The following is a 55,955-nucleotide window of genomic DNA, read 5'->3' as shown; positions in this document are numbered from 1 at the left end:
TTACCGATTTTTATTTATTAAGGCAATGGTGCGCTGGTCGGATCTTTAGCGGCTAAGACCAGCGCTGACTTTTCCTTTTTCTTCATAAGAGTAAGCCGAGTCACGCCGCGCGCACGCTTCTCTTCTATGCTCAATCTGAGCAGATAAAAAATGACAAGGAGGCTCAACATGCATTTACTGATCACCGGCGGCACCGGCCTGATTGGCCGCCATCTGATTCCGCGTCTGTTGCAGCTTGGCCATCAGGTGAGCGTCGTCACGCGCGATGTCGCCGCCGCACGCGAGAAACTCGACGCCAGCGTGGCGCTGTGGTCCGGCATCAATCAGCAAACCGATTTAAACGGTATTGATGGTGTGATTAATCTTGCGGGCGAACCGATCGCCGATAAACGCTGGACCGAACAGCAGAAGCAGCGGCTGTGCGAAAGCCGCTGGCAGATCACCGAGCAGCTGGTGTCGCTGATTCACGCCAGTAGCAATCCCCCGCAATTTTTGATTTCCGGCTCGGCTACCGGCTTTTATGGCGATACCGGCGACTTAGTGCTGACCGAAGAGGATCCGGGCCAGGATGAATTTACTCATACGCTGTGCGCACGTTGGGAACAATTGGCGTTAACTGCACAGAGCGATCGCACGCGCGTCTGTTTGCTGCGCACCGGCGTGGTGCTGGCGAAAGAAGGCGGCGCGTTATCGAAGATGAAACTGCCGTTTAAGCTTGGCGTAGGCGGTCCGATTGGTAGCGGCAAACAGTATTTACCGTGGATTCACATCGACGATTTGGTTAACGCGCTGCTGTGGTTGATCGATCACTCTGAACTGCGCGGCCCGTTCAACATGGTTGCGCCCTATGCGGTGCGCAATGAGCAGTTCGCCGCCACGCTCGGCCATGTGATGCATCGCCCAGCCTTTATGCGCACGCCCGCCAGCGCCATCAAGCTGATGATGGGCGAATCAGCGGTACTGGTGCTCGGCGGCCAACATGTGTTGCCGAAGCGCCTGGAAGAGTCAGGCTTTGGTTTTCGCTGGTACGATTTGGAGGAAGCGTTGCGGGATGTCGTGTAGGGGCGCCATTAATGGCGCCCGCCTATCACAGATTAACTCCTTTGCTGCGCCACGCGTGATTTCACTGCCGCCGGTTCATGCGTATGTCCCGGCTGCGGCACGCGGATGATAAAGGTCAGCACGCCAGCAAACACGTACAGCGCGGTATACGCCCACACCACGCCGACGATATCGAAAAATGGCAGCAACAACGACGCAATCGCGGGCGCGACAAAATTACTCAGTCCGGCCGACAGGTTATAAATCGACACGGCGGCGCCTTTGTGATGCGGCTCCAGTGTCGGAAACACTGCGGTCATCGGCACGAAGGCGGCGACAAAAATTCCTAACATCACCGCCGGAATCAGCGCCACCCAGAAGTTATGTCCGGCATACAGCGGCAGGTAGTAAAACGCCAGACTGGAGATGGCCATACCGAGACAGCCAAACCAGCGCACCTGACGGACCCAACCCAGCTTCTCGCCGGTAATGCCCCAGAAGATGTTGGTAAAAATGGTAACGAAGAAGAACACCGCCCAGATTTGCAGCCATTCGGAAATGGTAAAACCAAGACGATCAACGAACAGCAGCGGCATGATAATGGCGAAACCAAACAGTGACAGCGTATTAATGATGCGAATCAGGCAGGCATAAAACACGTGCTGGTTGGTAAACAGAATAGTTACCGCCCGCGACATTTCGGTCATTTTATCGCGCATCGGCAAATTGACGCGCGAACGATCAACCGGCACATGGCGCAAGCTGAAATAGGCCAGCACGCCACCACAGGCAACCCAAATAATCGCCAGCCACAGCGTACCGGTTTCGCCGAGCATCGGGATGGTCAGACTCGGTAAATAGCTGCCGACCACACCGATACCGACGGAATACATTGCCCAGAACCAACCGGTGGCTGCCGCCAGTTTTTCACGCGGCAGCACCTGCACCAGCATCATCATGAATGAGTAAATGAATAGCGGATACGCCAGGCCGCGAATGCCGTAAAATAGCACCATCAGCGGATAGTTGCGCATGCCAAGTCCCAGCGACATAAACAGCGTGTGCATGACAATCCACAGCACGAAGCCAATCATCATGGCACGCTGGGGCGTAATCAGTTCCGCTACCACGCCCGATGCCCACGCCGCTAGCGCTGCCGCCAGTCCGTAAAAAGTAAATACTACCGCCGACTGCGCTGGCGTGAAGCCCATATCGGTGATGTGACGCGACAGAAATGCCATTTCAAAGCCGTCACCCGCCATAAAAATAGCGATGGCGAGGAAGCCCCAGAACATCTTTTTCGGTAAGCCAAACCAGTAATCATTCGATTGCATCTCATTCATCCTCTGTCTGGAATTATTCAGGCAACAACACTCGCGCCTGCTGCTGTTGTGCATAGAGCGTGCGGAACAGCTGCAATCGCTGCTGCAGCACCTTGCCGCGCGCAGCATCTGGTTGATATCGCGCCTGCACCGGCGGTTTTAGGCAAACTTCGCTCTCCACACCACCCGCGGCCAGCCACGCCAGACGCGCTGCCCCCAAAGCGCCGGACGCGCTGGCGGGATGCGTGACGATCGGCAGTTGCAGTACATCGGCGATCAACTGCGCCCACAACGTGCTGCGCGCCCCACCGCCGGTCAGGCTGCACTGCTGAATCTGGCGCTGCGCATCACCAAGCACCGCGAACCCGTCGGCCAGACCAAACGCCACGCCTTCAATCACCGCATAGCCGAGCAGCGCACGCGGCGTTTCGTGGCGCAGATTGAAGAAAGAACCGGAGGCGTCAGGATCGTTGTGTGGCGTGCGTTCACCGGAAAGATAGGGCAGGAAAACCGGGGCATGACGCTGCTGCTCTTCGCTGAGCTGTGCCATCTCTTCCATCAGTTGGCTTTCGGTAACGGAGAGCAGATTACACAGCCAGCGCAGGCAGCTGGCGGCGCTGAGCATCACGCTCATCTGGTGCCAGCGTCCGGGCAAGGCGTGACAAAAGGCGTGTACGCCCGATTGCGGATCGGCCAGCAAACGATCGTTGACGACAAAAATCACGCCGGAGGTACCCAGCGAGATAAAAGCATCACCCGGATTAACCGCGCCCACACCAACCGCCGATGCGGCATTGTCGCCACCGCCGCCCGCCACGCAGACCGCGGCCGACAAGCCCCATTCACTTGCCAGATCGGCTTTCAATGGGGCGCTCACCGCGCTGCCTTCCACCAGCGCCGGCATATTGGCGCGCGTGAGACCGGTGATGGCTAACAGTTCGTCGCACCAGTCGCGCTGAGCTACATCGAGCCACAACGTGCCTGCCGCGTCTGAAGGTTCACTGATAAATTGTCCGGTTAAACGCCAGCGCAGGTAATCTTTCGGCAGCAGCACTTTATCGATGCGACGGAAAATCTCAGGCTCATGTTCTGCCACCCAACGCAGTTTAGGTGCGGTGAAGCCCGGCATAATCATATTGCCGCTGAGCTGCATCATTTCCGGATGTTGGGCACTGAGCGCGGCACATTGCGGCGCACTGCGTGTGTCATTCCACAGAATGCACGGGCGCAGCACCTTCCCCTGCGCATCCAGCAGCACCGCGCCGTGCATCTGCCCGGACAAACCCATCGCGCGAATCTCGCTCCAGGCCAGCGCGTCCTGCTGGCGCAATCCAGCAAGGACATCACCGCACGCTTGCCACCAGCGCTCGGGATCCTGTTCTGCCCAGTGCGCATGCGGGCGCTGCACGTTGAGCGTGGCGTGATTCGAGGCAATGATCTCACCCTGCGCATTGATGATCAGCGCTTTGAGCTCGGAGGTGCCAATATCAATCCCAAGATACATAACGCGCTCCTTACACCGCAGCCAGCATGCGTTCTGGCTGTTTCAGCCACAGTTGCAGATCCGCCACGCTGCGCGTCACCAGCGCATGAAACGTCTTGTCCTGTGCCAGTTCGCCAAATAGCGCGCTATCGCTGAGGAAAGCGTTTAGTGCATCGGAGCGGCTAAACTGCTGGCGCAGCGCATCGGCTTGCAGCACGCCATCCTGATAGGTGTAAGGCAAATCATCACTGGCCCAGCGCTGCAGGAACAGGAAGAACAGTGCAGGCAGCACGGCGGTGGCCGCCGGTTCTGCGCCACGCTGATAGCATTCGCGCAGTGTTGGCGTCACCATGCCGGGGATTTTCGACAAACCGTCCGCGCCAACACGTTGATTGGTGTCTTTAATGTAGGGATTGCTAAAACGCGCCAGTACCACATCGCGATAATCGGCTAAATCCAGCGGGCTCGGCGACAGCGATGGCATCACATCCTGGGTCACGTAGTCATAGGCCAGTTGGTAAATCGCTGGCTGACGCGTGCTGTCATCAATGTAATTGAGGCCAATCAACGTGCCTGCCCAGGCAATCGCCGCATGCGTGGCGTTAAGGATGCGGATTTTCGCCTCTTCCCACGGCAATACCGATTCCACCAGCTCAACGCCAACCTTCTCCAGCGCCGGCCGACCGGCAATAAAGTCATCTTCAATCACCCATTGAATAAAGGATTCGGCCATCACCGATGCACCATCCTCTTTACCCGTAGCGGCTTTAACACGCTCAGCCACATCTGGCGTCGGACGCGGCGTAATGCGATCCACCATGGTGTTGGGCGAGGTGGTATTGTCGCGCACCCAATTCGCTAAGGCGTTGTCACCTTTGGCGGTAAGAAACGCGAGGAAGCCGTGACGGAAACGTTCGCCGTTGTGGCGCAGGTTATCGCAGTTGAGCAGCGTAACGGGCGCGCCACCGTTGGCCACGCGCTGCGTGAGGATGCGTGCCAGCGCGCCATAAATCGTGCGGATGTCGCCTTTCACATCGGCCTGCACATCCGGCTGCGTCAGGTCCAGTTCGAATTCCGGTGTCAAATAGTAACCGGCTTCGGTGACGGTAAAACCTATCACGCGGGTTTCACTTTTCGCTCCCTGCTCCACCAGCGCGCTGATGTCGCTATCCCACGGCAGGATTTTGCGCAGTGACGTGATGGTTTCGTAGGCGCGTTCGCCATCGGGTGTAACGGTTTCCAGCACATATTCGCCCTCTTGCGCAGCGAGTTGCTTTAGCAACGGCGCGGCATCATTGCGGATATTGCCGAGGGCAATGCTCCAGCTGTCATCGCCCTGCTCGCGTAGTTTATGCAGATACCACGCCTGATGAGCGCGGTGAAAAGATCCTGCGCCGATATGCATCCACACTGATTGATTGGTCATAGTCGCCTCAAAATAAACATTTGCCACGATTAAGGGCATTTGCCCGATGAGGCGTAGCATAGTGCGAGCGAGCAGCCTTGTTCTGCGAGCTCAATCACAATTAATACTTTTGCTCTTTTTTAGGGCTTTTGCTCAGTTAACACTTCATCGGCATCTCGCGTTAACATGGCGCACCGGTTTTGACGGAACAGCGCGATGAGCAGAGAAGAGAAAAAACAAGAACTGGCAGCACGTGCGGCCTGGATGTATTACGTGGCGGGCGTGACGCAGCAAGAGATTGCACGCGCGTTAGGATTGTCACGTCAGGTGGCGCAGCGATTGGTCTCCAGCGCGCGTGAAATGGGCATGGTGAGCGTAAAGATTGATCATCCGGTTACCCATTGCTTGCATCTGGCGCGCGACGTTCAGGATAAATTTGGCCTGCAACTGTGCCGTGTGGTGCCATCCGCCAATCTGGATGATGACGCTATTCAGCAGATGCTGGCAGTGGAAGGCGCGGCGGTGATGGCGCAATACATCAGCGAGGAGCAGCCGCAGGTATTTGGCATTGGTTCCGGTAAGACGCTGCGCTCGATGATTGATGCACTTCCCTGGGTTGAACGACCGCAGCATCAGTGCGTTTCGATGATTGGTGCGATTGCGCGGGACGACTCGGGTACGCGCTACGACGTGCCGCTGAAGATGGCGGAGAAGATGCAGGGCAAGTATTTCTTCATTCCTGCGCCGCTGTATGCGGATACGCCCGAAGATAAAGAGATGTGGATTCAGCATCAGGTTTATCAGCGCGTGACGTTACGCGCCTTGCAGGCGAATGTGGCCTTCGTTGGCATCGGCGAAGTGCAGCCCGGCTGCCCGCTGCATGCCGAAGGCTTTATCACCGATGCGCAAGTTGCTGCGCTCAACGCGCGCGGCGTGGTGGGCGAAATGCTCGGGCACTTTTTCAATCAGCAAGGTGAACGCGTGTGGGGTGAAACCGATGAACTGCTCACCAGCGTGTTGCTGGAGAGCCAGACGCAACGCCAGATTATTGGCTTTGCCGGCAGCGAGCGTAAATATCCGGCGATTCGCGCGGCGTTGCAGGGCGGCTGGGTGTCAGGTCTGGTGACCGATGAGGATACGGCGCTGAAGTTGTTGCGGGGGTAGAGGGTGCTCGCTGTCCCCCATCCCGGCCTTCCCCCGCCCGCGGGGGAAGGAGACGCTGCCAAATGCCACTTCAACACCCACATACTGCAGCATCTTCCTCCCCCATTTATGGGGGAGGACCGAGGAGGGGGACAGCGAGCGCTGGCCAGGATGGGGGACAGCGAGCACTGGCCAGGATGGGGGACAGCGGGCACAAAACTACTTCAACGATCCCTTCAAAAACTGCTGCAAACGTGGGCTTTTTGGATTGCCGAACAGCTCATCCGGCGTGCCCTGCTCTTCAATTTTGCCCTGATGCAGGAAGATCACATGATTAGAGACGTGACGAGCAAACTCCATCTCATGCGTCACCACCACCATGGTTTTGCCCTCTTCCGCCAGTTTCTGCATAATGCGCAGCACTTCGCCGACCAGTTCTGGATCGAGCGCAGAAGTGGGTTCGTCAAACAGCAACACTTCGGGCTCCATCGCCAACGCCCGCGCAATCGACACGCGCTGCTGCTGACCACCGGAAAGGTGCACCGGATATTTGGCGCGCGCACGTGCATCAATGCCGACTTTATCCAGATACTTGATCGCACGCTCACGCGCTTCCGCCTTGCTCAGCCCCAGCACCTGAATCGGCGCTTCGGTAACGTTGTCCAGCACCGTCATGTGGCTCCACAGGTTGAAGTGCTGAAACACCATGGTCAGGCGCGTGCGCAGCATACGCAGCTGCTCTTTGTTTGCGACTTTCAGTTGACCATCGGTGTCGCGCACCAGATTGATCTGCTGGTTGTTGACCGCAATGGTGCCTTCGCTCGGTTTCTCAAGGAAGTTAATGCAGCGCAAGAAGGTACTTTTCCCGGAACCGGACGAGCCAATAATGCTGATCACATCGCCGGCATTTGCCTGTAGCGATACGCCTTTCAGAACTTCATGTTCACCGTAACGTTTGTGCAGTTCGGTAACGCTTAATTTATTGTCAGCCATAGTGATACTCAATGCGATGAAGAAGGTTTTACGTGCGCCAGGAAGCGTTGTTCAGCTTTGCGGAACAAGCTAATCAGCCCGTAAGAGATAATCAGATACAGCACCGCAGCGATGCCAAACGCGGTAAACGGCTGATAGGTGGCCGAGTTGATATCGCGCGCGATTTTTAACAGATCCGGCACCGTCGCGGTAAACGCCAGCGCGGTGGAGTGCAGCATCAGGATCACTTCATTGCTGTACGCCGGCAGCGCGGTGCGCAGTGCCGACGGCAGAATGATGCAGCGATACAATTTAAACGGTGAGAAGCCATAGGCGCGCGCCGCTTCGATTTCACCGTGCGGCACCGAACGAATCGCACCGGCAAAGATTTCGGTGGTATAGGCGCAGGTGTTCAGCGTGAACGCCAGCAGCGTACAGTTCAATCCACTGCGGAAGAAGGCGTTCAGCAGCTCGGTGCCCTTCACCACTTCCAGCGTGTACATGCCGGAGTAGAACACCAGCAGCTGCACATACAGCGGCGTACCGCGAAATACATAGGTGAACAGCCAAACCGGCGTGGAGATAAAGCGGTTAGAGGAGACGCGCGCAATCGCCAGCAGCACCGCGAGCGAACCGCCAATCACCACCGAGATGATCAATAACCACAGCGTAATCGCGATGCCGGTAAAACGGTAACCATCGGTCCAGAGCAGCTGTTTCCAATACTCCTGAATAATCTCAATCATAGCTCTGCCCTTTTCACACCCACCGTGTAGCGACGTTCAAGCCACCACAGCACGCCATTCGACAGCGTGGTAAACACCAGATAAATCACACCTGCCACAATGGCGAAGTAGAACGGCTGCCAGGTACTTTTACCTGCCAGCTGCGTGGCTTTCACCACATCTTCCAGCCCCAGCAGCGAAACCAGCGCCGTGGCTTTGAGAATAACCTGCCAGTTGTTGCCGATGCCCGGCAGCGCAAAGCGCATCATGGCCGGGAACAGAATGCGACGGAAGGTTTGCGAGCCAGTAAAACCGAAGGCGGTTGCCGCTTCGATCTGCCCTTTTGGCACCGCGAGGAACGCACCACGGAAGGTTTCAGTGAAGTAGGCGCCGTAGATAAAGCCGAGCGTGATGATACCGGCGACCATCGGGTCGATATCAAATTGCGCCAGTCCCAGCGCATCAGTGAGAGTATTCAAGGCGATCTGCAGACCGTAGAAGATCAGCAGCATCAACACCAAATCGGGCACACCGCGGATTAAGGTGGTGTAGCCTTCAAACAACATCGCCAGCGGGCGACTGCGGGAAAGTTTGGCGCCAGCGCCAATCAAGCCGAGCACCACCGCCAGCAACACGGAACTGAGCGCCAGCTCCAGCGTCACAAGGGTGCCCTTGAGGATTACTTCGGAATAGCCATACAACATGGGTTCAATCCTGTCGTGAGGGTAAGTTACAAACGCTGCCCAACTGACGGACAGTCCTAACCGGGGAATTTGAATCGCAGGATGGATGGCGGCAAGCGTATGAAGCCGGGCAGTTTACATAGGTAAGCGCCCGGAGTGAATACTTATGTGCAACCTTCCTGCCTTTCACAGACCAGGATTAGGAAACAGGATAATTAATCGCCGTACACGTTGAAATCAAAGTACTTCTTAGCAATCTTGTCGTAAGTGCCGTCTTTACGCATCTCAACAAAAGCTTTATCGATCGCGGCCTTCAGATCGGCGTCATCTTTACGCAAGCCCATACCGGTACCGACGCCAAAGATCTTGTCGTCTTTCACTGCCGGGCCGGCAAAAGCATATTTAGCGCCAACAGGCTGCTTCAGGAAACCTTCGCTCGCCTGCACTTCGTCCTGGAACGCGGCATCAATACGACCGGCATTCAGATCCTGATACACCAGATCCTGGTTAGCGTAAGGCGTAACGGTGACACCTTTTGGCTGCCAGTACTCTTTTGCATAGGTTTCCTGCGTGGTGCCCTGCAGCAGACCGATGTTTTTCCCTTTCAGGGATTCAATGGTCGGTTGCAGCGTAGAACCTTTCGGTGCCACTAAGCGCGCGTTCGCCGCGTACAGTTTTTCAGAGAAGTTGATCTCTTCCTGACGCTTTTCGGTAATTGACAGAGAAGAGATGATGGCGTCGATCTTCTTCGCTTTCAGCGACGGGATCAGCGCATCGAAATCACTTTCCACATAAGTACATTTTGTCTTGATACGTTTACAAATTTCGTTCGCCAGATCGATATCAAAGCCCACCAGCTGACCTTGCGCGTTTTTTGATTCGAATGGCGGATAAGTCGGGTCAGTTCCAATGCGCAGCGACTGCGGCACAGCGGCGAAGACGCTCGCGCTACTTACCATTGTCAGCATCAGAGAAAGAGCCAGAACTCGCTTTTTCATAGGTAACCCTCAAGTGAAGTGCTTATTGTTATGTGGTGCGTGATGTGTTGGTTTGCGCTGTAAGATTTGCACGTTTCATGCCAGGTGTGCGAATTGGCTAAACGCTGCGCAAGCGCGCTAAATACTGCGCCGGTTAGCGGCGCAAGCACTTAGTTTGTGAGGGAAATATAACAGCGGTGTGAGGAAGAAAAAGCGACATTGTTAACTTTTGGTGCACAAGATGCACGAAGAGTGATCGCACACGCGAATTTGCACACGTGCAGTGCATTAATGCACCATTATGCGCCACTCCAGCGAGTGAAAAGATCTTCTGGCAGCTCAATATCGAACTGATCGAGCACACGATTCACCGTTTGATCGACTAAATCGCCGATCGATTGCGGACGATGATAGAACGCTGGCACCGGCGGCATGATCAGCGCACCCAGCTCTGCGGCGGTGGTCATCATGCGCAGATGTCCCAAATGCAGCGGCGTTTCGCGTACGCACAGCACCAGCTTACGCTGCTCTTTTAGCACCACATCCGCCGCGCGGGTTAGCAGGCTATCGCTGTAGCTGTGCACAATCCCCGACAGGGTTTTCATCGAGCACGGCGCGATCGCCATGCCGAGAGTTTTGTAGGATCCGGATGAGATGCTGGCGGCGATGTCGCGCACATCATGCACCACATCGGCCATCGCCTGCACCTCGCGCAGGCTGAAATCGGTCTCCAGCGCCAGCGTTTGCCGCGCGGCGGGGCTGATCACCAAATGGGTTTCCACCTCCGCCAGCGGTTGCAGCACTTGCAACATGCGCACGCCGTAGATCGCGCCGCTGGCGCCGGAAATACCAATGATCAGTCGTTTCATAATTCAGCCTTGCAGGTTCAGATTGCGGCAATGATAGCGGCTCACTGAACAAAAATACAAAAACAAACAGGGCGGGATTGCGCCCGCCCTGCTTTTACTCTGCCATAACCTCTGGCTTAGCCTTCGTTGTGCAGCTCCAGACCTTCCACTTCTGTCTGACGCGCGATGGCTTTGGAATCGTCATTACGCAGCGACTGCAGATACTCAAGGTACTGTTGATCGACATCTTTGGTGACGTAGATGCCGTTGAATACCGAGCACTCAAAGTTGGCGATATCCGGGTTCTCTTCACGCACCGCTTCAATCAGGTCGTTGAGATCCTGGAAAATCAACGCATCCGCTTTAATCAGCTGGCAGATCTCATTCACTTCACGGCCATGCGCAATCAGTTCGGTAGCGCTCGGCATATCAATGCCATAGACGTTCGGGAAACGGATTTCCGGTGCCGCCGAGGCGAGATAGACTTTTTTCGCGCCCGCTTCACGTGCCATCTCAATGATCTGCTCGGATGTGGTGCCGCGTACGATGGAGTCATCCACCAGCAACACATTCTTATCACGGAACTCAGCACGGTTGGCGTTCAGCTTGCGGCGAACGGCGCTGCGGCGCTGCTGCTGGCCGGGCATGATAAAGGTACGGCCAACGTAGCGGTTCTTCACGAAGCCCTGACGATATGGCTTGTCGAGGATACGTGCGATTTCCAGCGCGATATCGGTTGAGGTTTCCGGAATCGGAATCACCACATCGATATCCAGATCTTCCCACTCGCGGGCAATTTTGTTACCCAACTTGGTGCCCATACGCACGCGTGCGCTGTACACCGAGATTTTGTCGAGGAACGAGTCCGGGCGCGCAAAGTAGACGTATTCAAACAGGCACGGATTGGTTTTCGGGTTCTCAGCGCATTGACGCGTAGAGAGCTGGCCCTGCTCGGTGATGTACACGGCTTCGCCAGGCGCTACGTCACGGATGAACTCGAAGCCCAGCGTATCCAGCGCGACGCTCTCTGACGCCACCATGTATTCGGTGCGGCCATCGGCGATAACGCGCTTGCCCAGCACCAGCGGACGAATACCGTTGGGATCGCGGAAGGCGACCATCCCGTGTCCGATAATCATTGAAACCACTGCGTAAGCGCCGCGCACCTGCTGATGCACAGCCGCCACCGCAGCAAAAATGTTGTCAGCTTCCAGCGGATAGTGCTGAAAACGGTCCAGCTCCTGCGCGAAGATATTCAGCAGGATTTCGGAATCTGAGGTGGTATTAACGTGACGGCGACCCGTTTCGAACAGCTGTTTACGCAGTTCGTGGGCGTTGGTCAGGTTGCCGTTATGCGCCAACGTGATGCCGTAAGGAGAGTTCACGTAGAAAGGTTGCGCTTCAGAGGCGCTGGAGCTGCCTGCCGTTGGGTAGCGCACATGACCAATCCCGATGTTGCCCTGCAGACGCTGCATATGGCGCGCTTCGAACACATCGCTGACCAGGCCGTTGGCTTTACGCAAACGGAAGCAGTTAATAGCATCGATGGTACAAATGCCGGCGGCATCCTGCCCGCGGTGCTGAAGCACCGTTAACGCGTCATAGATTGACTGGTTTACTGGCATGAAACCGGTGATACCAACAATACCGCACATATTGTCATTTCCTCATTAGCCGCACTCCCGATGGTGTCACCGGGGTAAAAAACTCGACGTGCTTTTCAGGTAATCGAAAAACCACCTGATGATGTAACTGAACTGGGGAATGAGTTGCGACTGTTGCCAGTCCGGGCTTTTAGAAAAGCCGGTGAATGTATCGAGAAAGAACAGCATAGCAGACACGATCAGCACACCGCGCAACGCCCCGAAACAGACACCCAACACCCTGTCGGTTCCCGACAAGCCGGTTTTTTCAACCAGCGAGCCGATCACATAGTTCACGATGGCACCCACAATCAGGGTGGCAACAAACAACACCGCGATAGCGATGCCGTTGCGAACCAGTTCGTCGTCAAAACCTGTAAACCAGACTGCAAGGTAGGCGTAATAATGACTGGCGACAAAAAACGCGCATCCCCAGGTAACGAGAGATAAGGCTTCCCGGACAAACCCGCGAATCAGGCTGACCAGAGCCGAAAAACCAACTACCGCAATAATGACGTAATCAATCCAGATCATGAACTCTTCCAGCCCAGTGCTATCGCACCCCTGCATCCAGTTCGGGGCGCATTCTAACAGAAAAAGAAAACGTTTGCGTAGGGTTTTCCGGTTCTGTTTCCGCAAAAAGGGCGATGAAAAAAACTTTCCTCGCCCTGTGTATTATCAGTGATTTAATCCACTGATATTCAATGATTTTCCTGTCGCGCTTCGCTACAAAAATTTTGTAAAGCCGCGCCTTTTTCTGCTATTGGCGCGGCTTATCAGCGCGTTATCGCGCGCTATACGGTTTCACCACGCCACCGAGGCCGGAGATGCTTTGCAACTCACTCAGCGAGCCTTGCAGCTTCGATTTATTGGCATCCGGACCGACGTAAATGCGGGTGATTTGTCCCTGCACCGGCGTAGACGGCACGGTAAAGGCGCGATAACCGGAAAGACGCAGCTGCGCCACAATCTCGCTCACTTTCGCCGCATTCTTCAGCGCTCCGAGCTGCACCACAAATGCCTGACCAGCTGGCGCTGCGGGTTCACTCTGCTTCGGCGTTTCCACCGGTTTCGACTGCTCTACCGGTTTCGGCTGCTCGACGGGCTTCGGCTTAGCTTGCTCCACCGGTTTTGGCTTCGGCTGTTCAACCGGCTTCGGTTTCGGCTGCTCGACCGCTTTTGGCTTCGACTGTTCCACCGGTTTCGGCTGCACTTGCTGATGCACCGGCGGCGGCGTGACCACGCTGGGCTCGCTATTCTGAGTGGGCTGCGCGCTGCCATTAGTGGCGGTTTTACCACCGTTCTGATTCTGGGCCGCGCCCGCCCCTTCCGGCGGCTGCGCCGGCAAGGGTTGCGTCACCGGCGGCACCATTTCGCTATCCTGCTGATCGTCCGGTTTTGGCACCAGCGGAATGGCGGCGAACTCTTCTTTATAATGTTTCTTCTTACCGTCCAGTAGGCCGGGCAAGACGATGACACCAATCGCCACCAGAATGACCGTACCGACTAAGCGATTTTGGAACTTACTTGCCACTGCCGTTCTCCGCTGCCATCGATTCCATAACCTGCGCTACGGTGTGGAAAGAGCCACACACCAGAATCACATCTTCGGGACGCGCCTGCTGACGCGCCGCTTGCCAGGCTGCATCAACGTTGCTGTAAGCCACACCGCCGTCCAGATGAGCCAGCAGCTCATCGGCGGAGGCACCGCGCGGACCGTCGAGCGGCGCGCAGTACCAGCGATCAACCTGTGGTGCCAGCGCCGCCAGCGTGCCCGCGATATCTTTGTCGTGCAGCATGCCGACCACCGCATGCACTTCACCGCTGTGCGGCTCTTCAGCCAGACGCGAAGCCAGATAATAAGCGGCATGCGGATTGTGCGCCACATCGAGAATGACGCGCGGCGCTTCGCTGACGGTCTGGAAACGCCCCGGCAGAATCGCCAGCGGCAGATGCTGACGAATAATCGCTTCGCTTACCGTTAAACCCGACGCACGCAGTGCGGTCAGCGCGGTGGCGGCATTGGGTAACGGCACCTGCGGCAGCGGTAAATCGCGCAGCTCGCCGTGCGCATCCTGCAACGTCCAGCTGGTACCCGTTTGCTGCCACTGCCAGTCGCGATTGCGCTGCAGCAACACCGCACCCTTCTCCGCTGCGACGTCGGCGATGGTGCCCGGCATATCGGCTTCACCGACAATTGCTGGTTTACCTGCGCGGAACACGCCGGCTTTTTCCCGACCGATACTTTCACGATCAGGACCCAGCCAATCGGTGTGATCGAGCGCGATGCTGGTGATCACTGCCACGTCGGCATCGACAATATTGGTGGCATCAAGACGTCCGCCCAGGCCGACTTCAAGGATCACCACGTCGAGATTCGCCGCGCGGAACAGATTGAAGGCCGACAAGGTGCCGAACTCAAAATAGGTCAGTGAAGTGTCACCGCGCCCGGCTTCAATCGCGGCAAAACTGGCGCTGTGCTGCGCTTCATCCAGTTCAGCGCCCTGCACCCGTACACGTTCGGTGTAACGCACCAGATGTGGCGAGCTGTAAACGCCCACGCGATAGCCCGCGGCCATCAATAGCGTTTCCAGCATGCGGCAGGTGGTGCCTTTGCCATTGGTACCGGCGACGGTGAAGACAAAAGGAGCGGGTTTGAGCAGGTCGAGGCGTGCGGCGACGCGTTGAATACGATCCAGACCCAGTTCAATGGCCTGCGAATGCAGATGCTCAAGATAATGAAGCCACGTGGCCAAAGGCGACGTGGCTTGAGGAAGAGATTTGTCCATGTGTCCCGTTCAAAATCAATACATCGAGTAACTTAAGGTCGCGGACCACGTTGGATGCAACCTTAAGTATTCAATGTAGACGGTGCATTGGAGGAAGGAAACATTACTGCCTCATTCCGTTGCCTGTCAGGCTTCGTTGCTCTCCGGCTCAGCCACATTTGGCTGATCACCATCCAGCTGCGGCGCTGGCAGGTTCATCATTTTCGCCAGCAGGCTTGCCAGCTTAAAGCGCATTTCCGGACGACGGATGATCATGTCGATCGCGCCTTTCTCGATCAGGAACTCACTGCGCTGGAAGCCCGGCGGCAGTTTTTCACGCACGGTCTGCTCGATAACGCGTGGACCGGCAAAGCCAATCAGCGCTTTCGGTTCCGCCACGTTGAGATCGCCCAGCATCGCGAAGCTGGCTGAAACGCCGCCCATGGTTGGGTCAGTCAGCACGGAGATGTACGGCAAGCCGCGCTCCTGCATTTTCGCCAGTGCCGCACTGGTTTTCGCCATCTGCATCAGCGACTGCAGCGCTTCCTGCATACGTGCACCGCCTGACGCGGAGAAGCAGATCAGTGGGCAGTTGTCTTCCAACGCCTGCTCAACGCCACGCACAAAGCGCGCGCCAACCACTGAACCCATTGAGCCGCCCATAAAGGAGAACTCAAAGGCCACAGCAACAATTGGCATGCCGTGCAGCGTGCCTTTCATCGCCACCAGCGCATCTTTCTCACCGGTGTCTTTCTGTGCGGCGACCAAACGGTCTTTATACTTCTTCGAGTCGCGGAACTTCAGCAGATCTTTCGGTTCCAGCTCGCTGCCCAGCTCAACCAGCGAACCTTCATCCAGCATGCTATGCAGACGCTCACGGGCGTGCATGCGCATGTGATGGTCGCACTTCGGGCAGACCTCGAGGTTACGCTCCAGCTCGGCGCGGTACAGCACCTGCCCACAACTATCGCACTTGGTCCACACCCCTTCCGGGATGCTGGCTTTGCGCGTTGGCGTGGCAGTGCTTTTATTCAGTATGCGTTCAATCCAGCTCATTGATGACCTTTCTATTTAATGCTGACCTGGTCCAGTCTTCTCATTGCTGCTGAAATCACCTTCAGCAGGCCGTAAATGTCGCTCATTAAACCACAACCCGTTCACGCTGTGGATAAAAATCTGGTAACGAGCTTACTGCGACTTCTGCTGGCGGCGATGACGCCACACTTCAATTACGCCTGGCAGTATAGAAACCACGATGATGCCGACGATCAGCAGCTTCAGGTTCTCCTGCACAACCGGCAGGTCGCCAAACAGGTAACCAGCGTAAGAGAACAGCAGCACCCACAGCAGTGCGCCCGTCACATTGTAGAGCGCGAAGTGGCGATAAGACATGTGTCCCATCCCCGCAACAAAGGGGGCAAAGGTTCGCACGATTGGTACAAAGCGCGCAAGTATAATGGTTTTGCCGCCGTGACGATCGTAGAACGCGTGGGTTTTATCCAGGTAACTGCGACGGAAAATTTTCGAGTTCGGATTGCTGAACAGCTTCTCGCCGAACAGACGCCCAATCGTGTAGTTCACCGCATCACCGAGGATGGCGGCGATCACCAACAGCGTTACCATCAGGTGCACGTTGAGATCGTTCCCCGGCAAGGCCGCCAGCGCACCGGCAACAAACAGCAGGGAATCGCCTGGCAGGAACGGCGTGACCACCAAACCGGTTTCACAGAACAGAATCAGGAACAGAATGGCGTAAATCCAGATGCCGTACTGCGCCACCAGCTCGGCCAAATGCACATCAATATGCAGAATAAAATCGACTAAAAAGTGGATGAAATCCATATAACTACAACTCCCCTAACACCCAACAATTAACGGTTAATCCGCGAGGAACAACGGTCCCAACGCAGGCTGAGGTAATGCAAAGTGGGATGGATAATCCACCGCTACCAGATAAAGGCCTTCGGCTTTGGCGGTCGCCGCCGCCAGCTTACGATCTTTGGCCGCGAGCAGCGTCGCCATCCACTCTTCCGGCTGGTTGCCGGTGCCGATTTCCATCAGGCTGCCGACAATATTACGCACCATGTGATGCACAAATGCATTGGCTTTGATATCCACCACCACATACGGCCCATGACGCGTGACGTTGAGATGCATCACGTTGCGCCAAGGCGTGCGTGACTGACACTGCACCGCGCGGAACGAAGTGAAGTCATTCTCGCCAATCAGCGCCTGACCAGCGCGCTGCATCTTCTCTGCATCCAGCGGATGGTAATAATGGGTAATGCCATTGCCCAGAATCGCCGGACGCAGCCGATGGTTGTAAATCACGTAGCGATAGCGGCGTGCCGTGGCGCTAAAACGCGCATGAAACTCGTCCGGCACCGCTTTCACCCAGCGCACCGCGATGTCATCGGGCAGATTGGCATTCACGCCCAACGTCCAGGCTGCGTCAGCACGCGGTGAGGTGGTTTCGAAATGCACCACTTGTCCGGTGCCATGCACACCAGCATCGGTACGGCCCGCGCAGAACACCACCACCGGATGATCGGCCACTTTCGACAACGCCTTTTCCAGCTTTTCCTGCACGCTGCGCACTTCATTTTGCCGCTGCCAGCCGTAATAACGGCTGCCATCGTATTCAATACCCAACGCCAGCTTAAGCGTTTTCCCTTCAGGCAACATTAATAGAAATACTCCTGCACCAGTTTCTCAGCGGTTTTCACCGCCATCAGTGCACCGCCGAAACGGATGTTGTCTGCCACAGACCAGAACTGCAGCAGCTCTGGGATGCCGTAATCATTGCGCACGCAGCCAATGCTCAGCACGTCGCTGCCGGACGCATCGCCCACCTGCGTGGGGTAATCGCTCTCTTCAGTCAGGTTGATATCACCGGAGCGGCCCAGTTCATCGCGCGCTTCTTCTGCAGAGAGCGGACGCAGATTCTCCACGTGTACGATCTGCGCATTGCCGTAGAACACCGGCGCCTGCACGCTGCTTACCGCGATCGGCAAACCTTCGTCCTGCAGCACTTTACGTACCTGCTCAACCACGCGACGTTCGCTCTCGACGCTGCCATTGCTGTCCGCCAGCAGCGGCAAAATGTTGAACGCCAGCTGGCGGCCAAAATAGTGCGTTTCCGCCGGCACGCCGTTCAGCAAACGCGCACTTTCACCGGCCAAACCATCAACCGCCGCTTTACCATGGCTTGAGGCCGCAATCAGGTTGGTAACCTGCAAACGGCTCAGACCAGCCAGATCCACCAGCGGTTTGATTGAGCACAGCAGCTGGCTTACCAGGCTGTCGGCAACGGTAATGATGTTGCGATTGCGGTAATCCGCCAGCACCTGTGGATTCACATCCGGCACCACCAGCGGCACATCCGGTTCGAGCGCAAACAGATCGCTGCTATCGATCACCAGACAACCCTGGCTGGCGGCTTCTTCGGCATAGCGCGCCGAGGCTTCACGACCCGCAGTGAAGAACGCCAGCTGCACTTGCGTCCAGTCAAATTCGGCCACGTCCTGCACCAGCACGGTACGTCCCTCAAAACGTTTGTTCTCACCGGCACCGTTTTCACTCGCCAGCAAATACAACTCACCAACCGGGAACTGGCGTTCAGCCAGCAGTTCCAGTACAGCGTTCCCTACTGCGCCTGTTGCGCCCAAAAGCGCGATATTCCAGCCGTCAGACATGTTGGTTACTCCAGAGATTGACACAAAAACAGAAGGCGATGAAAACATCGCCCGAGATTTAGGAATTATCCCCCGCAATAGTGCAGGTGATTGAAATTTCTTTACAAACTGGCGCGGAAGCCAAGCTGATTGAGCATCGCCGCCGTCTCCGCATCATCGCAATGCACCTGCAGCGATGACCACTCACGACGCTCTTGATATTGCTTGCGCAGGCGATCAAACTCGCCTGGCTTTGCCGCCACTTTACGCAGTGGCGCATCGTCGCGGCGCACATCATACACCAGATGCACTAAGCGTTTTAGCGTTGGCTGATCGAGCTTGCCGCGCAGGGTGACAGAACCGAATTCAGGTGCCGGCAGCAGGCTTTCCAACGCCACCTGTTGCGGCTGGCCGTTAAAGTCGCACCATGCTTCAAACACTTGCGTGGTGCCGCGCGCTTTACCTTCCAGCGTGTAGCCAGCGATATGGGCGGTGGCGATATCCACTTTATCCAGCAGATCGAGCGACAGATCCGGCTCCGGCTCCCACACATCCAATACCACGCTAAGATCGTGGCGCATCTTCAGCACTGCCAGCAGCGCCGCGTTATCTACCACCGCACCGCGGCAGGCGTTGATCAGAATAGTGTTGGGTTTGAGCGCCATCAGCAGCGCCGCATCGGCCAAATGCCAGCTTTTATACGGGCCATCTTTAAACAGCGGCGTGTGGAAGGTCAGGATGTCGGCCTGCGCCACCAGATCATCCAGCGAATGGAAGGTTTCCTGATCGCCACGATCGGCGCGCGGTGGATCGCACAGCAGCGTTTTCACGCCCCAGGCTTGCAGACGCTTCTGCAGGCGGCCGCCAACATTCCCCACGCCAACAATGCCCACGGTGCGATCGCGCAGTGCAAAACCATCGCGCTCCGCCAGCAGCAGCAGCGAGGAGAACACATACTCCACCACCGCAATGGCATTACAGCCAGGCGCCGCAGAGAAGCTGATGCCTGCCGCCGCCAGTGATGCTTCATCAATATGATCGGTGCCGGCGGTCGCGGTGCCGACAAACTTCACCGGCGTACCGGCCAGCAGTGCCGCATTCACTTTGGTGACGGAACGCACCATCAATCCGCTGGCGTCCTGCAGCTCAGCTTCCGGCAACGGACGTCCCGGCACCGCGAGCACATCGCCGGTGCGGCTGAAGAGTTCACGGGCATAAGGCATATTTTCATCGACGAGAATTTTCACTGCGGCGGTCCTGTCTGCAAAAATTTAAGGCGCGTATTTTGCCATAAAGCCGGGGATTAACCTAACCGACTACGATAGCGATCGGGCGTGGTACCGGCCTGCTGCTGGAACATCACAATGAGCGCCGACGCCGAGCTGTAACCCAGCTCGTGAGCGATGCCCTGCACGCTGCAGCCCTGCTCCAGCAGCGCGATAGCACGCAGAAAGCGTAAACGCTGCCGCCACTCGCTGAATGACATATTCAACTGCTGCTGACAGCGTCGCGCTAGCGTACGCTCGGTGGTGAACACGCGCTTCGCCCATTGTGCCAGCGTGGTGTTATCGCCGGGATGCGCTTCAAGCGCGCGCAGAATCGGCGCGAGGAATTTGTCATCCGACATCGGCAAAAAGCTGTTATGCACCGGCGCCAGACGCAGCCGATCGATCAACACTTCACACATGCGCCAGTCGGCTTGCGTTTGCGGCTGCTCCAGTTCACGGCGGGCAAAATCATTCATGATGGCGTGCCCAATGGCATCGACATGCAATAAACAGGCTTTATCCGGCAGGCCCGCGCAGAGATCGGCGGCGAGATTAAAGGTGCGAAAACGCGCTTCGTTGTGATTGTAGCTGCTGTGACGATGGCCGGCCGGAATCCAGATCGGGATATCTGCGGGCGTCAGCAGACGTTCGCCCTCCACTTCCATCTCCAGCACGTGGCTGGTGACGAAAATCACCTGACCCCAATCATGCACATGGGTGAGGTATTCGGTTTTGGCGTTGACCTCGTCATAACGCATGAAGAAGCGCAGCAAAGGCGCATCAATCGGCGGCTGGTATTCGACTTGTAGATTCATTCTGTCCGGTCACTAACAAATATTGTCCGATTTTAACTATCTGCTTTAAACCGGTCAAACGTAAACTATTCGCGATTATCTGAGGAGCTGTATCATGAATTTACTGTTTCCGCTGATCGCGGTATTGATCTGGTCGATCAACACTATCGTCAGCAAACTCTCGGCGGGAAGTATCGATCCTGCGGCGATCTCCTTCTATCGCTGGCTGCTGGCGCTAGTAGTACTAACACCGTTTTGCCTGCCGGGCGTGTGGCGCCATCGTCACACCATTAAAGCCAACGGCTGGCGATTGCTGTTCCTGGGTCTGCTTGGCATGGTGCTGTATCAAAGTCTCGCCTATTACGCGGCGCACAGCGTTTCTGCGGTGATGATGGGAATTCTCGGCGCGACCATTCCGCTGCTGACCATCCTGCTCAGTCTGGTTGTGCTGCGCCTCGCGCCGACGCGCGGCATTCTGATTGGCGGCGTGCTGTCGTTCGCTGGTTTGGTGTGGCTGGTGAGCGAAGGCAATCCGGCGCAGCTGCTGAATCAACGGCTCGGCAATGGCGAATTGATGATGCTGGCAGCATCGACCTCGTATGCCTTGTACGGCGTGCTGACCAAGCGCTGGGCGATTCCGCTGCCGACCTGGCAAAGCCTGTATGTGCAGATTTTCTTTGGCGTGCTGCTGTTGCTGCCTGGCTTCCTGCGCGCGCCGGATGTCACGCTCAACATGCACAATCTGCCGCTGGTGCTGTATGCCGGGCTGTTTGCGTCGATCATCGCGCCGTTCCTGTGGATCCTTGGCGTGCAGCGTCTGGGCGCCAGCACCACCAGCATTTTTATGAACTTCGTGCCGGTGTTTACGGCCATTATTGCCGTGATGTTCCTGCATGAGCAGCTGCATGGCTATCACTGGATTGGCGGCGGCATGACGTTAGTAGGTGTTATTCTGGCGCAACGGCTGAAAACCCCGCTGCGTAAGCCGCGTAGCGCGACCCTTCCCGATTCCGCCGCCTGACTTTATTATCCGGAAAGGCCGCAGCCCCCGTGGATTTCCTGGGGGCTTTTGCTATGATGTGGCCTCTTTTTTCCGGCGCACCCGGATCTGACCCGTTTTCAAGGATTCCGCCATGCAACCTCTCAGCGGTCCCGGTGTGCCCGCGGGCGATCGTTCCCCTTTATCTCAGGCCACTGGCCCAACGCGACCTGGCGGTCCAGCCGGTGAGCAGCCGCTCTCTCCTGCCCAGCGCACCACGCTGGAACGTTTGATTGTTCGCATTATGTCTTTAAGTACGCTGAAAGCGCCGGAACTCTGGGCTGGCGTGCGGCATGAAGTCGGGGTAAAGAGTGAGGCGGAGCTGCAATCGCGCCACTTTCCGGCGGCGGAGCAGCATCTTAACGGTCGCTTAACCCAGGTGCAAAACAGTCTTGCTACGCGCCAGCTGCTGCAACAGCTGCTGGAAAAATTGCCGCAGGGCAATAATCGTCAGGCGGTGAGCGATTTTATTCGTCAGCAGTTTAACCAAACGGTGTTGAGCGCGTTGTCGCAGGACCAGCTGCGTCAGGTGCTGACCATGTTGCAAAACGGTCAGATGGCGATCCCGCAGCCGCAGCAAACGCGCGTCTCCGATCGCAGCTTGTTGCCGGCAGAACAGCAGTCGCTGAATCAGCAGGTGACGCGCCTTGCAGCGAAAACCGGTGAATCGCCGGTGAAACTGCTGGCCGATACACTGAAGCTGGTGAATCTGAAAAGTGGCGATCCGATTCCATCGCGCCACTTCCCGCTGCTGACGCAATATTTGCAGGTGCGCCAGACGCTGGCTCAGCACAGTGCGCCAACCTTGCAGATGCTGGAAACCTCGCTGCGCCAGCCGTTAACCCATGATGAGCAGCGACTGCTGGAAGATTACAGCCAGCAACGTTTCCAGGCGCTGCCGACCACCGTGCTAACGCCAGCGCAGACGCAGGATCTGCTGAATCTGCTGTTTAGCCGCCGCGCCGAGAAACTGCACGAACAGCCGCTGGCCGATAGCGAAATTCGGCCGCAGCCCATCTGGTCGCCGTTTATCCAGATGCTGCCGCAGCCGCTGGCGCAGCGCCCGGCGTTAACGCTGATTGTCGGCATCTTCCTGTTTATCTTCCTGCTGTGGCTGTTTATCTAGCAGCCACAGTTGGCAGCGGGCGTGGCGAGAATTGCCGTCCAGCTGCCAGTCAGCCAGCGACTGGGCTTTGCGGCGCTGACACCCGGGGAGATTGTCAGCGCCTGCGATAAGCTGGTTACGCTGTTGTCGCAGCCCGCGCAAACCTCCAGATAACCAGAATGCCCAGCGCCGCACAACAGGCACCCGCAACATAGACCGAGCCGTAACCCAGCGCCGTCGCCAGTAAGCCGGTCAACGGGCCGCTGGCACCGTACGCGATATCCTGAAATGCAGAGAAACCGCCAAGCGCGGTGCCGCGAATCTGTGGCGATACGCGTTTAATCACTTCAACGCCCAGCGCCGGGAAGATCAGCGAGCAGCCGCAGCCGGTCAAAGCCGCGCCAATCAGCGCCATCCAGCCAGAAGTGGCGAACGCCAGTAGCAGCAGACCGGCGGTTTCCACCAGCAAAGAGATCATCGCTACTTTTACGCCGCCGTGACGATCCGGCAAGCCGCCAAAGAATACGCGCACCAGCACAAACGCACAGCCGAAGGCGGTCAGCGCAAAACCGGCGTTGCCCCAGTTTTCCGCAGCAAAATAGAGTGACGTAAAGGTGCCGATCACCGCAAAACCGGTGCCCTGCAGCGCCAGCGCCAGTCCCGGCTGAAAGATGGTTTTCACTACGCTAAGCAGCGATGGCCGCTCGCCGCCCACCACCGGCACTTTGCGGATCCAGCCATTTATCGCCAGCGACAGCAGCGGCAACAGCAGCGCAACCGCACCGAGAGCAGCAAAGCCGCCGTGCTGATTGATCAGCAAGCCGAGCGGTGCGCCAGCCGCCAGCGATCCATAAATCGCCATGCCGTTCCATGACATCACTAATCCGGAGCGTTTGCTGCCCACCAATCCCATGCCCCAGGTCAGATTGCCGGTCAGCAGCAGGCTTTCGCCGAATCCTAACAGCAAGCGCCCTACCGCCAGCAAACCAAACTTCATCCACGGAGAAACCGGTAACAACGCGGCCGCCAGATACGCCACGCCCACCAGCGCGATGGCCAGCATGCCGTGCTGCGTGGTGAGTTTCGCACCGTGCTGATCGGCTCGACGCCCGGCAAAGCTGCGCGTCAACAGCGTGGCGAAGAACTGAATCCCCACCGCCACGCCAACCATCAGGTTACTCATGCCGAGTTCATGATGGACATACAGCGGGATGACCGGTAGCGCGAGGCCAGCGGTCAGATAGGTGAGGAATACCGCAAAGGAGGTGCAGGCCAGCGGCATAACGGATTGCGTTTGCGCGTCAGCAGTCGTGGTCATGGTGGGTCGAACTCCTTGTAATAACCAGACACGCGCTTGCTGCCAAAACAGAAACGGGATATTTGGTTCACACTAAGCTAAAAGCGATAATTTTGTTTCGGATGGAGTGGGAGTGTAGGCAAGCTGAAGGTGGAATGTCAAAACAACAAGGGCCGGATAACCGGCCCTTGTGATATTGCTAGCATAATCAGGTCTCCATGAATGGCGATCCTACGGGATTATGCTGGCAACTTACGCATGATACTTACGCATGGTCAGAGTGGCGTTAGTCCCGCCGAAGCCAAAGCTGTTCGACATCACGGTGGTCAGCGCTTTATCAGTCGGTTTGGTCACGATGTTCAGACCTTTGCCCGCTTCATCCAGCTCTTCCACGTTGATGCTTGGCGCGATGAAACCGTGCTCCAGCATCAGCAAAGTGTAGATCGCTTCCTGCACGCCCGCCGCACCCAGTGAATGACCGGTCATGGCTTTGGTAGCAGACAGTGATGGGCAGTTATCGCCGAACACTTCGCGAATCGCACCCAGCTCTTTCACATCACCAACCGGCGTAGAAGTGCCGTGGGTATTGAGGTAATCGATTGGGGTATCCAGACCTTGCATCGCCATCTTCATGCAGCGCACTGCGCCTTCGCCTGAAGGAGCTACCATGTCTGCGCCATCTGAGGTTGCGCCGTAGCCCACGATCTCAGCATAAATGTGTGCACCACGTGCCAGAGCGTGCTCCAGCTCTTCAACCACCACCATACCGCCGCCGCCAGCGATAACGAAGCCGTCACGGTTGGCATCGTAAGTACGTGAGGCTTTTTCTGGCGTTTCGTTGTATTTGGTCGACAGTGCGCCCATCGCATCGAACTCACAGGCCATTTCCCAGCTCAGCTCTTCACCGCCGCCAGCAAACACAATGTCCTGTTTACCCAGCTGAATCTGCTCAACCGCGTTACCGATGCAGTGTGCAGAAGTAGCACAGGCTGAACTGATGGAGTAGTTCACGCCGTGAATTTTGAACGGGGTTGCCAGGCAAGCAGAAACGCCTGAACCCATCGCCTTGGTCACCACATAAGGACCGACCGCTTTCAGGCCGCGTGGGCTACGCATGGCGTCAGCACCAAATACCTGATAACGCGGAGAACCGCCGCCAGAACCGGCAATCAAACCCACACGTGGGTTTTGCTGATACTGTTCGTCAGTCAGGCCAGAGTCTTTGATCGCTTCGGCCATTGAAAGGTAGGCATAAATAGAGGCATCACTCATAAAACGCACGATTTTGCGATCGATGAGCCCGTTGGTATCCAGTTTGACGTTGCCCCATACGTGGCTGCGCATACCGGCATCTCTCATCTCTTCAGAGAAAGTAATACCGGAACGGCCTTCACGCAGAGAAGCCAGCACTTCTTGCTGGTTATTACCAATGCTGGAAACAATACCCAGGCCAGTAATCACTGCACGTTTCATTCAATAATCCTCGTTCCACATATTTGGATGTGGTGCACTCTAGCGTACAGTTGTAAGCCGAACAAGTCCGATCAGCCATTTCCCTTTGTAAATTTGCGTCATGTGACGTCTATCGCTAAACTCGCGCCACTGCCTGAAATATGAGCCTTTCCCGTGAAATTAACCCCGGTTGAACACGCCCAAATAAACTGGAATGAACAGGGTACACCTGTGTCCCGAGCGTTCGGCGACGTCTATTTCTCCAACGATAATGGACTGGAGGAAACGCGCTATGTGTTCCTTGATGGCAACCATATTCCGCACCGTTTTGCTGAACATTCACGCGATTTATTTATTGTCGCCGAAAGCGGTTTTGGGACTGGTCTGAACTTTCTTACACTGTGGCAAGCCTTCGATCGCTTCCGCAATGAGCAACCCAACGCCACTTTGCAGCGTCTGCACTTCATCAGCTGCGAGAAATTCCCGCTGACGCACGCCGATCTGGTGGCTGCGCATGCCCATTGGCCGGAGCTAAAGCCGTGGGCCGAACAGCTGCAACAGCAGTGGCCGCAGGCGTTGCCGGGTTGTCAGCGCCTGCTGTTTAACGGCGGCGAAGTCACGCTGGACCTCTGGCTTGGTGATATTAACGCGTTAATTCACACCTTTGATGACAGCCTCAATCGTCAGGTGGATGCGTGGTTCCTTGATGGCTTCGCGCCGGCAAAAAACCCTGAGATGTGGACGCCAGATCTGTTCGCCGCGATGGCGCGCCTCGCCCGGCCGGGCGGCACGCTGGCGACTTTTACCGCGTCGGGGTTTGTGCGACGCGGGTTGCAGGACGCCGGTTTCAATATGCAGAAGCGCAAAGGCTTTGGTCACAAGCGTGAAATGCTGGTCGGCGTGCTGGAGCAAGCCGCTGCATTGCCGCACAGCCAGCCGTGGTATGCGCGCCCGCCGGCAGGCAGCAATGAAGTGGCGCTGATTGGCGGCGGCATCGCCAGCGCAGTATTGGCGCTCGCGCTGCTGCGACGCGGTTGGCGCGTAACGCTCTACTGCGCCGATGACGCGCCCGCGCTGGGCGCATCCGGCAATCGTCAGGGCGCGCTCTATCCGCTGCTGAATCAACATGATCCCGCGCTGGCCACCTTCTTCCCGGCGGCTTTTGGTTTTGCCCGACGTCTGTACGATCGGCTGCCAGTGGAGTTTGAGCATGACTGGAGCGGCGTGTTGCAGCTGGGCTGGGATGATAAAAGCGCGGAGAAAATTGCGCAGATGCTCAACATGGCATTGCCGCATGGCATCGCGTACGGCGTTAATAAAGAAGAAGCGCAACAGCTGGCGGGCGTTGAACTTGATGTTGGCGGGATTTTTTATCCGCAAGGTGGCTGGCTGTCACCTGCACAACTGACCAGCAATCTGCTGGAGTACGCGCAATCGCGGGGATTACGCCTGCACTGGCTGCATCGCGTCACGCAATTAACGCGCGATGAAGATCGCTGGACGCTGCACTTTGATGAGCAGCCGCCGGTGCAGCATTCCCAAGTGGTGCTGGCGAATGGTCACGCGTTGCTGGAACTTGAGCACAGTAAAACGCTGCCGGTGTACGCGGTGGCGGGACAAGTGAGCCACGCGCCGACTAATCCGTCGTTGGGCGCGCTGCGCACCGTGCTGTGTTACGACGGCTATCTCACGCCGGTCAGCCCGAACTTCGCCACCCATTGCATCGGCGCCAGCTATCATCGCGGCGATACCGCCACGGATTTCCGCGCCGACGATCAGCAGGAGAATCGCCAACGGCTGATTAACTGTCTGCCGCAGAGCCAATGGCCGCAACAGGTTGATGTGTCCGATAACCAGGCGCGCAACGGCGTGCGCTGTGCCACGCGCGATCATCTGCCGATGAGCGGCAGCGCGCCAGATTATGAAGCGACACTCACGCAATACGCCGATCTGCCAGAACAGCGTGCGCGTGGTGCAAGCGTAGCCGATGCGCCGGTGCATAACGGTTTGTTTGTGTTGGGCGCATTAGGTTCGCGTGGTTTGTGCAGCGCACCGCTGGCGGCCGAAGTGCTGGCGGCGCAGATGAGCGGCGAACCGCAGCTGCTGGATGCAGCCACGCTGGCGGCGATGAGTCCGAATCGCTATTGGGTGCGAAAACTGCTGAAGGGTAAAAAAGCGGGTCGATAATCTGCGGGGCGAGCGATCGCCCCGAGACGTTAAGCGGTTTGACGTGCCTGCAGGAACAGATTGTCCCACATGCCGGTGACCAGCGCCTGATCGCGTGGCGACAGTTCGCCAGCAGCAATGGCTTTTTGCAGGCTGTTGGTGACGTGAGTTTGCAGCGCTTCCGGCGTGTGTTCACCGCTCAGCTCTATCTCCGCCACTGCCAGGGTCAGATGACCACGCAGATAGCCGCCTGCAAACAGCTCGTCATCGCTGGCGTGATCGACCATGTCATCAATCAGGGCCAGAATGCGGGTTTCAAATTCTACGATCATCTCTTCCTCTCTTCTTATAACCTTCGCGGATTACAGATCTTCCGGCCAGGGGAATTGTGCCGCCGTCAGTGGCGGCGTGCCGTAATAATTCGTCAGTGCATCGATGAAGCGAGCTGGTCGTGCCGGAATGCCCTGCTGCAGATACGTCATCACCTGTGCATGCACTTTGCGCTGAAACGCTATGCGATCTGGCTCACAATCGCCTTCGAGATTGTCACAACTTACGTTGAAGGGAAAGCCCGCCGCCACGCAGAATAACCACTCCAGCGCCTGCGGTTTTACCTCAACCGATTCGAACTGGCTCTGCGTTTGCGCATCGCGTCCGTCCGGACAATACCAATAACCAAAATCCACCAGCTTGCGGCGCGCTTCACCGGCAATGCACCAGTGGGAAATTTCATGCAGTCCGCTGGCGTAGTAGCCGTGCGCGAACACCACGCGATTCCACGGTGAGGTTTCATCCGCTGGAAGATAAATAGGTTCGTCGTCGCCTTTAATTAGACGGGTCTGAAAATCGTCAACGAAACAGCCATCAAAGATGGTAATCAGCTGATCGTAATGGTGTGTTGTACTCATAATTTTTAATCTTAAAAAAAACCGGCGCCATTGTCGCATTGGCAGCCGGTCTTGACGAGTGTTGGATTACAGCGTGGCCAGCCAGGCCATCAGTTCTGCGCCATGACTGTCCCATAACAATTTAGCGCTCATTACCGCAGAAACGATCACTACCATGGGGCGAATCAGTTTCTGACCACGGCTCAATACCAGCCTGGCGCCGAGGCGCGCGCCGATAAAGGCGCCGAGCAACATAATCGCGCCGGTGCCCCACACCACTTTTCCGCCGAACATAAAGAACAGCAAACTGCCAAAATTCGAGGTGAAATTTAGGATTTTGGCGTGGGCGGTGGCTTTCGCCAGATTGAAGCCACACAGCGTAACAAAGGCCAGCGCATAGAACGAGCCGGCGCCGGGACCAAAGAAGCCGTCGTAAAAGCCGACGCAGCCGCCGCCTACCAGCGCATAGGGCAAACCGTGCAGACGACGTTCGCGATCGGCTTCGCCCAAACGCGGCATCAGCAGGAACCACAAACCGATGCAGATCAGCAGCAGCGGTAAGATTTGGCGCAGTACATCCGCTTGTAAGTGCTGAATCAGAATGGTGCCAGCAATCGCGCCGAGGAAGGTCATGGCGATATTCAGCCACTGCTCGCTCAGATTCACCGCACCACGTCGGATGAAATAGAGGCTGGCGGAGAACGATCCGCCGACCGATTGCAGCTTATTGGTGGCTAACGCCTGTGCAGGCGACAGCCCGGCAGCCAGCAAAGACGGCACGGTAAGCAGGCCGCCGCCGCCAGCGATCGAATCGATAAACGCCGCCAGCACTGCCACAAAAAACAGCACACAAAGGATGAGTGGGCTGACAACGAACCAATCCATTGAAATACCTACAGAAGATGCTTATCAAGTAAAGCCTGGCAAGACGGCGGCAATGGCGGCGGCGTTTTCTTCACCGGCGGCGTGCTGCCTGGTTTTTTCGGCAGGAACCAGCTGTCCAGCTCAGCGCCACAGCCATCGCCGGCCGGTTGAGGTGCCTGGTCTTCACATTCAAGGCTCCCCGCCGGGCATCGCAGACGCACGTGCATGTGCGCGCGATGGGCAAACCACGGACGCACTTTATTCAACCACGCGCGATCGCTGCCAGCATCGGCGCAAAGCTGCCTTTTGATTGCCGGATTGACGAAGATACGCGTCACTTCATCATCTTTCGCCGCCAGTTTAATCAGGCTATCGATTTGCGGCTGCCAGTGACGCGCAATCACCTGTTTATCATCGGCAGAAACCAGATCGAGCGGCTGCGGCTTGAGCAATTGCTGCGCCGTCCAGCGGGTTTTCGGCAGCTGCAGCCAGATATCGACGTCTAAACCCGTTTGATGGCTGGCGTGGCCGCTGCTAAAACGTCCACCCGCCGCCATGCCCATATCGCCAATCAGCACTTGTCCCAGCTGAAGCTGATGAACCTGGGTGCTGAGACGCTGAATAAAGGCGATCAGATCGGGATGGCCGAAATAGCGGCGCTGATCCTGGCGCATCACCTGATAATTGGGTGAGTTAAGCGGCAACTGCTGCGCACCCACAATACAGCCGTTGGCGAAGCCGCCAATCGACTGCGGGCTGCCGGCAATCGGCTGATGAATTTGCTGCCACGGCGTGGCGGCAACGGCGGCCGCACTGCATAGCAGCGCGGCACAGATAATGAGCATACGGCGCATCATCGGGCTTACCAGCGCGGAACGCTGCTGTTGACGTCACCGTTTTGCGCACGCTGGCGCAGCAGGTGATCCATCAACACAATCGCCATCATCGCTTCGGCAATCGGCACGGCGCGAATGCCGACGCAGGGATCGTGACGACCTTTGGTGATCATCTCGACTTCTTCACCCTCGCGGGTGATGGTGTTGCCTGGCACGGTGATGCTGGAGGTCGGTTTCATCGCCAGATTGGCGCTAATGGTTTGGCCGCTGCTGATGCCGCCCAGAATGCCGCCCGCGTGATTGCTCTGGAAACCGTTGGCACGGATCTCATCGCGATGTTGACTGCCGCGCTGATTGATCACCGCAAAACCGTCACCGATCTCCACGCCTTTCACCGCGTTGATGCTCATCAGCGCATGCGCTAAATCCGCATCCAGACGATCAAATACCGGCTCGCCCAGGCCCGGCGGCACGTTCTCTGCCAGCACGGTAACTTTGGCGCCGATAGAGTCACCCTCTTTTTTCAGGCCGCGCATCAGCTCATCCAGCGCTTCCAGTTTAGAGGCATCCGGGCAGAAGAACGGGTTCTCTTCCACGATGCTCCAGTCTTTCAGCTCGCAGGCCACATCGCCAATCTGCGCCAGATAGCCGCGCACCACGATGCCGTGCTTCATCTGCAGATATTTCTTGGCAATCGCCCCTGCTGCCACGCGCATCGCGGTTTCACGCGCCGAAGAGCGGCCGCCGCCACGGTAGTCGCGCAGGCCGTATTTCTGCTCGTAGGTATAATCGGCATGGCCAGGACGGAACAGATCTTTGATGGTGCCGTAATCCTGTGAACGCTGGTCGGTGTTCTCAATCAGCAAACCGATTGAGGTTCCCGTCGTCACGCCCTCAAACACGCCAGACAAAATTTTCACCTGATCCGGCTCGCGGCGCTGCGTGGTATAGCGCGAAGTGCCAGGACGACGACGATCGAGATCGTGCTGGATGTCGGCTTCCGTCAGCGGAATGCCGGGTGGCACACCGTCAACGATGCAGCCCAGCGCAATACCATGCGACTCGCCAAAAGTGGTTACGCGAAAAACTTGTCCGATGCTGTTTCCGGCCATGCTGGTTCCTTGTTGCGATGTTGCGGGCGAGCGCTCGCCCTCTTATTTAGTCTTTGTAAAATGAGAAGTGATGCTGTGCCGCCACGATTTGCTCGCGCGTCAGCATAAACACGCCGTCACCGCCGTTATCAAACTCCAGCCAGGTAAACGGCACGTCTGGATACTGATCGATCATGTGCACCATGCTGTTACCCACTTCGCAAATCAGCACGCCTTGTTCGGCGAGGTAATCCGGCGCACAGGCCAGAATGCGACGCACCAGTTTCAGGCCGTCGCTGCCCGCCGCCAGACCCAGTTCCGGCTCGTGGCGATATTCGTTCGGCAGATCGTCCATATCTTCCGCATCCACGTACGGCGGATTGGTGACGATCAGATCGTATTTCACCTGCGGCAAGTTGCGGAACAGATCGGCGCGGATTGGCGTGACGTGGTTCAGCAGGCCGTGCTCTTCAATGTTCTGCTCGGCGACAGCCAGTGCATCGGTGGAGATATCGACTGCATCCACTTCCGCTTCCGGGAAGGCGTAAGCGCAGGCAATGGCGATGCAGCCGCTGCCGGTACACATATCCAGAATGTGATGAGGCGAATCGCTGATCAAACCGGCAAAGCGGTTCTCAATCAGTTCACCAATCGGTGAACGCGGCACTAATACGCGCTCATCAACGTAAAATTCGTGGCCGCAGAACCAGGCTTTGTTGGTGAGATACGCCACCGGAATGCGTTCGTTGACGCGGCGAATCACGCGCTCAACAATGCGATGACGCTCGCTGGCAGTCAGGCGCGCATTGCGCATATCTTCTGGAATATCCAGCGGTAGCCACAGCGTTGGCAGAACCAGTTGGACTGCTTCGTCCCAGGGATTATCCGTGCCGTGGCCGTACCAAATGCCTGCCGCCGAAAAACGGCTGACAGCCCAGCGCAGCATGTCCTGAATGGTGTGCAGTTCATTCACTGCCTCATCGACGAATATCTTGTCCACGTAGCCCTCCGCAGGCCATAAAATCAATCGGCCGATAGTGTGCCACGAAGCCGGGCAGAATTCAGCGCAGCGAGGCGAAAAAGCTGACATTTGTTAACAGTAACGGTTAAGGTATGCCACCGGCTGTTTAACCAGCCTTTTCTGACCCAATCACAGAGCCATGAGTAAGAAAACGCCGCTAAGCCAGGACGATCAGGAGATGTTCCGCCAGTTAATGAGTGGAACCCGCAAGCTGAAACAGGACACTATCGTGCATAAACCGGTAGTGAAAACGCGCGAAGTACCGCTTAAACGCCTGCTTTCAGAACAGGTCGATAACAGCCATTATTTTTCAGACGAGTTTCAGCCGTTGCTGTCGAGCGAAGGTCCGGTGCGCTACGTGCGCGCGGATGTCAGCCATTACGAGCAGAAGAAATTGCGTCGTGGCGATTACACGCCGGAAATTTTTCTCGATCTGCATGGCTTAACGCAGATGCAGGCCAAGCAGGAACTCGGTGCGTTGATTGCCGCCTGTCGCCGCGAACATCTGTTCTGCGCCAGCGTGATGACCGGGCACGGCAAACACATCCTCAAGCAGCAAACACCGCTGTGGCTGGCACAACATCCGCATGTGATGGCGTTTCATCAGGCACCGAAAATGTTTGGCGGCGACGCCGCACTGCTGGTGCTGATAGAGGTAGAAGAGTGGCAGCCGCCTGAATTACCGTGACGTGCCGCGCTACAAAAGGATAGGGCCGCGTTTGTAAGCGGCCCATAGAGCGGAATTACATCGCTTTAGCCAATTTTGACGGGCTGACCTGCCACTCCAGCTTGCCTTCGCAGGCCTCTGCATCAAAGTTCACACAGGCTATTGCCGAGGTCGCGAACATCGGCGGCGCTTCCTGCGGGCAGAGTTCAGACACCAGATAACCCACCAGCGGCAGATGCGAAATCACCAGCGCCGATTTAACCCCTTTTTGTGCCAGCGCCTGCAGATAGCAAGCCACCATGCCCGGATCGCCGCCCGGCGTCAGTTCCGGCAAGACATCCTGCCCTTCTGGCAATTTCAGGGTTTCGCGCACCGTGGCGAGCGTTTGCTCGGCACGCAGGTAAGGACTGACTAATACCCGATCAATTTCTGGCGTTTTGCCGTTGAGCCAGCTCGCCATCGCTCTCGATTCATCACAGCCACAGAGTGTGAGAGGTCGAACAGAATCACTCGCTGCTTCCAGAGCTGCATCGCCATGACGCATGATAAAAACTTGCATAAAGCACCGCTGTTGTTTGTCGATATCGGCCGGTACCACAGCACCAGACGCTTCATTCTGCGAATGAACGGTGTGTTTTACCCCAATGGCTTCAGTATAGTCAACCGGTTGTTTATTAAATAAGCACATCTCAGAATGGTGCCGCGCTTACCGCTGCACGGCCCGCTGACTAACCCGCTGAATCTCTGTGCCTATTCACGATTGTGCAGAAGTGTAAAAATTCGTTTGCTGTTCTGACATTGCAAGCAGCGCCTCACTCGGCGCAAAACGCTCGCCATGTTGCTGCATTAATGACCTTAATGCTTTGACGATATCGCCAATGCCGCGCTGATCCATATAGCGGAACGGACCGCCAAGGAACGGCGGAAAACCGATGCCAAATACCGCCGCAATATCGCCATCCCGCGCGTTGCGGATCACCGCTTCATCCAGACAGCGTGCCGCTTCGTTCAGCATCATCAAGACGCAGCGCTCAGCGATCTGCGCTTCGCTCTGCCTTGCCTGCGGTTTGATATTCAGCAGTGAATAAAGGGAAGCATCGACTTGGCGTTTTCCCGGCCAGCGCGAACGTTGATAGAGGTAAAACCCTTTGTGATTTTTGCGCCCTTTTCTGCCGTCGGCCAGAATGGCGTTCGCGGCGTTGGGGGCGCTGAAACGTAAACCGTAAGCCTGCTCGAGAATCGGGCTGATCTTGCTGCCGACATCAATGCCCACTTCATCCAGCAGCTGCAGCGGCCCAACCGGGAAACCAAACTTCACTAAAGCGCGATCGATATGCTCAATCGGCTCACCTTCCTGCAAGCAGTGCATCGCTTCATTTATATAGGGCGCGAGAATGCGGTTAACGTAAAAGCCGGGACGATCCGCCACCACCACCGCCGTTTTGCCCTGCTGACGCGCCAGCTGCACCGTGTTCGCCAGCGTTTGCGCCGAGGTATTGGCGTGAGGAATCACCTCCACCAGCGGCATTTTGTCCACAGGACTGAAAAAATGCAGACCGATCACGTTTTCAGGCCGCTGGGCTTTGGCTGCGATATCAGCAATTGGCAGCGAGGAAGTATTGGAGGCGAAAATGGTGTGCGGCTGGCAATGGCTTTCGATTTCGCTGACCATCTGCTGCTTGAGCGCCAGATCCTCAAATACCGCTTCAATCACCAGATCGCGCTGGCTGAATCCCTGGTAATCGGTGCCACCGCTGATGCGCGCCATCTGCTGCTGGCGTTCGGCGGCTTTTAGCTGACGCCGCTTCACCTTGTTGCTCAGCAGATCCCAGCTGTATTGCAGCGCATGATTCACGCCGACCAGATTGATGTCTTTAATGCGCACTGGCAAACCGGCTTTCAGCGCCGTAACGCTGGCGATGCCGCCGCCCATCAAACCGCCGCCGAGCACGCCAATCTGCTTCAGCACTTGCGGCTCGACACTGGCCATCGACTCTTTCTTTAAGGCCGTTGAGGCGAAGAACAAACTGCGCAGCGCGGCCGATTCTGGCGTCATCGCCAATTGGCCAAAGGCGCGCGCTTCTGCTTCATGCCCGGCGCTGCTACCCTGCTCCAGACCGATGCGCACCACGTCAAGAATGCGCTGGGCCGCTGGATAGTTGCCCTGGGTTTTGCTGTGGGTTTGCCGCTGCGCCAGCGAGAACAGCACCTGACGCGCGATCGGTCCCTGCAGCAAACGATCGCGGCGCGAAAGCTCCCGCCGTGCGCCTTTTCCTTTATGTACACGCGCAATCGCCGTTTCCAGCAGAATTGATTGCGGCACCGCGTCATCGACAATCCCCAGCTTGAGCGCCTGTTTAGCGCGCAGCTGTTTGCCGGTAAGGATCAGCGGCAGCGCCTGCTGTACGCCAATCAGGCGCGGCAAACGTTGCGTACCGCCAGAACCCGGCAGCAGACCGAGCTGTACTTCCGGCAAACCGAGGCGCGTTTTGTCATCCAGCGAACAGATGCGCGCATCGCAGGCCAGCGCCAGTTCCAGACCGCCGCCGAGGCAGGCACCGTGAATCGCCGCCACCACTGGAAACGGCAGCGCGGCAATCATCGCCATCACATCTTGTCCCTGCTTTGCCAGCGCCTCAGCTTCCTGCGCCGTTTTGCAGTTGGCGATCATGCTGATATCCGCACCAGCAACAAAGTTGTCTGGCTTGCCGGAGATCAACACTAATCCAGCCAACTGCTGATGGCTGCGCGCTTCGTCCAGCACCGCTTTGATCTGCGGCACAAACTCGGCCTTCAGCGTGTTCATCTTCTCGCCCGGCACATCGATGGTGATCACACCGACGTGGTCGAGGCGCATGTGTAAATGAAAGGCGGATTCGCTCATTATTCGGCCTCCAAAACCATTGCCGTGCCCAGGCCGCCTGCCGCGCAGGCGGTGACCAATCCCAATCCGCCACCGCGCCGCCGCAGTTCCTGCAGCGTTTGCGTGATCATGCGTGCGCCAGTGGCGGCAAACGGATGACCATAAGCTATCGATCCGCCAAGCACGTTAAAGCGTTCTTCATTGACTTCACCTAACGCATGCGGACGATTCAGCACCTCGCGCGCAAAGCGTTCGTCACGGAACATTTTCAGGTTGGCTAAGGTTTGTGCGGCAAAGGCTTCGTGCATATCAATCAGCGTCAGATCGTTGAGCGTGATGCCGGCGCGCTCCAGCGCCAGCGGCGAGGCGTAGGCCGGTCCAAGCAGCATATCGTGCCAGACATCAATCGCCGTAAAAGCATAGCTGCGAAGATAGCCGAGCGGCTGAATGCCGAGTTCGCGCGCGCGCCCTTCACGCATCAGGATCACCGCTGCGGCGCCATCGGTCAGCGGCGTGCTGTTGGCGGCGGTCACCGAACCGTGACGACGATCAAACGCCGGGCGCAGTTTGGCGTAATCGGCGGCGCTGGCGTTGAAGCGAATATTGTTGTCCTGCTCGATGGGCGCTTTCCACGGCGGCACAAATGCGGGCATCACTTCCTGGCTTAACACGCCCGATTGCCAGGCGCGCGCCGCATGCTGGTGCGAACGCAGCGCTAACGCGTCCTGCTGTTCACGCGTGATGCCGTGACTTTTCGCCATCTGCTCGGCGGTATCGCCCATGCGTAATCCGGTAGAATACTCCGCTACCGCCGGTGGCACCGGCAACAGATCGCGCGGGCGCAAACGACGCAGGATGCTGAGTTTTTGACTAAAGCTGCGCGCTTTGTTGAGATCCACCAGCGCACGCGCCAGAGTTTTACTGACGCCAATCGGCAGCACCGAGGATGAATCCGCGCCACCGGCAATGCCGGCATCGATGGTGCCCGCCATCAAACTTTCCGCTACGTTTGCCACCGCCTGAAAACTGGTGGCGCAGGCGCGGCTAACGCTATAGGCATCGGTATGCACGCCTAATCCGCTGCTCAGAACAATTTCACGCGCAATGTTGGGCGCTTCCGGCATCTGCACCACCTGGCCAAACACCAGTTGATCGATAAACTCGACCGGTAATTCGCTGCGCGCCATCAGTTCGCTGATCACCATGCGCCCCAGCTCCAGCGCGGGAATGCCGTGGAAATCGGTCGCCTGGCGGGCAAAAGGCGTGCGTAATCCGTGGGTTATGGCGATACGTTCGCCCTGACGCGTCAGCAGCGGCTGCGCTTTGCTCATTGCAATCACCTGTATTTTTCGACCGGGGCATCATTGCCAAACAGGTCTGACCTGATCATCAGTGTTAACTAAGTGTTGCTAAGTAGCCAATAAGCAGAGGAAAAAAGTGCGAAGGAATACACGAAAATGAGTTAAGGCTGCCGAAGGGGTTTCGGCAGCGGCATGATTAGCGTAGGCCGAGCTGGAAAATCAGGGTTTCGGCCTGGCAGGCAAAGGTGAAGTCGATAGACAGGCGCACCGCGTCGCCTTCATTGGCAAAATCCGCGCGAATATCGCAAGGATCGGATTCCACCTGACGCGCGCGCTCAGTCAAATGCGCCAGCATCGCTTCCGCCGCATGACGGTCGGCAAATACGCCAGACCAGCTTGCGGTGCAATCGGTGTTATCCATCACGGTTCCCACATCGACACAGCAGCAGGCCGCCGTTTCGTTGGCATTACACTTTTTAATGGCATCAGTCATGATTCTCTCCTGACGATAATTTCAACATAATCGGATTATTTTCTGCCGCAAAGTGTACGCCTGCTGCGTTTTCACATCCACGATCAAGCCGCTAAGTGACGAATATCACACTAAAAATTGATCCACAGCAAAATTGAACGCTATGTTTAAGTCGAACCGCTAAGATTTTGTTAAGCAGATCTGATTTTATCGATCAAATCAGAAATATTTAAAAAACAATATTGCAACAAATACACAGGTCGGACCTATACTCGTCGCACTGGTCTGATATGTGGTTTTGCCATCAGTCCCTACAATTCGCCGCTCTTTGTTACGCGACGTAACAACGTTAAATAATAAATCTGGATGAGGTTGTGGTCATGAACCATAAAAACCTGTTTGCAAAGTCAGCTGTGGCAGCTGCAGTAACGCTCGTCTGTTCTCATGTTTACGCCGCGGGCTTTCAACTGAATGAATTCTCAGCAATTGGTTTAGGTCGTGCATATTCCGGCGAAGGTGCGATGGGTGATACCGCCGCCTCTGCCAGCCGTAACCCGGCAACTATGGCATTAATGGATCGCCCTTCTTTCTCTATCGGCGCGGTTTATATTGATCCCGAAGTGGATATTAGCGGTCAGAGCCCGACAGGTCGCAGCCTTGATGCCAAAAATATCGCCCCAAATCAGTGGATCCCTAATCTTCACTATGTGCACCCAATTAACGATCAGTGGTGGATTGGTGCATCTGCGACCTCAAACTATGGTTTAGCAACCGAATTTAATGACGGCTATACCGCAGGTGGTTATGGCGGCAAAACCGACCTGATGACCGGTAATTTTAATATCAGCACCGCTTATCGACTGAATGAGAATTTCAGCTTCGGTATCGGCTTTGATGCGGTCTACGCAAAAGCGAAAATTGAGCGCTATGCCGGTGAAGCAGGTGCCGTGGCAGGATTGCCAGCCGATACCCAGATTGCGCATTTAAAAGGTGATGAATGGGGTTACGGCTGGAACGCCGGCATCCTGTACGAAGTGGATAAAAATAACCGCTTTGGCTTTACCTACCGCTCAGAAGTAAAAGTCGACTTTGACGGTGACTACAAGAGCAACATCCCCACCGCCTTTAACGGTACACCGCAGGCACTGGCTTTAGGCCTGCCTTACGGCACCAGCGGCACTACAATTCCGGGTTCTCTGACTTTGAATCTGCCAGAGATGTGGGAAGTGTCAGGCTGGCATAAAGTGGCGCCGCAATGGGCGGTTCACTATAGCCTGACTTATACCAGCTGGAGCCAATTTCAGGAGTTGAAAGCCACCGGCAGCAATGGCCAGACGCTGTTCTATAAGGATGAAAGTTTCCACGATGCCTACCGTATCGCGTTGGGTACCACTTACTTCTACGACGATAACTGGACCTTCCGTACCGGTATCGCCTTTGATGACAGCCCGGTTCCGGCCGATAAGCGTTCTATCTCTATTCCGGATCAGGATCGTCTGTGGCTGAGTGCCGGTGCGTCTTACGCCTTCAATGAAGATGCTTCTGTCGACCTGGGTATTTCTTACATGCACGGTCAGAAAGTCACCGTGAAAGAAGGCCCGTATACCTTTAACTCTGAAGGTAAAGCCTGGCTGTACGGCGCGAACTTTAACTACAAGTTCTGATACGTAGCTTGATAAAAAAGGCGACTCATTGAGTCGCCTTTTTGTTTTATTCAGAATCAATATCTTTCAGATCGTCCTGAATCGCACTGGCGTTCGGATTATCTTCCGGCTTCAGCTTACCGCCGTTGGCAATAAAGTCATGTCGCTGGAAGTAGGCATTACGAATAAAGGCGTACGGATCTTGCTGCTGACGCAAAATGGCGTCCGAATCCAGCAACTGCGCACGGGTTTCAATCCCTTCCAGCGTCCATTTACCTACCGAGATCGGCCAGCTCAACCAGCTTAAGACCGGATAGAGCGTATCAACGAAGTCACCGCCATCTTCACGGATGGTGAAGCTACCGTAGGCCGGCAATTCAACATACGGGCCGTAACCGACGCCATAACGTCCCAGCGTGCTACCAAAGCGATGCGGCACTTCACGCGCCAGTGCCGGATTGGCTTTGCCCGCCACGTCGATAAAGCCACCCAGCCCTAACACGGTGTTCAGGAAGAAGCGGGTAAAGTGGATGCCTGCCTGGCGCGGTTCACCCACCAGAATGGCGTTAACCATGCTGGCGGGCTCTTCAACGTTGGATAACACATTACTGATGCCGCTACGTGCCGGCACCGGCACATAATCGCGCCAGGCGACTGCCACCGGACGCAGAACATACGGATCCAGCACGTTGTAGTTGAAGTTAAACATCGTGCGGTTAAAGCCTTCCAGCGGATCGCTGCGCTGCGCAGGTTCCGTATTTTCAGCCGGTTTTGAGCTGGCACAACCCACCAGCAGTAAGCTGGCTAGCGCCAAACCGGTCAGGCGGTTATTCATTCTTCTCTCCCTGTGCGGATCAGTAAGGTATCGCTTCAGGGCTGCTGTTGATTAATTTCCACAGCCAGTTGCTGATGACCATCCCAGGGTGTGACCGCGCTTAAACCCAACCAGTCGCCAGACTGTGGATTGGCACTGCCATCGCGCGAAATGCGCACCCTGACTTGCACCTGATGCTGTGCCGAAAGCAGGCGATCGGGCATCATGGCATTGCTGTCATCGAGCGTGAGCGATAACGGGAAGTGACTCAGCGGTAAACGCTTCACAGCCACAGGCACCGGTGAAACACCGTCAGACACAGAAATATACAACACTCCGCCTTGCGGTAACATTTTTTCTGCCTGCGGCGTCAAACTCACCGTCAATGCCAGGCTGCTATTTTGCTGTCCCGCGTCAGTTTTCGCTTGTTCAATGCTGCGCTCGATCATGGTGATGCGACGATCGCCTGCCGGTAACAGTTTCAACATCACCTGCCATGCACCAATCGCCTCGTTGTACTGCTGCTGCTCAAAGGCATTAAACGCCAGCAGACTCAGCGTGCGCACATCGCTGTGATCGCGTTTAAGCAGCGCTTTCAGCAACACGTTGGCCTGACGGTTATCCTGCGGATCGCTGGAGCGCGTCAGCACTTCGGCATAATCCTGCTGCAGTTCGATGTTGTCTGGCGCCAGCTGTAGCGCATGTTCAAATGCCTGGCTGGCATCGGTGGCATTATTCAGCACCATCCCTAAGCGGCCCAGCATCGCCCAATCGTTGAGGTTCGTTGCGTCGTTCTGCAGCGAGCTGCGCAGACCCAGCTGCAGACGCGCCAACTCTTCCATGGTTAGCGGCTGAGCTTTAGGATCCATCACGCGCGCACGTAACGCAGGAAACTCCTGCTGTACGCTGACGAACGCGGTTTGCGGCGTGAGTCCGCCGGTTTTCAGATACATGCCAACCGACACCACCAGCAGCACAATCACGCCCGGCAGCAACACCCAGCGGCTGCTGCGATGAATGGTCGCGGCATCCTGCTGCGGCACATCAGTTAATAGTGTTTGTTGCAGTTCGCGCACCATTTCCGGGCGCTCAGCCACCACGCCCTCTTCTTCATCACGCTCCAGCTCGCGCAGGCGTTGCTGATAGAAATCGGTGTTGAGACGATCGCGATCGCCACTGCTGGCCTCGCGCTGACGCCAGCCGGCACGCAGAAACAGCGCGATAGCCGCCAGCAGTAAAATAATCAGGGTAATCCAGAATCCAGTCATTACGGCTTCCCGTCACGCTTGAGTAACGCCGCAAGGCGCTGTTGTTCACTGTCGTCGAGTTCGCTACGCGCTTTGCCGCGACGATTACGCAGAATAATGATCAGCGCGCCCAGCACCACAAACAGCGCTGGCCCCACCCACAAAATCAGCGTGGAAGGCGTTACCGGCGGCTCATACGTCACGAAATTACCGTAACGCGCCACCATGTAATCAATGATCTGCTGGCGGCTTTCGCCCTGCTTCATCAACTCGTAGACTTTAAGACGCATATCCGACGCGATCATCGCATTGGAATCGGCAATGCTGTTGTTCTGGCATTTCGGGCAACGCAGCGATGCGGTGAGATCACGGTATTGTTCTTCCTGCTGCACCGAATCGAACTGATAAGTATCAATCGCCGCCCACAGGCTGGTGCTGAGCAGAATGCCCGCTAACAATAGAAGCAGCCGTTTCATACGCCCGCCTCCTTGTTGTATTTGTCCCACAGCGGTTTCACTTCTTCGAGCCAGACGCGATCGTTCATGTCGCCTGCGTGGCGATAACGAATGATCCCTTTGCCGTCGATCAGGAAGGTTTCCGGTGCGCCGTAAACGCCGAGATCGAGACCGAGCATCCCGTTGCCGTCATACAGGCTGAGCGCATAAGGATTACCCAGCGTGTTCAGCCAGGTCACCGCTTTGGTGCGATCGTCTTTATAGTTGAGGCCAACCACGCGAATGCCTTTTTCCGCCAGCGTGTTGAGGTATTGATGCTCCGCGCGGCAGGTTGGGCACCAGGTTGCCCAGACGTTGAGCAGAATCGGTTTGCCGTCGGTCAGCACCTGCTGATCGTAGATTTTGCCGGGTTGATCGAGCGCTTCCAGTTTGAATACGGGTACCGGTTTGCCGATCAACGCTGATTCGAGACGCGTTGGATCATCGCCGTTGGCGTTGCGCGACAGCTGCCACAGCAGCGCCGCGGCCAGCAGCAAAAATAGAACTAACGGGATAAACAGGATTTTTTTGTTCATGCCAGCTCCTCGCGCTGCTCTTTTTTGCGTGAGCGATAGCGCGGATCGAACAGGCAGAACAAGCCGCCCACCGCCATAAACACGCCGCCGAACCAGATCCAGCGCACAAACGGTTTGTAGTAAATCCGCACCGCCCACGAACCGTCATCCAGCTCTTCGCCCAGCGCCGCATACAGATCGCGGGTGAAACCGCCGCTGATCGCCGCTTCGGTCATCATGGTGCGCGCGGCTGCATAGAAGCGTTTTTCCGCCTGCATCACCGCCTCCAGCTTGCCGTTGCGCGTCACTTCAATCACCGCCACGCCGCCGCTGTAGTTCGGCCCTTGCAGGTTGCGCACGCCGTGGAAGGTAAAGTGATAATTGTGGATATCAACGGTATCGCCCGCCTTCATGCGCACATCACGCTCAACGCTGTACTGGGTGCTAAAGGCGATACCGACCACGGTCACCGCCACGCCTAAATGCCCCAGCACCATGCCCCAATGGCTGCGCGACAGATGTCGTAAACCTTTGAAGAAAGAGTGGCGATGGGTGGCGCGCTCGTGCAGTTCCATCAACGTCAGCATGATCACCCAGATCGACATCAGCAGGCCGATAACCGTCATCGCCTCAATGCGATCCTGCAGCAGCCACGGCAGGGCGATCGACAGAATCAGCGTCACTAACAGGCCCACGCCAAGGCGTTTCCACAGTTTCTGTGGTTGGTCACGACGCCAGCGCACCAGCGGACCGATACCGAGCATCAGCGCGAACGGTGCCATCAGCCAGGTAAACATGGTGTTGAAGAACGGCTCGCCCACCGAGATGCTGCCGAGACCGAGCTGTTTATGCACCAGCGGCAGCAGCGTACCGAGTAACACCACCAGCATCGCGGCGATCAGCAGCACGTTATTACCCAGCAGGAAGGATTCGCGTGACCAGGCTTCGCTCTGTACGCGGCTGCGCACCTGACCACCTTTCAGCGCGTACAGCAGCAGCGAGCTGCCAATCACAATCACCAGGAAGGCGAGAATAAACATGCCGCGCGCCGGATCGGAGGCGAACGAGTGCACGGAAACCAGCACGCCGGAGCGCACGAGGAAAGTGCCAAGCAGGCTTAGCGAGAACGCGGTGATCGCCAGTAACACCGTCCACGACTTGAAGCTGCCGCGCTTTTCCGTCACCGCCAGCGAGTGCATCAGCGCTGTTCCGGCCAGCCACGGCATAAAGGAGGCGTTTTCGACCGGGTCCCAGAACCACCAGCCGCCCCAGCCGAGTTCGTAATAAGCCCACGCCGAACCGAGGACGATACCGATAGTCAGGAAGACCCACGCGGCGGTGGTCCACGGACGTGACCAGCGCGCCCATGCGGTATCCAGACGTCCGGCCATCAGCGAGGCAATGGCAAACGCAAAGGCCACCGAGAAGCCGACATAACCCATGTACAGCAGCGGCGGATGGAAGATCAGCCCGATATCCTGCAGCATTGGGTTGAGATCGCGCCCGTCAATCGGGAAGTTTGGCAAGGTGCGGGTAAATGGATTCGAGGTGAGAATGATAAACAGCAGGAAGCCGAGATTAATCATGCCCATCACCGCCAGCACGCGTGCTAGCGCATCCTGCGGCATCCCGCGACTGAAGATCGCCACCGCCAGCGTCCAGGTGCTGAGCAGCAGCACCCACAACAGCAGTGAACCTTCGTGCGCACCCCAGGTTGCCGCGATGCGATAATAGACCGGCAGCAAGGTGTTGGAGTTGGTGGCGACATAGCCAACGGTAAAGTCATTCACCACAAAGGCGTGCACCAACACCACAAAAGAGGCGGCGACACAGATAAACATGCCCCAGGTCAACGGGCGCGCCATGGCCATCAAACGCGCATCCTGCCGCGCAGCGCCCCACAACGGATAGACGCTCAACAGGAGCGCTAAAGCCAGCGCCAGACACAGCAGAAAGCTACCAATTTCCGGCATCATGATTGCGCACCCGACTGCTGATAAGCTGCCGCAGGTCCTGTGTGATTCTTCTTCATGGCATCTTCAATTTCGGGAGGCGTATATTTTTCATCGTGTTTCGCCAGCACTTCTTTAGCGTTCACCAGATTGCCCTCTTCCAGCACGCCTTGCGCTACCACGCCCTGCCCTTCACGGAACAGGTCCGGCAGAATGCCTTCATAGGTCACACTGACCACGCCGTTGGCGTCATACAGTTTGAAAGAGACGGCGAGCGTTTTCGGATCGCGCTTTACGCTGCCCGGCATCACCATGCCGCCAATGCGCAAGCGCTGGCCCGGCTCAGGCTTCTGATGATCTTCACCTTTGCCGTTGATAATTTCACTCGGGGTATAAAACAGGTCGATGTTGGAACGCAGCGCGTACATCACCAGCGCGGTCGCCAGGCCAAGCCCGATCAACACCGCGATCGCCACATAGAGGCGATTACGACGACGGATATTCACACGGATTCTCCCGCTGCTCCACTGGCAGCTTTTTTCGATTTAGCCGCGCGAATGCGCCGCTCCCTGGACTGACGCTGGCGAATTTCCGCCAGCAAACGGCGGCGGAACAGCACGGTGTGCAGCACCAGACCGAATAACGGGATCAACGTGAGGATAACGGCGAGCCAGACGTAAAAGGCATAGCCGCCCATGGCGAAGAAATCGCTCCACGATGCAAAGGCTGGCGTCATAATTTGCTTCCTCCCTGCGCCACATCAATCGCCCACGGACGATGACGCTCGGTGAATAGAATCAAATTGCGCAGGCGCATTAAGGTCAGCGCACCAAACACCAGCAGGTAACCGAGAATGGACCAGCGCAGCGGTGTGCGCATGCTTGGATCGATAGCCTGCTGCAGAATGCCTGATGAGCCCTGATGCAGCGTGTTCCACCATTGCACCGAGAAGTGAATGATCGGCAGATTAACCACGCCAACCAGAATCAAAATGCCGGCGGCGCGCCCGGCGGTGCGGCGGTCTTCAAAGGAGTGATACAGCGCGATAACGCCCATATAGAGGAACAGCAGCACCAGCTCAGATGTCAGGCGTGCATCCCAGATCCACCAGGTTCCCCACATCGGTTTACCCCAAGCGGAACCGGTAATCAGCGCGATAAAGGTGAACACCGCGCCAATCGGCGCCATCGCCGCTGAGACCAGATCGGCCATCTTCATCTGCCACACCAGGCCGATAAATGCCGCAATAGCCATTGATGCATACACGCCCATCGACCACATCGCTGCAGGCACGTGAATGTACATAATCCGGAAGCTGTTGCCCTGCTGATAATCCGCCGGTGCAAAGCCGAATCCCCAGACCCAACCGAGTAACAGCGTGCCAACACCCAGCACCGCGAACCACGGAATCAAGCGACCGCATAGCTGGTAAAGCCGCTCAGGCTTTGCCCACTGGTGTAACCATTTCCACATTTTGCATAGCTCACAATAAAGAGAATTCAGGTTTCGACCGCTCTGGGGCGGCACGAATTAATGCAGACTGATACGCAAGGCCGCTGCCGTCGCGAACGGCGACAGCGTTGCGCTTACCGCCAGCATCGCGCCAAGAATCGCCAGATAACCCCCGATCGGCAATCCCATTCCGGCGGCATCAATCGCCGCGCTGGCAAATATCAAAACCGGTATCGACAACGGCAATACCAGCAAACTCAGTAATACGCCGCCGCGCCGCAACCCAACGGTTAATCCGGTCCCAATCGCGCCGAGAAAACTCAGCGTTGGCGTGCCAAGTAATAACGTCAATGCCATCGCGCGCCAGCCGGCAAAATCCAGCGACAGCAACAATGCCGCCAGCGGCGACAATAAAATCAGCGGTAGCCCGGTAATCAGCCAGTGCGCAATCACTTTGCCCAGCACCGTGATCGGTAGCGGCGTCGGCAACAGAAGTAGTTGCTCAAGCGAACCATCAAGAAAATCGTCACGAAACAGCCGTTCCAGCGCCAGCAATGAGGCGAGTAACGCGGCAACCCACGCCACGCCCGGCGCAATCCGCGCCAGCTGCTGTGGCTCCGGTCCGATACCTAACGGAAACAGCGTGATAACAATCAGGAAAAACCACAGCGGATTGATCACTTCCCCGCCGCTACGAAAAGCGATTTTTAATTCACGCTGAATGACCCGGCCTAACATCAAGCCCACTCCGAAGTAAGACGAATTTTACGCACGCGCGCGCTGTGATCGGGCAGATCCTGATGCGTGGTCAGAATCACCGCTCCGCCGTTATCGGCATGGCTGACGAATCGCGCCATTAATTTTTCAACACCGCCTTTATCGATGGCGGTTAAGGGTTCATCGAGGATCCATATCGACGCTGGGCTAAGCCATAAGCGTGCTAATGCCACGCGCCGCTGCTGTCCGGCGGAGAGTTGTGCCACCGGCACCTCTTCAAAACCCAGCAGATCGACCTGCTCAAGCGCAGCAAAAATCGCGTCTTCATTGCTGCTACCGTGCCAGAAATGCAGGTTCTCTAGCGGTGAGAGTACCGATTTCACGCCGGGATGATGGCCAAGATAGAGCAGATTTTGTTGCCATACTTCGCGCTGTTGACGAAGGGGCTGTGACTGCCACATGACGTCGCCCTCTTCCGCCCGGCTTAATCCGGCCAGCAGGCGCAACAGCGAAGTTTTCCCGGCTCCGTTTGGCCCTTCAATTTGCACAATGTCACCCGGTTGCACGCGGAAGCTCAACCCATGAAACAAGGTTCGCTCATCACGAACGCATGAGAGATTAATGACTTCGAGCATAGAAGGGAGAATCGCGGCAATGAATGAGGCGGGGATAATACCACATTGAATCTGTGGGCCGAAGTCTGTGAGCTGGCTCCCACTTACCCCAAATGGGGTATTCGTGCGCCCCAGATCAACAAATTGCTCAAAAATCCAACTCAGTTAAAATTTCGTTACTCTTAATTTGAATCTTCGTAACAAATCGACCTTGCAAAAACCAGCTACGCTTATGACGCAATGGCATTATCACCTGAGGAAAACATGAAACAATCACCATCGATTTCAAACAGTGACAACGATGTAGAGAGTGATGAGAAGGAGCAAGGCAAGGAGATAGAAGTCGATGAAGATGCCCTGCCCTCGCAGGCTGCGGCGATTCATGAAGAGATACGCCAGGATGGGGAAAAAGAGCTCGAGCGTGACGGCATGGCGCTGCTCTGGTCCGCGGTTGCGGCGGGCTTGTCGATGAGCGCTTCGCTGATGGCGAAAGGCATTTTTCAGGTCCATCTTAAAGGCGTGCCGGGCGCATTTTTACTGGAAAATTTGGGTTATACCTTTGGCTTTGTGATTGTGATTATGGCGCGCCAGCAACTGTTTACCGAGAATACCGTTACCGCCGTTTTGCCGGTGATGCACAAACCGACCGGCAGCAACTTTGCGCTGCTGTTACGTCTCTGGTGCGTGGTGCTGCTCGGCAATCTGATTGGCACCGCATTAGGGGCGCTGGCCTTTAATCATATGCCAATATTCGACGATGCGACGCGTCAGGCCTTTACCGCCATCAGTGAAAAAGTGATGGTGAACTCCCCAAGCGAAATGTTCGCTAATGCGGTGATATCAGGCTGGATTATCGCCACCATGGTGTGGATGTTCCCGTATGCGGGTGGCGCAAAGATTGTAGTGATTGTGATGATGACCTGGCTGGTGGCGTTAGGTGATTTAGCGCATATCGTGGTCGGTTCAGTCGAGGTGCTGTATCTGGTGTTTGCGGGCACGCTGCCGTGGTACGAATTCTTCTGGCCATTTGCCCTGCCTACGCTGCTTGGCAACATCACGGGCGGTACGCTGATATTTGCGTTGATCAGCCATGCGCAGATTCGTAACGATATGAGTGAAGCGGCGAAAGCCAAAGCGCGTGCGGAACAGAAGCGGAAAGAGAAGCAAAAACAGGTGTAAGCCTGGTCTTAAATTGCTGATAGATTGAGCAAACAACCGCTGCATAGTTAAAATCAGGTTCGCGGTGCGCTATACTGCGCGCCCGGCGTCTCCTTAGTTAAATGGATATAACGAGCCCCTCCTAAGGGCTAGTTGCAGGTTCGATTCCTGCAGGGGACACCAGATTTTCATCGTTCTCCCGCTTAAAACAGCCATCTTGCCAGAGCAAGTGTCAGTCCAGCGGTGCTCATTATTCCCGCCACAATCCATTTCGTTTGTTGATTTATCGCCTGATGAAGATCGCTTTTAGTGGCGTAGTTCGATTTAATCACCGCGATATCCGTTTTCATCAGCGCCATATCGGTTTTGATTTCGTCGATATCCGCTTCAAGCTTTGAAACGCGCTTTTCCATGTTCACTCCTTGATTAGTTATTCACTCAAAACAACCAGCGAGCCAGTGCCAACGTCATGCCCGCAGTACTCAGCATCCCAGCGATTATCCATTTTGTCTGCTTACTTAACTCCTGATGAATTCTCCCAATATCCTGATGCACTTTGCCGATCTCCTGATAAAGATCGCTTTTGGTGACGTAATTCGATTTGATCACCGCGATATCCGTTTTCATTACTGCCATATCGGTTTTGATATCGTCAATATCCGCTTCCAGCTTTGACACGCGCTTTTCCACAATTACAGCCTCTTGTAACTTGTCATTGTAATCAATGTGATAGCTTAATTTTCCTGCAAAGCATCCTACTCCAAAATCCATGGAAAAAATGCCTCACTGAGTTTGAGAATGCCTAATTGAGAGATGTGTTCAGAAAAAAAAAGGGGTTCTTGCAGCCGATTACAACGTTTTAAAAGTGAGATCGTAATCAGACGTGATCTTGGCGCCATGCCGATGGCGTCACGCCATGCAGCTGACGGAAGCGGTTACTGAAGTGACTCGAGGAGTGAAAACCGCAGCGCAATGCGATTTCTGTTAGCGTTAAACGGCTGAATTTCAGCAGCTGCAGCGCAGCATCCATACGGCGACGCATCACATATTGATGCGGGGCCTCGCCAACGCTGCTGCGGAACATGCGGGCAAAATGGTATTCGCTCAGCGCCGCTTCAGCTGCCAGTTGCGCCAGCGTTAATGGCTGATCGAGCTGCGCATCAATATACGCCATGACTCGCCGCAACACGGCGGGCGCCAGTCCGCCACGCACCTGCGGCGCTTGCCATTGCACATCGCTGTAGCGTTGCAGCAGATGCGTCATCAGCAACGTTGATGCGCTGCTGAGCATCAATTGGTTCGCCGGCTGTTGCCAGTCGGTGCTCAGCAAGAAGTGGCGATATAGTTGAGTGATGCGATCGTCCGCCGCGAAGATCTTTTCATGCAGATTAAGCTGCGACGGACTGCGATCCCAAATCTGCTCGCCCAAATGCCGCAGATGTTCGTCGGTGCAATAGAGATGCACAAACGACAAATCGGCGCGAATATCCCACACCGATTCTACCCCGCTGGGCATCAGGCAAAAGCGATCCGGGCCGCCGCCGTTGCGCCAGCCGTTTTGAGTTTTATGCCAGGTTTCATAGCCGTCGGCGGTATACAGGCTCAGCGTATGATGATCGCTAAGATTAGTGACGCGATCGCCGCTGTTAAACCAGGCCGCCAGCTTAATGCCGCTCGACAACTGCACACTGTCGCGCAGCTGCGCTTTGTGGCGCTGCAGCATGTTGAAGGTCTGGTAATCGGCCATGGTTCATATCACTCGAAGTTCATGAGCGCCCAGTGTACGGATCTCCGCAGACAGAAAACAGGTCACAGCCGGACACAGAAGTAAAAAGCGCAAGATTTTGCAATTGCCGCGCAAAAACGTGCAAGCCGCAGGTTGCTTTTCACGCCACACTGCGGGCCAGATTATGTCGGAGAGTGCGCTATGAATGTGATGTTATACCTTGCCGTGGTGATGATTTGGGGAACCACATGGATTGCCATTTTCCTGCAGCAGGAAGCGGCCGATACGCCCGTTTTGGTGGCGGTATTTTGGCGTTTCTTACTGGCGTCGCTGGTGATGCTGGTGATCCTAAAACTGCTGCGTCGCCTGCGAATGCTGGATAAGCGCGATCATCTGTTTTGTCTGCTGCAGGGCTGCTGCGTGTTTGGCTTCAACTTTGTCTGCTTCTATCATGCTGCCGCGTGGATCAGCAGCGGACTCGAGTCGGTGATATTCTCGATGGCCGTGCTGTATAACGCGCTTAACGGCTGGATCTTCTTCCGTCAGCGCCCATCGTTTCGCCTGGTGCCAGCGGCGGTGCTTGGCCTGGGCGGTATTGTCGCACTGTTCTGGAATGATATTCAGGCGGCGCATCCGGCTCCACAGTTGCTGTGGGGCGTGGGCCTCAGCGCGCTTGGCACGCTGGGCTTCTCTTTCGGCAATATGATTTCGCTGCGCCATCAACGCCGTCAGCGTGATGTGTTGACCACCAATAGCTACGCGATGCTGTATGGCGCTTTGGTGATGGCCGCACTGGCATTAATTAACGGCGATTCGCTGGCGCCAGCGCTGAATATGCAGTGGTTAGGCGCGATGAGCTACCTGGCGATATTTGGTTCGGTCGTGGGATTTGGGGCCTACTTCACGCTGGTGGGCCGTATTGGTGCCAGTCAGGCCGCTTACAGTACTTTGCTGTTCCCGCTGGTGGCGCTAACGCTCTCCACGCTTTACGAAGGTTATCACTGGCACAGTAATGCGATTGTCGGATTGGTGATGATTCTGGCGGGGAACATGGTGATGTTTGTACGCTGGCCGACGATGGGCCGATTACGGACCGCATAAATAACGAGAGCGGGCATTGCGCCCGCTCTTTTGTTCCTCTAGCGCCAGCCCTGAACGCCGATATTGAGCTGGTGAGGTTTAGTTATGGCTTTTCTGGCAATCCAGTAAAGCAGGACGCGTTCATCATCTTTGTCGCGGTCGGCCATTGCCAGTAATTTCAGCGACAACGTGGATTTATTCACTGGTTGATGCTCATCGCTTAACTCGATCACCGCCTGACCGATAATGCAGCAAACCTCATCCTCATTTGACGCGGATTCATATGTTCGGTCTTTCATATTTCCTCCTTTTGAATGAATTCTAAGCCTGGCAAACATCCACAACTTTGCAGGCGATATGGCGCGATCGATACAAACACTTACAGATGGTTACCCGTAGCAACCGCTACGGCTTAAATGACATCACTTACTGTCATCACAATGCCATTCATACCCGCTTTACTGCATTTCGTTCCACCATCCGGTTCATTCACGCCTCTGCATCCCCCGCACGTGCGAGAGCAATTTATTATCTCCACAGATTCCGCTTTCTCGAGTGAGAGATAAAAATGACAACAGCAACCCCCGCGAATGACCAACGTACCCGCATGCTCACCCTTATCGGCACTATTATCACCCAGTTCGCTTTGGGCTCGGTTTATACCTGGAGCCTGTTTAACGGCCCGCTGGCAAATAAGCTGAATGCGCCGATCAGTGAAGTGGCTTTCTCGTTCGGTTTACTCAGTCTTGGCCTGGCGATTGCGTCATCGCTTGCCGGGAAATTGCAGGAGCGCTTTGGCGTGCGCAACGTCACCATCGGTGCGGGCATGCTGATGGCGGTAGGTTTCTGGCTGACCGCGCATGCCGATAATCTGATGATGCTCTACCTCAGCGCAGGGATTCTGGTGGGATTGGCCGATGGCGCCGGTTATCTGATGACGCTCTCTAACTGCGTGAAGTGGTTCCCGGAGCGCAAAGGGCTCATTTCCGCCTGCTCGATTGGTGCGTACGGTTTGGGTAGCCTCGGCTTTAAATTCATCTGCGGCGCACTGCTGAGCGCACAAGGTCTGGAGAATACCTTCATGATCTGGGGCGTGCTGGCGATGAGCATGATCATTGTCGGCGCGTTGCTGATGCGTGACGCACCGATGCAGAAGAACAGAGGTAATACGCAGCTGGAAGCCAAAGATTACACGCTGGCGCAATCGGTGCGTTTACCGCAGTACTGGATGCTGGCGCTGATGTTCCTCACTGCCTGCATGAGCGGCCTGTACGTGATTGGCGTGGCGAAAGATATCGGTGAAGGCATGGTGCATCTGAGCGCGCAAACCGCCGCCAATGCGGTCACGGTGATTGCGATTGCCAACCTCAGCGGCCGTCTAATTCTTGGCGTGCTCTCGGATAAAATGGCGCGCATCCGCGTGATTACGCTGGCGCAAATCGTCTCGCTGGTGGGCATGAGCATTTTGCTATTCACCCATATGAGTGAATCGACCTTCTTCCTCTCCTTAGCTTGCGTGGCCTTCAGCTTCGGCGGCACCATTACCGTGTTCCCATCGCTGGTCAGCGATTTCTTTGGCCTGAACAACCTGACCAAAAACTATGGTCTGATTTACCTGGGCTTCGGTATCGGCAGCGTGCTGGGTTCGCTGGTTGCTTCCGCCTTTGGCGGCTTCACCGTCACCTTCAGCCTGATTATGACCTTGCTGGTGATTTCGCTGGTGTTGTCGCTGAGCATCCGTCTGCCAAATCGCCAAAACGTGGCAGAACCTTTACTGCATAATTAAGTTCGCTGGGATGCCGCATTAATACGCGGCATCCAATTTCTCCACAATTATTCCACAATAAAACGTTAATTGAGAACCACTATTATTAAGCCTTGCCTTTCGGAGTAATCTCGTTATTATTATCAGGCATTCAGCTTATTCCGATTGGTTTATTTTACCCCGCGACTTTTTTAGCATTTAATTGACACACTCCGTAATACATTCCGTAATAACTCTACATTTCCTGCATCTTCACTCCACTATTCCCCTGTAATCTGGCGTCATTGGAACAGAGGAGGACTCTCCATGAAGAAAGTGATTAAGCTTGCATCGGTTGTAGCCATTATGACGATGTTGAGTGGCTGTATTATCGATCATCATCGTGGAGGCGGCGGCCCAGGCTGGGGCCATCATGGTGGTGGCGGCGGCTGGCATCATGGGCACGGCGGTTATGGACACCGCAGATAGTTGGGCAAAGCACACACAGCAAATAATAAGAAAATAAAAAGGGCGGGAAATTATCCCGCCCTATTTTTTTAGCTTTTTACCGCGTAATTACATTGATACCAGGCTTTCTTTAGTCCGGGCAAATGGCTATTTTGCGACGGCAGTGATTCCACCTTATCAAATCCACGCTGACTGCAATAATTCGCAAGGTCGATCTCCATTGCGTCTTTATTCAGCGTGTGCGGATCGTAACGATACTGCACGGTATTTGAGCTGGTATCTTCATCGACACGCTCAAATCCTCCTGGTTTGCTGACGCTACAACCCGCCAACATAAAAAGCGCCAATGCGCTAATAAGCATTTTTTTCATTAGGGTTTCCTCTTGAGCGTTGCAGTCTAAAAGGCAACGCCGCGCTTATCTATAGGAATAAAGCGCGAAATGTCCGGGATTAGTGAAGCTTTCGCCAATCAAATCGATAAAACCAAACGGTTTCACTTATCAAGGTAAGGGTGCGATTATCTGTTCAGACAAAACGAAGTCTGCACCACACCAGGTGAATTAATAATAAACATACTGATAATGACCTTCATGCCCGCGCTGAGCGGGCTTTTTTTTGCCTGCTAACCGGTAAGGCTGACCATCTTACGTAAAAGATTGGCCGCTTGTTTGTCAGGCAATGCGAGAATGCCGCTGTAGAGATCAATCGACATCGCGCACATTGCGCCGCGATCAACCGCGGTATCCGCCGGCATATTCAGCTGTTGCAGCCTATCGCCCCACTTGCCATACAGTTTTTCCACCACGCTTTGTAAATCGCGCTGCGCCGCAGCCTGATCCAGCGGCTGTTCATTGCCGGTACTTTGCTGCAGCAGCGTTTCGAGTGCTTGCGCATCGCGCTGATTCAGTTCCGGTGACAGCACCTGTTGCAAATTGACGCCGCCATTCACCTGCGGATAGAGGAAACGGAAGCAGCGCTGCGGTTCCTGCTGCTGCAACGCCCGCATTTCCTCGACCGAGACGCGGATGTAATCAATGATCGCCGCATCGCTGGCGCGCGTCAGACGCTGATTAACCAGATCCATCAACCAGCCGCGCATATCCCCCAGCGCCTGATTGGCGGGCACACCTTCCAGCCGTTTATGCAGCAGCTCGCGATTAAGCAACTGCCACAATGCGGGTTCCTGAATTTTTAGCAGACGATAACCGGGCGCAAGGCTGAGTTGGGTTGCGACCTCTTCCATCAGCGCCTGCCGCTCCTGACGTGGATGAAGCCAGCTGAACCACAGTAAATTCGCCAGTATTAGCGGCAAGATAAATAACAGCACGCCTTGCCACAGTCGCAGCGAGGTGGTGCGCACCAGCAGAATAATAATGATCGCCAGCAGCGCGAACGCCGCTAGCGTAATCGGAAAAAGCGAGAGCATCGAGCGGGGTTAATCCTTACGCACATCAATTAAAACGGGGCAATTGGCGCGCTCAATCACCGCAGCGCTGACCGAACCTTTCAGCAGACGATTAAACGGCGACAGATGACGGCGTCCCATAATGATCATGCTGGCATGCAAAAGTGTGGATTGCGCCACAATGGTTTCCGCCGCTTCCCCCGCCAGAATCAAACCCTTTGCCGCCACGCCCGCACGCAAAAGCGGCGCCAGCGCGTGGCGCACCACCATTTCGGCGGTGTTCTGTTCATCTTTCGCCGCCACAAAATCATCCGGATCTTCACCGGCATCAATCTCTATCGGTTGATTACAGGAGGAGTATGCGGGATCAACGCAGCACAGCACCGTGACCTGTGCCTGATGCGCCAGCGCTTGTTCAATGGTCAACGCAATCACTTTTTCCGCCACCGGAGAGTTATCGATGGCCATCAGCAAGGTTTTCATCAGTTGGTTATCCTTCCACAGCGGTCATTTTGCCAATTTCACGAATCAAGGCGTCTTTGCACTTGATGATTTGCTCACGATAATGCGCTTCCTGCTTATGAAAACGCGCGGTCGGCACCAGTAATGAGATGGAGAAGCGGCCAAACAGCGTATCAATGGCGACCGCTATGGTCGAAATGCCCTCCAGCGTCTCACCGCGATCGATCGCCAATCCGCTGGCGCGTACCTCGGCAATCAGCTCCAGCAATTGCGGCAGCGTTTTCACCGTCATCTCGGTTAACTCTTTATAGGCTTCGCCCACCATCACGCGCACATCTTCATCGCTCTCCAGCGCCAGCAACGCGCGGCCGCCCGATGTGCTGTAAAGCGGCAAATTCAGCCCGATGCGCGGCACCACGCGCAGTTCGCGCGAGGCCACCACATAATGCACGATAGCCAGCTGCGTGCCGCTGGCCCGCGCCAGCGATACCGTTTCATTAATCTCTGCAGAGAGTTGTTCGAGGAATGGACGCACGATTTCCACCACGTCGCTGTGCACGCTGGAGATCAGCTTGAGCAGCGCCGGACCAAGACGTAACCCGCCGGCACCACTGCTGCGCACCAGCTGTGCGCTGTCCAGCGCACCAATAATGCGCT

58 protein-coding genes and 1 tRNA gene (1 of these 59 only partly in view) are annotated in these 55,955 nt (G+C 56.1%); 11 read left to right on the top strand and 48 right to left on the bottom strand.

What is annotated here, in order from left to right:
• The first annotated feature begins 168 nt into the window (after positions 1–168).
• A complete protein-coding gene (locus PZBJ_RS18190; protein ID WP_101763646.1) occupies positions 169–1,062 on the top strand; it encodes a TIGR01777 family oxidoreductase in 894 nt (297 codons plus the stop codon).
• Positions 1,063–1,094: 32 nt separating this feature from the next.
• On the opposite strand, the gene PZBJ_RS18185 is transcribed toward PZBJ_RS18190, so the two are convergent.
• From PZBJ_RS18185 to dalD, 3 genes are read right to left on the bottom strand one after another with little or no spacing between them, the layout of a single operon-like run.
• Positions 1,095–2,375: an MFS transporter gene (locus tag PZBJ_RS18185; RefSeq protein WP_101763645.1), complete on the bottom strand. Its 1,281-nt coding sequence runs from the start codon at positions 2,373–2,375 to the stop codon at positions 1,095–1,097.
• Positions 2,376–2,397: 22 nt separating this feature from the next.
• Positions 2,398–3,867 carry a xylulokinase gene (gene xylB, locus PZBJ_RS18180; RefSeq protein WP_101763644.1) on the bottom strand — a complete coding sequence of 490 codons (1,470 nt, stop codon included), beginning with the start codon at positions 3,865–3,867 and terminating at the stop codon, positions 2,398–2,400.
• Positions 3,868–3,877: 10 nt separating this feature from the next.
• The gene (dalD, locus tag PZBJ_RS18175; protein ID WP_101763643.1) at positions 3,878–5,272 is read right to left on the bottom strand and encodes a D-arabinitol 4-dehydrogenase; all 1,395 of its coding nucleotides are present in this window, start codon (positions 5,270–5,272) and stop codon (positions 3,878–3,880) included.
• A gap of 195 nt (positions 5,273–5,467) precedes the next feature.
• Here dalD and PZBJ_RS18170 point away from each other — a divergent pair, with 195 nt between their 5' ends.
• Complete coding sequence (locus PZBJ_RS18170; RefSeq protein WP_101763642.1) at positions 5,468–6,415, top strand: sugar-binding transcriptional regulator; 948 nt, start codon at positions 5,468–5,470, stop codon at positions 6,413–6,415.
• Between the two features lie 198 nt (positions 6,416–6,613).
• Here PZBJ_RS18170 and hisP read toward each other — a convergent pair whose 3' ends face one another.
• The 15 genes from hisP to PZBJ_RS18095 all read right to left on the bottom strand — a co-directional run bounded on the left by hisP (position 6,614) and on the right by PZBJ_RS18095 (position 20,767).
• The gene (hisP, locus tag PZBJ_RS18165; protein WP_101763641.1) at positions 6,614–7,387 is read right to left on the bottom strand and encodes a histidine ABC transporter ATP-binding protein HisP; all 774 of its coding nucleotides are present in this window, start codon (positions 7,385–7,387) and stop codon (positions 6,614–6,616) included.
• Positions 7,388–7,395: 8 nt separating this feature from the next.
• Positions 7,396–8,112, bottom strand: a complete 717-nt coding sequence (locus tag PZBJ_RS18160; protein ID WP_008105190.1) for an ABC transporter permease — start codon at positions 8,110–8,112, stop codon at positions 7,396–7,398.
• Positions 8,109–8,795 (bottom strand): histidine ABC transporter permease HisQ, encoded by a 687-nt coding sequence (locus PZBJ_RS18155; RefSeq protein WP_008105192.1) that lies wholly within the window; start codon positions 8,793–8,795, stop codon positions 8,109–8,111. The genes PZBJ_RS18160 and PZBJ_RS18155 overlap by 4 nt, the downstream gene beginning before the upstream one ends.
• 194 nt (positions 8,796–8,989) lie before the next feature.
• Positions 8,990–9,772: a lysine/arginine/ornithine ABC transporter substrate-binding protein ArgT gene (argT, locus tag PZBJ_RS18150; RefSeq protein WP_101763640.1), complete on the bottom strand. Its 783-nt coding sequence runs from the start codon at positions 9,770–9,772 to the stop codon at positions 8,990–8,992.
• Between the two features lie 278 nt (positions 9,773–10,050).
• Positions 10,051–10,620, bottom strand: a complete 570-nt coding sequence (locus PZBJ_RS18145) for a UbiX family flavin prenyltransferase (RefSeq protein WP_061717852.1) — start codon at positions 10,618–10,620, stop codon at positions 10,051–10,053.
• A gap of 116 nt (positions 10,621–10,736) precedes the next feature.
• The gene (gene purF / locus PZBJ_RS18140) at positions 10,737–12,254 is read right to left on the bottom strand and encodes an amidophosphoribosyltransferase (RefSeq protein WP_101763639.1); all 1,518 of its coding nucleotides are present in this window, start codon (positions 12,252–12,254) and stop codon (positions 10,737–10,739) included.
• A 36-nt stretch (positions 12,255–12,290) separates the two neighbouring features.
• Complete coding sequence (gene cvpA / locus PZBJ_RS18135) at positions 12,291–12,776, bottom strand: colicin V production protein (RefSeq protein WP_064739347.1); 486 nt, start codon at positions 12,774–12,776, stop codon at positions 12,291–12,293.
• Between the two features lie 250 nt (positions 12,777–13,026).
• Positions 13,027–13,776, bottom strand: a complete 750-nt coding sequence (dedD, locus tag PZBJ_RS18130; RefSeq protein ID WP_101763638.1) for a cell division protein DedD — start codon at positions 13,774–13,776, stop codon at positions 13,027–13,029.
• A complete protein-coding gene (folC, locus tag PZBJ_RS18125) occupies positions 13,766–15,031 on the bottom strand; it encodes a bifunctional tetrahydrofolate synthase/dihydrofolate synthase (RefSeq protein ID WP_101763637.1) in 1,266 nt (421 codons plus the stop codon). Before folC ends, dedD begins: the two co-directional genes overlap by 11 nt.
• 126 nt (positions 15,032–15,157) lie before the next feature.
• Entirely contained in the window at positions 15,158–16,066 is a 909-nt protein-coding gene (accD, locus tag PZBJ_RS18120) for an acetyl-CoA carboxylase, carboxyltransferase subunit beta (RefSeq protein ID WP_008105205.1), read from the bottom strand.
• 132 nt (positions 16,067–16,198) lie between these two features.
• Entirely contained in the window at positions 16,199–16,852 is a 654-nt protein-coding gene (locus PZBJ_RS18115) for a DedA family protein (protein WP_101763636.1), read from the bottom strand.
• A gap of 36 nt (positions 16,853–16,888) precedes the next feature.
• A complete protein-coding gene (gene truA / locus PZBJ_RS18110; protein ID WP_101763635.1) occupies positions 16,889–17,695 on the bottom strand; it encodes a tRNA pseudouridine(38-40) synthase TruA in 807 nt (268 codons plus the stop codon).
• On the bottom strand, positions 17,695–18,705 hold the full coding sequence (locus PZBJ_RS18105) for an aspartate-semialdehyde dehydrogenase (RefSeq protein WP_101763634.1): 1,011 nt from the start codon (positions 18,703–18,705) through the stop codon (positions 17,695–17,697). Before PZBJ_RS18105 ends, truA begins: the two co-directional genes overlap by 1 nt.
• 101 nt (positions 18,706–18,806) lie before the next feature.
• On the bottom strand, positions 18,807–19,931 hold the full coding sequence (gene pdxB / locus PZBJ_RS18100; protein WP_101763633.1) for a 4-phosphoerythronate dehydrogenase PdxB: 1,125 nt from the start codon (positions 19,929–19,931) through the stop codon (positions 18,807–18,809).
• A 56-nt stretch (positions 19,932–19,987) separates the two neighbouring features.
• The gene (locus PZBJ_RS18095) at positions 19,988–20,767 is read right to left on the bottom strand and encodes an AraC family transcriptional regulator (protein ID WP_101763632.1); all 780 of its coding nucleotides are present in this window, start codon (positions 20,765–20,767) and stop codon (positions 19,988–19,990) included.
• A 94-nt stretch (positions 20,768–20,861) separates the two neighbouring features.
• Here PZBJ_RS18095 and PZBJ_RS18090 point away from each other — a divergent pair, with 94 nt between their 5' ends.
• Both PZBJ_RS18090 and flk read left to right on the top strand, forming a co-directional pair.
• Complete coding sequence (locus tag PZBJ_RS18090) at positions 20,862–21,767, top strand: DMT family transporter (protein ID WP_101763631.1); 906 nt, start codon at positions 20,862–20,864, stop codon at positions 21,765–21,767.
• 112 nt (positions 21,768–21,879) lie between these two features.
• Positions 21,880–22,911, top strand: a complete 1,032-nt coding sequence (gene flk / locus PZBJ_RS18085) for a flagella biosynthesis regulator Flk (protein ID WP_101763630.1) — start codon at positions 21,880–21,882, stop codon at positions 22,909–22,911.
• A gap of 115 nt (positions 22,912–23,026) precedes the next feature.
• Here flk and PZBJ_RS18080 read toward each other — a convergent pair whose 3' ends face one another.
• A complete protein-coding gene (locus PZBJ_RS18080; RefSeq protein ID WP_101763629.1) occupies positions 23,027–24,208 on the bottom strand; it encodes an MFS transporter in 1,182 nt (393 codons plus the stop codon).
• A 231-nt stretch (positions 24,209–24,439) separates the two neighbouring features.
• A complete protein-coding gene (gene fabB / locus PZBJ_RS18075; RefSeq protein WP_101763628.1) occupies positions 24,440–25,660 on the bottom strand; it encodes a beta-ketoacyl-ACP synthase I in 1,221 nt (406 codons plus the stop codon).
• Positions 25,661–25,813: 153 nt separating this feature from the next.
• On the opposite strand from fabB, the gene mnmC reads away from it, so the two are divergent.
• Positions 25,814–27,826: a bifunctional tRNA (5-methylaminomethyl-2-thiouridine)(34)-methyltransferase MnmC2/FAD-dependent 5-carboxymethylaminomethyl-2-thiouridine(34) oxidoreductase MnmC1 gene (mnmC, locus tag PZBJ_RS18070; RefSeq protein WP_101763627.1), complete on the top strand. Its 2,013-nt coding sequence runs from the start codon at positions 25,814–25,816 to the stop codon at positions 27,824–27,826.
• A gap of 29 nt (positions 27,827–27,855) precedes the next feature.
• Here mnmC and PZBJ_RS18065 read toward each other — a convergent pair whose 3' ends face one another.
• From PZBJ_RS18065 to prmB, 6 genes are all read right to left on the bottom strand, one after another.
• The gene (locus PZBJ_RS18065) at positions 27,856–28,137 is read right to left on the bottom strand and encodes a YfcL family protein (RefSeq protein ID WP_008101252.1); all 282 of its coding nucleotides are present in this window, start codon (positions 28,135–28,137) and stop codon (positions 27,856–27,858) included.
• A 30-nt stretch (positions 28,138–28,167) separates the two neighbouring features.
• Positions 28,168–28,713: an elongation factor P hydroxylase gene (locus tag PZBJ_RS18060; RefSeq protein WP_101763626.1), complete on the bottom strand. Its 546-nt coding sequence runs from the start codon at positions 28,711–28,713 to the stop codon at positions 28,168–28,170.
• 66 nt (positions 28,714–28,779) lie between these two features.
• Positions 28,780–29,577: a sulfite exporter TauE/SafE family protein gene (locus tag PZBJ_RS18055; RefSeq protein WP_101763625.1), complete on the bottom strand. Its 798-nt coding sequence runs from the start codon at positions 29,575–29,577 to the stop codon at positions 28,780–28,782.
• Positions 29,578–29,585: 8 nt separating this feature from the next.
• Positions 29,586–30,410 carry a penicillin-insensitive murein endopeptidase gene (gene mepA / locus PZBJ_RS18050; protein WP_101763720.1) on the bottom strand — a complete coding sequence of 275 codons (825 nt, stop codon included), beginning with the start codon at positions 30,408–30,410 and terminating at the stop codon, positions 29,586–29,588.
• An 8-nt stretch (positions 30,411–30,418) separates the two neighbouring features.
• Positions 30,419–31,504: a chorismate synthase gene (gene aroC, locus PZBJ_RS18045; protein WP_101763624.1), complete on the bottom strand. Its 1,086-nt coding sequence runs from the start codon at positions 31,502–31,504 to the stop codon at positions 30,419–30,421.
• A gap of 46 nt (positions 31,505–31,550) precedes the next feature.
• Complete coding sequence (gene prmB, locus PZBJ_RS18040; RefSeq protein ID WP_101763623.1) at positions 31,551–32,483, bottom strand: 50S ribosomal protein L3 N(5)-glutamine methyltransferase; 933 nt, start codon at positions 32,481–32,483, stop codon at positions 31,551–31,553.
• Positions 32,484–32,643: 160 nt separating this feature from the next.
• Here prmB and smrB point away from each other — a divergent pair, with 160 nt between their 5' ends.
• A complete protein-coding gene (gene smrB, locus PZBJ_RS18035; RefSeq protein ID WP_101763622.1) occupies positions 32,644–33,192 on the top strand; it encodes an endonuclease SmrB in 549 nt (182 codons plus the stop codon).
• Positions 33,193–33,247: 55 nt separating this feature from the next.
• Here the strand turns inward: smrB and sixA are convergent, their stop codons facing one another.
• The 4 genes from sixA to PZBJ_RS18015 form a co-directional block, all read right to left on the bottom strand.
• Positions 33,248–33,730, bottom strand: coding sequence for a phosphohistidine phosphatase SixA (gene sixA, locus PZBJ_RS18030; RefSeq protein WP_101763719.1), 483 nt, complete (start codon positions 33,728–33,730; stop codon positions 33,248–33,250).
• Positions 33,731–33,925: 195 nt separating this feature from the next.
• The gene (fadJ, locus tag PZBJ_RS18025; RefSeq protein WP_101763621.1) at positions 33,926–36,055 is read right to left on the bottom strand and encodes a fatty acid oxidation complex subunit alpha FadJ; all 2,130 of its coding nucleotides are present in this window, start codon (positions 36,053–36,055) and stop codon (positions 33,926–33,928) included.
• Positions 36,055–37,365, bottom strand: coding sequence for an acetyl-CoA C-acyltransferase FadI (fadI, locus tag PZBJ_RS18020; RefSeq protein ID WP_101763620.1), 1,311 nt, complete (start codon positions 37,363–37,365; stop codon positions 36,055–36,057). The genes fadJ and fadI overlap by 1 nt, the downstream gene beginning before the upstream one ends.
• A gap of 166 nt (positions 37,366–37,531) precedes the next feature.
• Positions 37,532–37,828 carry a YfcZ/YiiS family protein gene (locus tag PZBJ_RS18015; protein WP_101763619.1) on the bottom strand — a complete coding sequence of 99 codons (297 nt, stop codon included), beginning with the start codon at positions 37,826–37,828 and terminating at the stop codon, positions 37,532–37,534.
• A 359-nt stretch (positions 37,829–38,187) separates the two neighbouring features.
• Here PZBJ_RS18015 and fadL point away from each other — a divergent pair, with 359 nt between their 5' ends.
• Complete coding sequence (gene fadL, locus PZBJ_RS18010; RefSeq protein ID WP_101763618.1) at positions 38,188–39,471, top strand: long-chain fatty acid transporter FadL; 1,284 nt, start codon at positions 38,188–38,190, stop codon at positions 39,469–39,471.
• Positions 39,472–39,517: 46 nt separating this feature from the next.
• Here fadL and mlaA read toward each other — a convergent pair whose 3' ends face one another.
• From mlaA to ccmA, 10 genes are read right to left on the bottom strand one after another with little or no spacing between them, the layout of a single operon-like run.
• Positions 39,518–40,285: a phospholipid-binding lipoprotein MlaA gene (gene mlaA / locus PZBJ_RS18005; RefSeq protein ID WP_101763617.1), complete on the bottom strand. Its 768-nt coding sequence runs from the start codon at positions 40,283–40,285 to the stop codon at positions 39,518–39,520.
• A 35-nt stretch (positions 40,286–40,320) separates the two neighbouring features.
• Positions 40,321–41,532 carry a c-type cytochrome biogenesis protein CcmI gene (gene ccmI / locus PZBJ_RS18000; protein WP_101763616.1) on the bottom strand — a complete coding sequence of 404 codons (1,212 nt, stop codon included), beginning with the start codon at positions 41,530–41,532 and terminating at the stop codon, positions 40,321–40,323.
• On the bottom strand, positions 41,532–41,987 hold the full coding sequence (locus PZBJ_RS17995) for a cytochrome c-type biogenesis protein (protein ID WP_101763615.1): 456 nt from the start codon (positions 41,985–41,987) through the stop codon (positions 41,532–41,534). The genes ccmI and PZBJ_RS17995 overlap by 1 nt, the downstream gene beginning before the upstream one ends.
• Positions 41,984–42,541, bottom strand: a complete 558-nt coding sequence (locus tag PZBJ_RS17990) for a DsbE family thiol:disulfide interchange protein (protein ID WP_101763614.1) — start codon at positions 42,539–42,541, stop codon at positions 41,984–41,986. The genes PZBJ_RS17995 and PZBJ_RS17990 overlap by 4 nt, the downstream gene beginning before the upstream one ends.
• Complete coding sequence (locus tag PZBJ_RS17985; RefSeq protein ID WP_101763613.1) at positions 42,538–44,496, bottom strand: heme lyase CcmF/NrfE family subunit; 1,959 nt, start codon at positions 44,494–44,496, stop codon at positions 42,538–42,540. Before PZBJ_RS17985 ends, PZBJ_RS17990 begins: the two co-directional genes overlap by 4 nt.
• Positions 44,493–44,978: a cytochrome c maturation protein CcmE gene (ccmE, locus tag PZBJ_RS17980; RefSeq protein WP_008101293.1), complete on the bottom strand. Its 486-nt coding sequence runs from the start codon at positions 44,976–44,978 to the stop codon at positions 44,493–44,495. Before ccmE ends, PZBJ_RS17985 begins: the two co-directional genes overlap by 4 nt.
• Positions 44,975–45,208 carry a heme exporter protein CcmD gene (ccmD, locus tag PZBJ_RS17975; protein ID WP_101763612.1) on the bottom strand — a complete coding sequence of 78 codons (234 nt, stop codon included), beginning with the start codon at positions 45,206–45,208 and terminating at the stop codon, positions 44,975–44,977. Before ccmD ends, ccmE begins: the two co-directional genes overlap by 4 nt.
• Positions 45,205–45,945: a heme ABC transporter permease gene (locus tag PZBJ_RS17970; RefSeq protein WP_101763611.1), complete on the bottom strand. Its 741-nt coding sequence runs from the start codon at positions 45,943–45,945 to the stop codon at positions 45,205–45,207. Before PZBJ_RS17970 ends, ccmD begins: the two co-directional genes overlap by 4 nt.
• A gap of 57 nt (positions 45,946–46,002) precedes the next feature.
• Positions 46,003–46,662, bottom strand: a complete 660-nt coding sequence (ccmB, locus tag PZBJ_RS17965; RefSeq protein ID WP_101763610.1) for a heme exporter protein CcmB — start codon at positions 46,660–46,662, stop codon at positions 46,003–46,005.
• Positions 46,662–47,276: a cytochrome c biogenesis heme-transporting ATPase CcmA gene (ccmA, locus tag PZBJ_RS17960; protein ID WP_101763609.1), complete on the bottom strand. Its 615-nt coding sequence runs from the start codon at positions 47,274–47,276 to the stop codon at positions 46,662–46,664. Before ccmA ends, ccmB begins: the two co-directional genes overlap by 1 nt.
• Before the next feature lie 243 nt (positions 47,277–47,519).
• Here ccmA and PZBJ_RS17955 point away from each other — a divergent pair, with 243 nt between their 5' ends.
• Both PZBJ_RS17955 and PZBJ_RS17950 read left to right on the top strand, forming a co-directional pair.
• Complete coding sequence (locus PZBJ_RS17955; protein ID WP_101763608.1) at positions 47,520–48,434, top strand: formate/nitrite transporter family protein; 915 nt, start codon at positions 47,520–47,522, stop codon at positions 48,432–48,434.
• A gap of 87 nt (positions 48,435–48,521) precedes the next feature.
• A tRNA-Arg gene (locus PZBJ_RS17950) sits at positions 48,522–48,596 on the top strand.
• 20 nt (positions 48,597–48,616) lie between these two features.
• Here PZBJ_RS17950 and PZBJ_RS17945 read toward each other — a convergent pair.
• The 3 genes from PZBJ_RS17945 to PZBJ_RS17935 form a co-directional block, all read right to left on the bottom strand.
• Positions 48,617–48,826: a hypothetical protein gene (locus tag PZBJ_RS17945; protein ID WP_101763607.1), complete on the bottom strand. Its 210-nt coding sequence runs from the start codon at positions 48,824–48,826 to the stop codon at positions 48,617–48,619.
• Positions 48,827–48,851: 25 nt separating this feature from the next.
• Positions 48,852–49,184 (bottom strand): hypothetical protein, encoded by a 333-nt coding sequence (locus PZBJ_RS17940; RefSeq protein WP_233501684.1) that lies wholly within the window; start codon positions 49,182–49,184, stop codon positions 48,852–48,854.
• Between the two features lie 106 nt (positions 49,185–49,290).
• A complete protein-coding gene (locus PZBJ_RS17935; RefSeq protein WP_101763606.1) occupies positions 49,291–50,160 on the bottom strand; it encodes an AraC family transcriptional regulator in 870 nt (289 codons plus the stop codon).
• 180 nt (positions 50,161–50,340) lie between these two features.
• Here PZBJ_RS17935 and PZBJ_RS17930 point away from each other — a divergent pair, with 180 nt between their 5' ends.
• Positions 50,341–51,240: a DMT family transporter gene (locus PZBJ_RS17930; RefSeq protein WP_101763605.1), complete on the top strand. Its 900-nt coding sequence runs from the start codon at positions 50,341–50,343 to the stop codon at positions 51,238–51,240.
• A 38-nt stretch (positions 51,241–51,278) separates the two neighbouring features.
• Here the strand turns inward: PZBJ_RS17930 and PZBJ_RS17925 are convergent, their stop codons facing one another.
• On the bottom strand, positions 51,279–51,518 hold the full coding sequence (locus tag PZBJ_RS17925) for a hypothetical protein (protein ID WP_008101313.1): 240 nt from the start codon (positions 51,516–51,518) through the stop codon (positions 51,279–51,281).
• A gap of 269 nt (positions 51,519–51,787) precedes the next feature.
• On the opposite strand from PZBJ_RS17925, the gene PZBJ_RS17920 reads away from it, so the two are divergent.
• A complete protein-coding gene (locus PZBJ_RS17920; RefSeq protein WP_101763604.1) occupies positions 51,788–53,005 on the top strand; it encodes an L-lactate MFS transporter in 1,218 nt (405 codons plus the stop codon).
• Positions 53,006–53,520: 515 nt separating this feature from the next.
• On the opposite strand, the gene PZBJ_RS17915 is transcribed toward PZBJ_RS17920, so the two are convergent.
• The 4 genes from PZBJ_RS17915 to PZBJ_RS17900 all read right to left on the bottom strand — a co-directional run.
• Positions 53,521–53,802, bottom strand: a complete 282-nt coding sequence (locus tag PZBJ_RS17915; protein WP_008101319.1) for a putative periplasmic lipoprotein — start codon at positions 53,800–53,802, stop codon at positions 53,521–53,523.
• Between the two features lie 251 nt (positions 53,803–54,053).
• Positions 54,054–54,857 (bottom strand): hypothetical protein, encoded by an 804-nt coding sequence (locus PZBJ_RS17910; protein ID WP_101763603.1) that lies wholly within the window; start codon positions 54,855–54,857, stop codon positions 54,054–54,056.
• Positions 54,858–54,866: 9 nt separating this feature from the next.
• The gene (locus tag PZBJ_RS17905; protein ID WP_101763602.1) at positions 54,867–55,319 is read right to left on the bottom strand and encodes a universal stress protein; all 453 of its coding nucleotides are present in this window, start codon (positions 55,317–55,319) and stop codon (positions 54,867–54,869) included.
• Between the two features lie 7 nt (positions 55,320–55,326).
• Positions 55,327–55,955: the 3' portion of an IclR family transcriptional regulator gene (locus PZBJ_RS17900; protein WP_101763601.1), read on the bottom strand. Its footprint extends 157 nt past the window's final position; only the last 629 of its 786 coding nucleotides appear in the window; its start codon lies beyond the right edge, outside the window — the gene reads right to left on this strand; the stop codon is at positions 55,327–55,329.

The organism is Pantoea endophytica (genome assembly GCF_002858935.1).
Lineage (GTDB): Bacteria > Pseudomonadota > Gammaproteobacteria > Enterobacterales > Enterobacteriaceae > Pantoea > Pantoea leporis.
Note: the sequence above shows the minus strand (reverse complement) of the source record. Positions and strands in the feature narration are given on the sequence as shown.

Bases quoted from the DNA above. Each gene is read 5' to 3' on its own strand.
- folC (WP_101763637.1), bottom strand. From the start codon at position 15,031: ATGGACAAATCTCTTCCTCAAGCCACGTCGCCTTTGGCCACGTGGCTT.
- PZBJ_RS17945 (WP_101763607.1), bottom strand. From the start codon at position 48,826: ATGGAAAAGCGCGTTTCAAAGCTTGAAGCGGATATCGACGAAATCAAA.
- PZBJ_RS17935 (WP_101763606.1), bottom strand. From the start codon at position 50,160: ATGGCCGATTACCAGACCTTCAACATGCTGCAGCGCCACAAAGCGCAG.
- PZBJ_RS18160 (WP_008105190.1), bottom strand. From the start codon at position 8,112: ATGATTGAGATTATTCAGGAGTATTGGAAACAGCTGCTCTGGACCGAT.
- hisP (WP_101763641.1), bottom strand. From the start codon at position 7,387: ATGGCTGACAATAAATTAAGCGTTACCGAACTGCACAAACGTTACGGT.
- PZBJ_RS18015 (WP_101763619.1), bottom strand. From the start codon at position 37,828: ATGACTGATGCCATTAAAAAGTGTAATGCCAACGAAACGGCGGCCTGC.
- PZBJ_RS18055 (WP_101763625.1), bottom strand. From the start codon at position 29,577: ATGGATTGGTTCGTTGTCAGCCCACTCATCCTTTGTGTGCTGTTTTTT.
- ccmB (WP_101763610.1), bottom strand. From the start codon at position 46,662: ATGTTAGGCCGGGTCATTCAGCGTGAATTAAAAATCGCTTTTCGTAGC.
- PZBJ_RS17925 (WP_008101313.1), bottom strand. From the start codon at position 51,518: ATGAAAGACCGAACATATGAATCCGCGTCAAATGAGGATGAGGTTTGC.
- dalD (WP_101763643.1), bottom strand. From the start codon at position 5,272: ATGACCAATCAATCAGTGTGGATGCATATCGGCGCAGGATCTTTTCAC.
- ccmD (WP_101763612.1), bottom strand. From the start codon at position 45,208: ATGACGCCAGCCTTTGCATCGTGGAGCGATTTCTTCGCCATGGGCGGC.
- PZBJ_RS18105 (WP_101763634.1), bottom strand. From the start codon at position 18,705: ATGTCTGACGGCTGGAATATCGCGCTTTTGGGCGCAACAGGCGCAGTA.
- xylB (WP_101763644.1), bottom strand. From the start codon at position 3,867: ATGTATCTTGGGATTGATATTGGCACCTCCGAGCTCAAAGCGCTGATC.
- PZBJ_RS18145 (WP_061717852.1), bottom strand. From the start codon at position 10,620: ATGAAACGACTGATCATTGGTATTTCCGGCGCCAGCGGCGCGATCTAC.
- PZBJ_RS18090 (WP_101763631.1), top strand. From the start codon at position 20,862: ATGAATTTACTGTTTCCGCTGATCGCGGTATTGATCTGGTCGATCAAC.
- truA (WP_101763635.1), bottom strand. From the start codon at position 17,695: ATGTTGCCTGAAGGGAAAACGCTTAAGCTGGCGTTGGGTATTGAATAC.
- mlaA (WP_101763617.1), bottom strand. From the start codon at position 40,285: ATGAATAACCGCCTGACCGGTTTGGCGCTAGCCAGCTTACTGCTGGTG.
- PZBJ_RS18065 (WP_008101252.1), bottom strand. From the start codon at position 28,137: ATGATCGTAGAATTTGAAACCCGCATTCTGGCCCTGATTGATGACATG.
- PZBJ_RS17930 (WP_101763605.1), top strand. From the start codon at position 50,341: ATGAATGTGATGTTATACCTTGCCGTGGTGATGATTTGGGGAACCACA.
- smrB (WP_101763622.1), top strand. From the start codon at position 32,644: ATGAGTAAGAAAACGCCGCTAAGCCAGGACGATCAGGAGATGTTCCGC.
- PZBJ_RS17995 (WP_101763615.1), bottom strand. From the start codon at position 41,987: ATGAAACGGCTGCTTCTATTGTTAGCGGGCATTCTGCTCAGCACCAGC.
- cvpA (WP_064739347.1), bottom strand. From the start codon at position 12,776: ATGATCTGGATTGATTACGTCATTATTGCGGTAGTTGGTTTTTCGGCT.
- PZBJ_RS17970 (WP_101763611.1), bottom strand. From the start codon at position 45,945: ATGTGGAAATGGTTACACCAGTGGGCAAAGCCTGAGCGGCTTTACCAG.
- PZBJ_RS18095 (WP_101763632.1), bottom strand. From the start codon at position 20,767: ATGAATCTACAAGTCGAATACCAGCCGCCGATTGATGCGCCTTTGCTG.
- PZBJ_RS18060 (WP_101763626.1), bottom strand. From the start codon at position 28,713: ATGAGTACAACACACCATTACGATCAGCTGATTACCATCTTTGATGGC.
- PZBJ_RS18185 (WP_101763645.1), bottom strand. From the start codon at position 2,375: ATGCAATCGAATGATTACTGGTTTGGCTTACCGAAAAAGATGTTCTGG.
- fadI (WP_101763620.1), bottom strand. From the start codon at position 37,365: ATGAGCAAAGCGCAGCCGCTGCTGACGCGTCAGGGCGAACGTATCGCC.
- PZBJ_RS18155 (WP_008105192.1), bottom strand. From the start codon at position 8,795: ATGTTGTATGGCTATTCCGAAGTAATCCTCAAGGGCACCCTTGTGACG.
- ccmI (WP_101763616.1), bottom strand. From the start codon at position 41,532: ATGACTGGATTCTGGATTACCCTGATTATTTTACTGCTGGCGGCTATC.
- fabB (WP_101763628.1), bottom strand. From the start codon at position 25,660: ATGAAACGTGCAGTGATTACTGGCCTGGGTATTGTTTCCAGCATTGGT.
- PZBJ_RS17910 (WP_101763603.1), bottom strand. From the start codon at position 54,857: ATGCTCTCGCTTTTTCCGATTACGCTAGCGGCGTTCGCGCTGCTGGCG.
- accD (WP_008105205.1), bottom strand. From the start codon at position 16,066: ATGAGCTGGATTGAACGCATACTGAATAAAAGCACTGCCACGCCAACG.
- PZBJ_RS18190 (WP_101763646.1), top strand. From the start codon at position 169: ATGCATTTACTGATCACCGGCGGCACCGGCCTGATTGGCCGCCATCTG.
- PZBJ_RS17915 (WP_008101319.1), bottom strand. From the start codon at position 53,802: ATGAAAAAAATGCTTATTAGCGCATTGGCGCTTTTTATGTTGGCGGGT.
- PZBJ_RS17955 (WP_101763608.1), top strand. From the start codon at position 47,520: ATGAAACAATCACCATCGATTTCAAACAGTGACAACGATGTAGAGAGT.
- fadL (WP_101763618.1), top strand. From the start codon at position 38,188: ATGAACCATAAAAACCTGTTTGCAAAGTCAGCTGTGGCAGCTGCAGTA.
- PZBJ_RS17940 (WP_233501684.1), bottom strand. From the start codon at position 49,184: ATGGATTTTGGAGTAGGATGCTTTGCAGGAAAATTAAGCTATCACATT.
- sixA (WP_101763719.1), bottom strand. From the start codon at position 33,730: ATGCAAGTTTTTATCATGCGTCATGGCGATGCAGCTCTGGAAGCAGCG.
- PZBJ_RS17920 (WP_101763604.1), top strand. From the start codon at position 51,788: ATGACAACAGCAACCCCCGCGAATGACCAACGTACCCGCATGCTCACC.
- ccmA (WP_101763609.1), bottom strand. From the start codon at position 47,276: ATGCTCGAAGTCATTAATCTCTCATGCGTTCGTGATGAGCGAACCTTG.
- flk (WP_101763630.1), top strand. From the start codon at position 21,880: ATGCAACCTCTCAGCGGTCCCGGTGTGCCCGCGGGCGATCGTTCCCCT.
- argT (WP_101763640.1), bottom strand. From the start codon at position 9,772: ATGAAAAAGCGAGTTCTGGCTCTTTCTCTGATGCTGACAATGGTAAGT.
- PZBJ_RS17905 (WP_101763602.1), bottom strand. From the start codon at position 55,319: ATGAAAACCTTGCTGATGGCCATCGATAACTCTCCGGTGGCGGAAAAA.
- PZBJ_RS17990 (WP_101763614.1), bottom strand. From the start codon at position 42,541: ATGAACAAAAAAATCCTGTTTATCCCGTTAGTTCTATTTTTGCTGCTG.
- PZBJ_RS18170 (WP_101763642.1), top strand. From the start codon at position 5,468: ATGAGCAGAGAAGAGAAAAAACAAGAACTGGCAGCACGTGCGGCCTGG.
- fadJ (WP_101763621.1), bottom strand. From the start codon at position 36,055: ATGAGCGAATCCGCCTTTCATTTACACATGCGCCTCGACCACGTCGGT.
- purF (WP_101763639.1), bottom strand. From the start codon at position 12,254: ATGTGCGGTATTGTTGGTATCACCGGTTTCATGCCAGTAAACCAGTCA.
- aroC (WP_101763624.1), bottom strand. From the start codon at position 31,504: ATGGCCGGAAACAGCATCGGACAAGTTTTTCGCGTAACCACTTTTGGC.
- PZBJ_RS18080 (WP_101763629.1), bottom strand. From the start codon at position 24,208: ATGACCACGACTGCTGACGCGCAAACGCAATCCGTTATGCCGCTGGCC.
- PZBJ_RS18115 (WP_101763636.1), bottom strand. From the start codon at position 16,852: ATGGATTTCATCCACTTTTTAGTCGATTTTATTCTGCATATTGATGTG.
- PZBJ_RS17985 (WP_101763613.1), bottom strand. From the start codon at position 44,496: ATGATGCCGGAAATTGGTAGCTTTCTGCTGTGTCTGGCGCTGGCTTTA.
- mepA (WP_101763720.1), bottom strand. From the start codon at position 30,410: ATGCGCCGTATGCTCATTATCTGTGCCGCGCTGCTATGCAGTGCGGCC.